Source organism: Paenarthrobacter sp. NPDC057981 (assembly GCF_042886835.1).
Classification (GTDB): Bacteria; Actinomycetota; Actinomycetes; order Actinomycetales; family Micrococcaceae; genus Arthrobacter.
This window is the reverse complement of sequence record NZ_JBHVQI010000008.1, coordinates 1-57,671: the sequence shown is the minus strand read 5'-3', so window position 1 is coordinate 57,671 and position 57,671 is coordinate 1. Positions and strand designations below refer to the sequence as shown.

Annotated in this window: 48 protein-coding genes (1 of these 48 running past the window's edge); 19 read left to right on the top strand and 29 right to left on the bottom strand. The window is 62.6% G+C overall.

Annotated features, from left to right (window positions below; genetic code table 11):
* From glf to ACFVSI_RS09920, 4 genes are all read right to left on the bottom strand, one after another.
* Positions 1-773, bottom strand: partial view of a UDP-galactopyranose mutase gene (gene glf, locus ACFVSI_RS09935; RefSeq protein ID WP_262275417.1) — the 5' portion only. 412 nt of this gene lie to the left of the window's left edge; 773 of the gene's 1,185 nt are visible here — the first part of the coding sequence; it begins with the start codon at positions 771-773; its stop codon lies off the left edge, out of view.
* Between the two features lie 185 nt (positions 774-958).
* Positions 959-1,945, bottom strand: a complete 987-nt coding sequence (locus ACFVSI_RS09930; RefSeq protein WP_377545278.1) for a Gfo/Idh/MocA family oxidoreductase — start codon at positions 1,943-1,945, stop codon at positions 959-961.
* Positions 1,945-3,036, bottom strand: a complete 1,092-nt coding sequence (locus ACFVSI_RS09925) for a DegT/DnrJ/EryC1/StrS aminotransferase family protein (RefSeq protein WP_262275419.1) — start codon at positions 3,034-3,036, stop codon at positions 1,945-1,947. The genes ACFVSI_RS09930 and ACFVSI_RS09925 overlap by 1 nt, the downstream gene beginning before the upstream one ends.
* Positions 3,033-3,650, bottom strand: coding sequence for an acyltransferase (locus ACFVSI_RS09920; RefSeq protein WP_144659798.1), 618 nt, complete (start codon positions 3,648-3,650; stop codon positions 3,033-3,035). Before ACFVSI_RS09920 ends, ACFVSI_RS09925 begins: the two co-directional genes overlap by 4 nt.
* Before the next feature lie 156 nt (positions 3,651-3,806).
* Between ACFVSI_RS09920 and ACFVSI_RS09915 the strand changes: the two genes are divergently transcribed.
* Positions 3,807-8,039, top strand: coding sequence for an FtsK/SpoIIIE domain-containing protein (locus tag ACFVSI_RS09915; protein WP_387822590.1), 4,233 nt, complete (start codon positions 3,807-3,809; stop codon positions 8,037-8,039).
* 31 nt (positions 8,040-8,070) lie between these two features.
* On the opposite strand, the gene ACFVSI_RS09910 is transcribed toward ACFVSI_RS09915, so the two are convergent.
* Positions 8,071-8,559, bottom strand: coding sequence for a hypothetical protein (locus ACFVSI_RS09910; protein ID WP_387822587.1), 489 nt, complete (start codon positions 8,557-8,559; stop codon positions 8,071-8,073).
* Between the two features lie 238 nt (positions 8,560-8,797).
* Here ACFVSI_RS09910 and ACFVSI_RS09905 point away from each other — a divergent pair, with 238 nt between their 5' ends.
* Positions 8,798-9,046, top strand: coding sequence for a WhiB family transcriptional regulator (locus ACFVSI_RS09905; protein ID WP_003804966.1), 249 nt, complete (start codon positions 8,798-8,800; stop codon positions 9,044-9,046).
* Between the two features lie 74 nt (positions 9,047-9,120).
* Here the strand turns inward: ACFVSI_RS09905 and ACFVSI_RS09900 are convergent, their stop codons facing one another.
* The 4 genes from ACFVSI_RS09900 to ACFVSI_RS09885 are packed head-to-tail and all read right to left on the bottom strand — an operon-like array spanning position 9,121 to position 17,486.
* Positions 9,121-10,590, bottom strand: coding sequence for a sensor histidine kinase (locus tag ACFVSI_RS09900; RefSeq protein ID WP_387822585.1), 1,470 nt, complete (start codon positions 10,588-10,590; stop codon positions 9,121-9,123).
* A gap of 30 nt (positions 10,591-10,620) precedes the next feature.
* Positions 10,621-15,477: an NAD-glutamate dehydrogenase gene (locus ACFVSI_RS09895; RefSeq protein ID WP_387822582.1), complete on the bottom strand. Its 4,857-nt coding sequence runs from the start codon at positions 15,475-15,477 to the stop codon at positions 10,621-10,623.
* Between the two features lie 57 nt (positions 15,478-15,534).
* Positions 15,535-16,845: a CpaE family protein gene (locus ACFVSI_RS09890; protein WP_387822580.1), complete on the bottom strand. Its 1,311-nt coding sequence runs from the start codon at positions 16,843-16,845 to the stop codon at positions 15,535-15,537.
* Positions 16,842-17,486 carry an SAF domain-containing protein gene (locus tag ACFVSI_RS09885; protein WP_387822578.1) on the bottom strand — a complete coding sequence of 215 codons (645 nt, stop codon included), beginning with the start codon at positions 17,484-17,486 and terminating at the stop codon, positions 16,842-16,844. Before ACFVSI_RS09885 ends, ACFVSI_RS09890 begins: the two co-directional genes overlap by 4 nt.
* Positions 17,487-17,642: 156 nt before the next feature.
* Here ACFVSI_RS09885 and ACFVSI_RS09880 point away from each other — a divergent pair, with 156 nt between their 5' ends.
* Positions 17,643-17,858: a helix-turn-helix domain-containing protein gene (locus tag ACFVSI_RS09880; RefSeq protein WP_144659791.1), complete on the top strand. Its 216-nt coding sequence runs from the start codon at positions 17,643-17,645 to the stop codon at positions 17,856-17,858.
* A 17-nt stretch (positions 17,859-17,875) separates the two neighbouring features.
* Here ACFVSI_RS09880 and ACFVSI_RS09875 read toward each other — a convergent pair whose 3' ends face one another.
* A complete protein-coding gene (locus ACFVSI_RS09875; protein ID WP_387822575.1) occupies positions 17,876-18,448 on the bottom strand; it encodes a hypothetical protein in 573 nt (190 codons plus the stop codon).
* A gap of 192 nt (positions 18,449-18,640) precedes the next feature.
* Between ACFVSI_RS09875 and ACFVSI_RS09870 the strand changes: the two genes are divergently transcribed.
* Both ACFVSI_RS09870 and ACFVSI_RS09865 read left to right on the top strand, forming a co-directional pair.
* A complete protein-coding gene (locus ACFVSI_RS09870; protein WP_387822572.1) occupies positions 18,641-19,369 on the top strand; it encodes a LysM peptidoglycan-binding domain-containing protein in 729 nt (242 codons plus the stop codon).
* Positions 19,370-19,493: 124 nt separating this feature from the next.
* Complete coding sequence (locus ACFVSI_RS09865) at positions 19,494-19,973, top strand: Rv3235 family protein (RefSeq protein WP_387822570.1); 480 nt, start codon at positions 19,494-19,496, stop codon at positions 19,971-19,973.
* A gap of 124 nt (positions 19,974-20,097) precedes the next feature.
* On the opposite strand, the gene secA is transcribed toward ACFVSI_RS09865, so the two are convergent.
* The 7 genes from secA to mtrA all read right to left on the bottom strand — a co-directional run bounded on the left by secA (position 20,098) and on the right by mtrA (position 30,538).
* On the bottom strand, positions 20,098-22,842 hold the full coding sequence (secA, locus tag ACFVSI_RS09860) for a preprotein translocase subunit SecA (protein WP_387822567.1): 2,745 nt from the start codon (positions 22,840-22,842) through the stop codon (positions 20,098-20,100).
* A gap of 42 nt (positions 22,843-22,884) precedes the next feature.
* Positions 22,885-24,174 (bottom strand): winged helix-turn-helix domain-containing protein, encoded by a 1,290-nt coding sequence (locus ACFVSI_RS09855; RefSeq protein ID WP_387822564.1) that lies wholly within the window; start codon positions 24,172-24,174, stop codon positions 22,885-22,887.
* 26 nt (positions 24,175-24,200) lie between these two features.
* On the bottom strand, positions 24,201-24,929 hold the full coding sequence (gene hpf / locus ACFVSI_RS09850) for a ribosome hibernation-promoting factor, HPF/YfiA family (RefSeq protein ID WP_387822561.1): 729 nt from the start codon (positions 24,927-24,929) through the stop codon (positions 24,201-24,203).
* Between the two features lie 180 nt (positions 24,930-25,109).
* On the bottom strand, positions 25,110-26,081 hold the full coding sequence (locus tag ACFVSI_RS09845) for a ComF family protein (RefSeq protein WP_387822558.1): 972 nt from the start codon (positions 26,079-26,081) through the stop codon (positions 25,110-25,112).
* Between the two features lie 119 nt (positions 26,082-26,200).
* On the bottom strand, positions 26,201-27,919 hold the full coding sequence (locus tag ACFVSI_RS09840; protein WP_387822555.1) for an LpqB family beta-propeller domain-containing protein: 1,719 nt from the start codon (positions 27,917-27,919) through the stop codon (positions 26,201-26,203).
* Positions 27,916-29,712 carry an MtrAB system histidine kinase MtrB gene (gene mtrB, locus ACFVSI_RS09835; protein ID WP_387822767.1) on the bottom strand — a complete coding sequence of 599 codons (1,797 nt, stop codon included), beginning with the start codon at positions 29,710-29,712 and terminating at the stop codon, positions 27,916-27,918. The genes ACFVSI_RS09840 and mtrB overlap by 4 nt, the downstream gene beginning before the upstream one ends.
* 151 nt (positions 29,713-29,863) lie before the next feature.
* Positions 29,864-30,538 (bottom strand): MtrAB system response regulator MtrA, encoded by a 675-nt coding sequence (gene mtrA, locus ACFVSI_RS09830; RefSeq protein WP_144649950.1) that lies wholly within the window; start codon positions 30,536-30,538, stop codon positions 29,864-29,866.
* Between the two features lie 506 nt (positions 30,539-31,044).
* On the opposite strand from mtrA, the gene ACFVSI_RS09825 reads away from it, so the two are divergent.
* From ACFVSI_RS09825 to ACFVSI_RS09800, 6 genes are read left to right on the top strand one after another with little or no spacing between them, the layout of a single operon-like run.
* Positions 31,045-32,031 carry a hypothetical protein gene (locus ACFVSI_RS09825; RefSeq protein WP_387822551.1) on the top strand — a complete coding sequence of 329 codons (987 nt, stop codon included), beginning with the start codon at positions 31,045-31,047 and terminating at the stop codon, positions 32,029-32,031.
* A complete protein-coding gene (locus ACFVSI_RS09820; protein ID WP_387822548.1) occupies positions 32,028-32,720 on the top strand; it encodes a DUF4129 domain-containing protein in 693 nt (230 codons plus the stop codon). Before ACFVSI_RS09825 ends, ACFVSI_RS09820 begins: the two co-directional genes overlap by 4 nt.
* Positions 32,717-33,916 (top strand): DUF4350 domain-containing protein, encoded by a 1,200-nt coding sequence (locus tag ACFVSI_RS09815; protein WP_387822545.1) that lies wholly within the window; start codon positions 32,717-32,719, stop codon positions 33,914-33,916. Before ACFVSI_RS09820 ends, ACFVSI_RS09815 begins: the two co-directional genes overlap by 4 nt.
* A complete protein-coding gene (locus tag ACFVSI_RS09810; RefSeq protein ID WP_387822543.1) occupies positions 33,913-35,007 on the top strand; it encodes an AAA family ATPase in 1,095 nt (364 codons plus the stop codon). The genes ACFVSI_RS09815 and ACFVSI_RS09810 overlap by 4 nt, the downstream gene beginning before the upstream one ends.
* Positions 35,008-35,036: 29 nt before the next feature.
* Positions 35,037-36,329, top strand: coding sequence for a DUF58 domain-containing protein (locus ACFVSI_RS09805; RefSeq protein WP_387822539.1), 1,293 nt, complete (start codon positions 35,037-35,039; stop codon positions 36,327-36,329).
* 24 nt (positions 36,330-36,353) lie between these two features.
* The gene (locus ACFVSI_RS09800; RefSeq protein WP_387822536.1) at positions 36,354-37,073 is read left to right on the top strand and encodes a DUF4166 domain-containing protein; all 720 of its coding nucleotides are present in this window, start codon (positions 36,354-36,356) and stop codon (positions 37,071-37,073) included.
* A gap of 39 nt (positions 37,074-37,112) precedes the next feature.
* On the opposite strand, the gene ACFVSI_RS09795 is transcribed toward ACFVSI_RS09800, so the two are convergent.
* Together ACFVSI_RS09795 and ACFVSI_RS09790 are read right to left on the bottom strand one after the other, a co-directional pair.
* On the bottom strand, positions 37,113-38,147 hold the full coding sequence (locus ACFVSI_RS09795; protein ID WP_387822533.1) for a hypothetical protein: 1,035 nt from the start codon (positions 38,145-38,147) through the stop codon (positions 37,113-37,115).
* Positions 38,148-38,150: 3 nt separating this feature from the next.
* Positions 38,151-38,540 carry a chorismate mutase gene (locus ACFVSI_RS09790; RefSeq protein WP_281451158.1) on the bottom strand — a complete coding sequence of 130 codons (390 nt, stop codon included), beginning with the start codon at positions 38,538-38,540 and terminating at the stop codon, positions 38,151-38,153.
* A gap of 92 nt (positions 38,541-38,632) precedes the next feature.
* Between ACFVSI_RS09790 and ACFVSI_RS09785 the strand changes: the two genes are divergently transcribed.
* Positions 38,633-39,289, top strand: coding sequence for an NADPH-dependent F420 reductase (locus ACFVSI_RS09785; RefSeq protein WP_387822530.1), 657 nt, complete (start codon positions 38,633-38,635; stop codon positions 39,287-39,289).
* 65 nt (positions 39,290-39,354) lie between these two features.
* On the opposite strand, the gene ACFVSI_RS09780 is transcribed toward ACFVSI_RS09785, so the two are convergent.
* From ACFVSI_RS09780 to ACFVSI_RS09765, 4 genes are all read right to left on the bottom strand, one after another.
* Complete coding sequence (locus tag ACFVSI_RS09780) at positions 39,355-41,061, bottom strand: dipeptide ABC transporter ATP-binding protein (protein ID WP_387822527.1); 1,707 nt, start codon at positions 41,059-41,061, stop codon at positions 39,355-39,357.
* A complete protein-coding gene (locus ACFVSI_RS09775) occupies positions 41,058-42,065 on the bottom strand; it encodes an ABC transporter permease (protein ID WP_387822524.1) in 1,008 nt (335 codons plus the stop codon). The genes ACFVSI_RS09780 and ACFVSI_RS09775 overlap by 4 nt, the downstream gene beginning before the upstream one ends.
* A 2-nt stretch (positions 42,066-42,067) precedes the next feature.
* The gene (locus tag ACFVSI_RS09770; protein ID WP_387822522.1) at positions 42,068-43,159 is read right to left on the bottom strand and encodes an ABC transporter permease; all 1,092 of its coding nucleotides are present in this window, start codon (positions 43,157-43,159) and stop codon (positions 42,068-42,070) included.
* Positions 43,160-43,300: 141 nt separating this feature from the next.
* The gene (locus ACFVSI_RS09765) at positions 43,301-44,929 is read right to left on the bottom strand and encodes an ABC transporter substrate-binding protein (protein WP_387822520.1); all 1,629 of its coding nucleotides are present in this window, start codon (positions 44,927-44,929) and stop codon (positions 43,301-43,303) included.
* A gap of 247 nt (positions 44,930-45,176) precedes the next feature.
* Between ACFVSI_RS09765 and ACFVSI_RS09760 the strand changes: the two genes are divergently transcribed.
* A complete protein-coding gene (locus ACFVSI_RS09760; RefSeq protein ID WP_387822517.1) occupies positions 45,177-46,004 on the top strand; it encodes a caspase domain-containing protein in 828 nt (275 codons plus the stop codon).
* An 11-nt stretch (positions 46,005-46,015) separates the two neighbouring features.
* Here ACFVSI_RS09760 and ACFVSI_RS09755 read toward each other — a convergent pair whose 3' ends face one another.
* The gene (locus tag ACFVSI_RS09755; protein WP_387822514.1) at positions 46,016-47,647 is read right to left on the bottom strand and encodes a hypothetical protein; all 1,632 of its coding nucleotides are present in this window, start codon (positions 47,645-47,647) and stop codon (positions 46,016-46,018) included.
* Between the two features lie 87 nt (positions 47,648-47,734).
* Positions 47,735-48,874, bottom strand: coding sequence for a tRNA 2-thiouridine(34) synthase MnmA (gene mnmA, locus ACFVSI_RS09750; RefSeq protein ID WP_387822511.1), 1,140 nt, complete (start codon positions 48,872-48,874; stop codon positions 47,735-47,737).
* A gap of 159 nt (positions 48,875-49,033) precedes the next feature.
* Here mnmA and ACFVSI_RS09745 point away from each other — a divergent pair, with 159 nt between their 5' ends.
* Entirely contained in the window at positions 49,034-50,281 is a 1,248-nt protein-coding gene (locus tag ACFVSI_RS09745; protein WP_387822508.1) for an NAD(P)/FAD-dependent oxidoreductase, read from the top strand.
* A 7-nt stretch (positions 50,282-50,288) separates the two neighbouring features.
* Here ACFVSI_RS09745 and ACFVSI_RS09740 read toward each other — a convergent pair whose 3' ends face one another.
* Entirely contained in the window at positions 50,289-51,512 is a 1,224-nt protein-coding gene (locus ACFVSI_RS09740) for a cysteine desulfurase family protein (RefSeq protein WP_387822505.1), read from the bottom strand.
* Positions 51,513-51,538: 26 nt separating this feature from the next.
* The gene (locus tag ACFVSI_RS09735; protein WP_387822502.1) at positions 51,539-52,222 is read right to left on the bottom strand and encodes a helix-turn-helix transcriptional regulator; all 684 of its coding nucleotides are present in this window, start codon (positions 52,220-52,222) and stop codon (positions 51,539-51,541) included.
* Positions 52,223-52,312: 90 nt separating this feature from the next.
* Between ACFVSI_RS09735 and ACFVSI_RS09730 the strand changes: the two genes are divergently transcribed.
* Positions 52,313-52,720 (top strand): hypothetical protein, encoded by a 408-nt coding sequence (locus tag ACFVSI_RS09730; protein ID WP_387822499.1) that lies wholly within the window; start codon positions 52,313-52,315, stop codon positions 52,718-52,720.
* Between the two features lie 25 nt (positions 52,721-52,745).
* Here the strand turns inward: ACFVSI_RS09730 and ACFVSI_RS09725 are convergent, their stop codons facing one another.
* Positions 52,746-53,420: a hypothetical protein gene (locus ACFVSI_RS09725; protein WP_387822497.1), complete on the bottom strand. Its 675-nt coding sequence runs from the start codon at positions 53,418-53,420 to the stop codon at positions 52,746-52,748.
* 83 nt (positions 53,421-53,503) lie between these two features.
* Positions 53,504-54,436 (bottom strand): diacylglycerol/lipid kinase family protein, encoded by a 933-nt coding sequence (locus ACFVSI_RS09720; protein WP_387822494.1) that lies wholly within the window; start codon positions 54,434-54,436, stop codon positions 53,504-53,506.
* Positions 54,437-54,556: 120 nt separating this feature from the next.
* Between ACFVSI_RS09720 and ACFVSI_RS09715 the strand changes: the two genes are divergently transcribed.
* From ACFVSI_RS09715 to ACFVSI_RS09700, 4 genes are all read left to right on the top strand, one after another.
* The gene (locus tag ACFVSI_RS09715) at positions 54,557-55,498 is read left to right on the top strand and encodes a J domain-containing protein (RefSeq protein WP_387822491.1); all 942 of its coding nucleotides are present in this window, start codon (positions 54,557-54,559) and stop codon (positions 55,496-55,498) included.
* A 51-nt stretch (positions 55,499-55,549) separates the two neighbouring features.
* Positions 55,550-56,017, top strand: coding sequence for a tRNA (cytidine(34)-2'-O)-methyltransferase (locus ACFVSI_RS09710; protein ID WP_387822488.1), 468 nt, complete (start codon positions 55,550-55,552; stop codon positions 56,015-56,017).
* A 188-nt stretch (positions 56,018-56,205) separates the two neighbouring features.
* Positions 56,206-56,811, top strand: a complete 606-nt coding sequence (sigK, locus tag ACFVSI_RS09705) for an ECF RNA polymerase sigma factor SigK (protein ID WP_387822485.1) — start codon at positions 56,206-56,208, stop codon at positions 56,809-56,811.
* Position 56,812: 1 nt separating this feature from the next.
* Positions 56,813-57,643, top strand: a complete 831-nt coding sequence (locus ACFVSI_RS09700) for an anti-sigma factor domain-containing protein (protein ID WP_387822483.1) — start codon at positions 56,813-56,815, stop codon at positions 57,641-57,643.
* Positions 57,644-57,671 lie beyond the last annotated feature (28 nt).

Here is a 57,671-nt window from a genome sequence, read left to right as displayed (position 1 = left end):
GTGCGCCACGAAAGGTCGCCCTCGGCGTAGTCGAAGTAGCGGTCCACTGGGCCGGTGTAGATAACAGGCACCTGGCCAAGGACGGAGGAGCGGCCGAACTCGCCGTCGTCGAAGAAGTCCGTATTGAGGACAACTTCAATATTGGGGTTATCCGCCATACGCTCAATCCAGGCGGTGTAGCCGTCAACCGGTAGCCCTTCATGGGTGTCATTGAAGTAGCGGTTGTCGTAGTTGTAGCGCACGGGAAGTCGGGAAATGATCTCCGCCGGCAGGTCCTTGGGATCCGTCTGCCACTGCTTGCCCGTGTAGTGCTTGATGAACGCCTCGTACAGCGGGCGTCCGATCAGCTGGATGCCCTTGTCATTCAGGTTCTGGGGATCCGTTCCGGCAAGTTCGCCGGCCTGTTCGGCAATAAGCGCCTTCGCTTCCGAGGGGCTCATGGCCGAGCGGAAGAACTGGTTGATGGTGCCCAGGTTGATGGGCATGGGGTACACCTCGCCCTTGTGGCTGGTGTACACCTTGTGCTGGTAGTTGGTGAACTTGGTGAACCGGTTCACATACTCCCAAACGCGTTCGTTGGACGTGTGGAAGAGGTGGGCTCCATAGCGGTGCACCTCGATTCCCGTCTTTGCTTCGTTCTCGCTGTAGGCGTTTCCACCAATGTGGTGACGGCGATCAAGCACCGCAACCTTCAGCCCCAACTCGGTAGCGGCGCGTTCTGCAATGGTCAGGCCAAAGAAACCCGAGCCGACGACGACGAGATCAGCGTTCACAAACTCTCCTGTGTATTGGCGTGCGGGCACAGAAATGCCCACGTCTACTGGTCAAGGCTACCCGACGTTACGATCTAATCCCGATTCGGGGGGCGCGCGGAAGCACGGCAGCGATTGACCTGAAAAACGAACGGGAGGCTTGGCCAGCGCCAGCCTCCCGTTCAAATGCCCGAAGTATCCTTCGGCTAAAGTGCGACGACGGCGCCGGTTTCGGCCGACTTGAGCACGGCCTCAGCGACGCGGAGGGTCTCAAGCCCTTCGGCCATTGTGACAATGTTCATGGACTTGCCGAGGACCGCATCGCGGAAAGCCTCGTGTTCCATCTTCAACGGTTCGCGCTTGGCCAAAGCAAAGCGGGTAGAAGAACCTTCGGAGACGCCACGGAAGGCCGCGATGGAGTCCCAGTCCGTCTGGAAAGTGCCGTTCTCGACAAACGTCAGGTCCGCCGAAATCGTGTCGGCAATGAACGCGCCTCGCTCGCCCAGAACAACAGTGGTGCGTTCCTTCATGGGAGAGAGCCAGTTGACGATGTGGTTGGTAACGACCCCATCCTTGAGGTGCCCAATGGCTGTGACCATGTCTTCGTGTTCGCGTCCGCTGCGGGAAGTGGTGTGCGCCACCACGTTGACGAAGTTGCTTTGAGCCAACCACGCCGTGAGGTCGATGTCGTGGGTCGCGAGGTCCTTGACCACACCAACATCGGCGATCCGCGAGGGGAAGGGACCCTGGCGGCGGGTGGAGATCTGGTAAACCTCGCCGAGATCGCCATTGCCAAGGCGGTCGCGAAGGCTCTGCAGGGACGGGTTGAAGCGTTCAATATGTCCCACGGCACCGATCAAGCCCTTGGCATCGAAAGCCTCGGCTATGCGACGGCCCGACACCGAGTCATTGGCGATGGGCTTTTCCACCAGGCAGTGCACTCCGGCTTCGGCAAGCTGCAAGGCAACTTCCTCGTGCAAGATTGTCGGCACGGCTGCGACAGCCATATCGATGCCCTGCTCGATGAGCTGCTCAACGGTGCTGCAGACCTCCAAGCCACTGGCTACGTTGTGTGGGTCCCCAAAGGAATCAGCAACGGCAACAAGGTCGACACCGTCAAGCTCGCGGATAACGCGTGCGTGGTGACGGCCCATCATGCCGAGTCCGATGAGGCCAGCGCGCAGATTTGCCACTAGCTACCTGCCTTTGCCACAGCGTTGACTGCCGCAACGATCCTGTCGAGGTCATCCTGGCTCAATGACGGGTGCACAGGAAGGGACAGCACGGTCGATGCTGCTTCTTCGGTGACCGGCAGGTCATCAGAGGTCTGGAACGGGGCGAGACGGTGGTTGGGGATCGGGTAGTACACGCCGCAGCCCACGTTGTACTCCTCGCGCAGAGCCTTGGCGAAACCATCACGGTCCTCGGCGATGCGGATGGTGTACTGGTGGTAGACGTGCTCGTAGCCCTCTACAACCTTCGGGGTAACGACACCTTCGATGTTTGCATCGAAGAACGCCGCGTTCTCCTGACGGGTCTTCGTCCAGCCCTCGACCTTGGTCAACTGAACGCGGCCAATCGCTGCGTGGATGTTGGTCATGCGGGCGTTGAAGCCAACCAGCTCATTTTCGTACTGGCGTTCCATGCCCTGGTTCCGCAGCAACCGAAGCCGCCGTTCGACGTCGGCCAAACCGGTGCTGACCATGCCGCCTTCGCCGGAGGTCATGTTCTTCGTGGGGTACAGGCTGAACATGGCGAAGTCGCCGAAGGTACCGACCTTGCGGCCGTTGACTGCGGCACCGTGGGCCTGGGCTGCATCTTCAAAGACTTTTACGCCGTGCTTGGCGGCAACTGCACCGATGCCATCCACGTCAAAAGGGTGGCCGTAGAGGTGAACCGGCATGATGGCAGCCGTCCGGTCAGTGATTTTCGACTCGACCGACGCCGGATCCAGCGTGTAGTGGTTGATGTCCACATCGGCGAAGACAGGGGTTGCACCCGTCAATGCCACGGAGTTGGCTGTAGCAGCAAAGGTGAATGACGGAACAATGACTTCGTCGCCGGGACCAATGCCTGCGGCAAGGAGCCCGAGGTGCAAGCCGGACGTTCCGGAGTTGACTGCCACAGCCGCCCGGCCGTCAAGGAGGACCTGCGAGAATTCCTGTTCAAAGGACGCAACCTCCGAACCCTGTGCAAGTTGGCCGGAGGCCAGAACAGCCTCTACTGCCTTGCGCTCATCATCACCGATGATGGGCTTGGCGGGGGGAATGAATTCGGGGCTCATGCCTCTACCTCTCGAAGGGTCTCGTTCTGTTCAACATATGTGGCGCCGGTTTCCGGGCATACCCAGTTTTCGCCGCTGCGCTGCAGCGGGAAACCGGCCTTGCCGACCCAACCATGGCGCTTGGCCGGCACTCCGACCATCAAAGCAAAGTCCGGAACGTCCTTGGCCACAACGGCGCCTGCTGCCACGGTGGCCCACCGGCCAATAGTGACGGGAGCAACGCATACAGCGCGGGCTCCAATGGATGCGCCTTCACGGATGGTGACGCCCACGGGCTCCCAGTCATGGGCACTCTTCAACGTTCCGTCCGGGGCAACCGCCCGGGGGTAGGTGTCGTTCGTCAGGACTACGGCGGGGCCGATGAAAACCCCTGCCTCCAGTTCCGCGGGCTCGTAAACAAGTGCATAGTTCTGGACTTTGCAGTTGTCCCCCATCTTGACTCCGGAGCCGATGTAGGCCCCGCGTCCGACGATGCAATTGACGCCTAATTCGGCCTGCTCGCGGACTTGGGCCAGATGCCAGATCTTTGATCCATCACCAATTACCGCCTCGTCTGAAACATCGGCGCTCTCAGCAACCACTATCACCGGTGAAGGTCCTTCCTCATTGAGCACACGCGACAACGAGTTTCATCTTAGCCGAGACACAAAGCCGCGGCGTCAAGGGCCGGATCTGCCATGGCGGTGCCGAAGTTGTCCACATACAGCCCAAACGAGGCTGCCGTCCGCTTCGGTCCTCCATAACGATGGTGTGGAAAGGGAGGACAAAGCATGACATTGGAGTGCACACTGGTTCGCAGTCCCACTGCCTCCGCACCCGCAGGAGCGGAGGAACTATCCATCGCCGTGGCGCCCGGGACGCCTGGGTCCCACCTGGCTTCTCTGCTCAAGGCAGCCCGCGATACCGGCCCGCTCAGAGTTGGCATGGAGGATCTTGCGACGCTAACTGTCGGGTTGCCGCCCCTGGTGTCAGGAGCTGTTCTGGTGGACGGTTTGATACCGCCGGCAAAGACCCCCGACCCACCGTTGCCATTGATGTTGTTGGTCCATACCGGCCCTGGTGCAGGTTCCGTCTTCGGGATTCCGCGGGGGCAGCACGGTATCGGCAGGGCTGCTGCAGACATTTCAATAGAAGATCCAACAATGTCGAGGCACCACGCAGTGCTGGAGGTGTCGGGGAAACATCTTGAGATAGCTGCCGTCTCGGCATCGAATCCGGTTTATGTTGACGGACGCCCCACCCGCCGCTCGTTGGTCAACTCCCGTTCCTCAATCGTTTGTGGTCGAACATCGTTCAGCCTCTCCTCTGACACCACCGACTTTCCCGTACTTGCAACGGATGCGGGCCGTTCGGTGAAAGAACCTGTTGCGGTGCCCGGCACAAGAACCTACGGGGGTCGTGCAACCATTGCCCTAGCGGCCGGCCTGCCGTTGCTTGCAGGCGTAGGCCTCGCTGCGGCCACCGGCATGTGGATGTATTTGGCCTTTACTTCCCTATCGGCGCTCGGTGTACTTCTTCCGTTGATGCGGGGCAGGCAGGGCAGGCAGCATTACCGGCGGGCCCTTGATGGTGCGGTCGAGGACGATGCCAGCAGGCGTCGCCGGTGTGCCCCCTCCGCCGCGGAGATCATGCTCGCCGCCTTCGTCAAGGATCCCGCTGCCCACGGATTCGAAACCGGTGGGGCTGGTTCAACTCCGGAGCCCGATTCCAAAGCGACACCACGACTGGAGAACCACGCGGTCTGGTTACGCTTGGGCACCACCGAATCCTCAGCGAATATCCGCGTGGTTCCGGAGGATCCGCACTTCACTCCGCCGCGGCTCGGCCTGTGCCCCGTGACCCTGGATCCGGAGCATCGGAGCGTAGCGATCCTCGGAGATGAGGGGCACGTGGAAGCCATGCTTCGATTCATGCTCATGCAGCTCGCCAGTTTCCCTGGTTCCGCCGACGCTCCGGTCCTTATCCTGGGACCGACCGGCAGGCTCCCCCTGAGCGCCAGGTTCCTCCCCCGGGTGACGCTCGCTTCAAACACGACGGCTGCCCTGGAGACTCTGAACAAGCTCAGGCATAACCCTCATGGGAGGCTCGTGGTGTTGGGAAGCCGGGCGCTCCATGATGATGAGGCCCTGCAGAAAACTGTGCAGGGCGCCCTTCGTGCCGGATGGCAAGTACTGCATTGCCAGGGCGCAGCTGGAGCATCAGCGGGCACCATCACCATCGAGCCCTCCGGAACAGCTGCATCCTTCGAGTCCGGCGGCGAGCGCCTGGACTTCGTGCCCGACCTCGTCCCAGCCGATGTTTTCGACCGCTTCTGCCGTACCGTCGCCGCTGCAGCCAGTACGGCGGAGCGCCGCCGCGAAGGCGACCTTCCGCGTAGATCTTCCTTGGCCGCGCTACTGCCGTACGGTCACCGCCGGGTCCTTAACCGGTGGCGCTCCGCCTCCTGGAAGGACGGCGTGACAGCCGTGCTGGGAGAAGGCCACGATGGACCGCTCACCTTCAGCTTCAAGCGCGACGGTCCCCACCTCCTGGTTGCAGGTACCACCGGTTCAGGAAAGTCGGAACTCCTCAGGACACTCGTTGCGTCCATCGCACTGACGGTCCCGCCTGAGCAGGCGACGTTTCTTTTCCTGGATTTCAAGGGCGGGTCCGGCTTGGGTCCTTTGGCCGGGCTGCCGCACTGTGTGGGCCTGCTGACGGACCTCGGCCATCAGAACATTGATCGGGCACTGGAGTCGTTGCGGGGGGAGGTCAAGTACCGGGAGAGGCTCTTTGCTATGGAGGGGGCAGCGGATCTTGCTGACTACCAAGAATCAGTTGGTACCGAAGGCGTCGGGCTGGCGCACCTGATACTTGTGATTGATGAGTTTCGGATTCTTGTGGACGAGGAACCGGCGGCCATTCGCGAGCTCATGCGCATCGCCACTATAGGTCGTTCGTTGGGAATTCATCTGGTGATGGCCACGCAGAGACCGCAGGGGGCGCTGACCGCCGACATCCGGGCCAACGTCACCTCCAGCATCTCCCTTCGGGTCCAGTCGGAAATGGAATCCGTGGACATCATCAATTCCAAGGATGCTGCGTCCATAGGCGTTGATGTCCCGGGCCGGGGTTTCCTTGCTACGGCAGCCAAGGAGCCTCAGGAGTTCCAGGCAGCGTCTTTGAGTTTCCTGTATCCGGACACCGTACCTTCAAGCTCTGCAGAAGTGGCAGGCGGCACTGTTGACCCCCTTCGACCAGTGGTTCAGTCCACTGCCCAAGCACTCAGTGAATCCCCGGCTAGCGCGGGTGCTTTGCGTGGGGTATCCCGAACGGAGACAGTTGATAACCACACGGAGACGGGCATCGGACAGCTCGTGTCTGTCATAGGTGAAGCCTGGGGCTACCTGGGCATGCCCTCGCCCCGGAGTCCCATCGCCGCCCCGCTGCCGCAGCGCATCCCTTGGGACGACAGGCTTGCGCTCGTGGATAAACCACCGGGGATGCCCGATAGCGTTGCAGAGCCGTGGCGAGTGGGACCCATTGCGCTCCTCGACAAACCCACCCTGCAGCGTGTGGACTGCTTGTACTGGTCGCCGGCCAAGCACGGACATCTTGCAATGGTCGGCGGCCCTTCCAGCGGCATGAACCATAGCTTCCGGGCTGTAGCCGCCATGCTGGCAACCCAAGCACCCCAACCCTGCCTGTACATACTGGACGCGAACCGGCTGCTGGGCAACGTCGAAGCTGGTCAAGGAATCGGGGCTTACGCAGGCTTGGACCAACTTGGCTTCGCGGCACGGATCCTGTCGCGGGTGGCAGCCGAGTTGGAGACGAGGCGCGCAGCCCCGGATCTGCCTGATGGCCGTTCGCCGCTTGTGCTGATTGTCGCTGGCTGGTGTTCATGGATGTCGGCGCTGAGAGGCGGCCCCTACGAGTGGGCGGAGGGCATGCTCCACGAAATCGCCAGGGACGGAGTCCCCTTGGGGATCACGTTGTTGATCTCAGGTGAACGGGAACTGGTCAGCTCGCGCTTGTTCGCGGCCATATCAAACCGCGCATACTTCCCCCTGGGCACCACTGAGGAGTCGCGTTTCCACTGGCCTCGTTTGCCTGAGATGGAAGCCGCCCCGGGTCGCGCTTTCGTTTCGGGAAACATTGTCGAATCCCGGCCGGCGACGGCGCAGTTCAGGGAGGCACCTGCAGCCGGTACCTGGCCGTTCGGCAAGCGCATTGCAGCTGAACCGCCGTTTCGTTTACGCCCGCTCCCCCTGTTGCTGACACATGAAGATTTCCTTAGCCGCAAAGAAGCGGCCGCACCTTCCGGAAAAGCCCCAGTGCCGACGCTCCAGGGCGCTGGAGGTGACACCTGCGTCGGCGGGGCACCCAGCGCGGGAACGGAACGCGGCGGTGCATCGGCTGACGTTGCGCCCCACGGAGAATTGAAGCTCGATCCGCAGGCCCCTGAGCCATTGTGGATCGGGGTTGCGGGGGACGACGCTTCGCCGGCGGCATTCCCCCTGAAGACAAGAGGCGTCAGCATCGTGCTGGGCAGCCCAAGATCCGGCAAGACCACCATTCTTTGGTCGCTGGTGAGTTTGAACCCGCAGATACACTGGCTTTTCCCTCCGGACGGGTCAGCTGCGGGAGCCTTCTGGGCTTCAAAGGCATCGGCGGCAGCCGACGGAACCCTCAACCCGCAAAGTGTCCTGTTGGTGGACGACGTCGAGTCCTTGGACGCCACGGGCCGACGGGCTCTTGACGCCTTGGCCGGCCAGGTCGCCGGCATCATCCTGACGGCCACGCCCGGTCCAGCCCTGCACCACCTTCCTTTGGTCAAAGAAGTGCAGGCGTCAGGAATGGGTTTGCTGCTGGCGCACGGAAGCCCTCTTGATGGGGAGCTGCTGGGCGTACGGCTCTCCGCTGACCCCGGCCGCCGTCCGGGCAGGGGCTTCATCATTGACCGAGGAGAAGCAATTCCCTTTCAAGGGGTACTTTCCGCTGGATTTCCGACACGGGAGTGACAGCAACTGCGGCGTCACGGGAGCAAGGGGGTCACAGGGCGCCGTTACTGCCACCCGTCCGCGAAGCAAAGGAGATGACATCCCGCTGGAAGAGGAAGATGATCGCGGCCAGTGCCGGAAAGATCATGGCCAGCCCAGGGAGTACAAGGCCGCCTGTCATCGTGGGGAAACCAATGGTGAGGACGAACAGTTGGGCCACCAAAGCAGCCGCGCGCGTCCATCGGAAGCCCCGGAATAGGAAATGCCCTACCGCGAACAGCCAGGCCGAGAAAGCCAGGAGCAGGACCAAGGTAAAGACGGCTCCCCAAAAAGTCAGTACGGGAGCACCTGTAAGGAGTTCAAATCCGTACCAAGCGGCAGCAGCGAGCAAGGCTGTGGCTTCGAGGGCAACGACGATGGAAATAATGACTATCCCGCGAGGTCGCGACGTCCCGACGTTGCCCGGACCTGGGCGGTCGGAATCGTCATTTCCATCAGGGCCGGAGTGTGGCTGGGCAGGGTTTACAGGAGGTCTTGACACACTGGCACACTACCGGACATAGTCATCTAGCAGTGAGGGCACTGGCGGCTGATGTGATGCATCGCTCACGGATTCCGAGCATTTCGACCACTAACACCCCTTGTTTACAAGGCGTTAACATGAAACGCTTGACTCAGACGACCAAGGGGGCCCATGCGGGCCCCTTTCCTTTGGAGCCTCTCGTGAATGTTTTCACAAAAGGCCTTTCTAGTTCTCACGAATGGAGTGACTGATCAGCATGGATTGGCGTAATCGCGCAGCCTGCCTCGACAAGGACCCGGAGCTCTTCTTCCCAGTCGGCAACACGGGACCCGCACTTCTCCAGATCGAGGAAGCCAAGAGCGTTTGCCGCCGCTGCCCCGTCGTGGACACGTGCCTGCAGTGGGCATTGGAGTCCGGCCAGGATGCAGGCGTTTGGGGCGGAATGAGTGAAGACGAACGGCGTGCCCTCAAGCGTCGCGCAGCACGCGCACGTCGCGCCTCCTAAGAAGCAGAGGCGAAAGAGGCCGCGGACCATCCGGTCCGCGGCCTCTGCTTTTTAACCCCGGCAGTGCAGGCGCGCTATGCGCGTGCGAGATTCAGTACGATCTGCACGGCTGTCCCGCCGCCTTCCCTCGGGCTCCACTGAATGGTTCCCCCGAGTTCGCTGGTGACGAGGGTTCGGACAATCTGCAAGCCCAAACCTTCGGCGTATTGCCCATCCGGCAGCCCCACGCCGTCGTCGGCGATCGTTACGGTCAGGAATTCGTCCTTGCCGTCCCCCTCGGCGCGGTCCGCCACCAGCCACACAGTGCCTGTGCGGCCCTCAAGTCCGTGCTCAACGGCATTGGTAACGAGTTCATTGATGACCAAGGCCAGCGGGGTCGCAAAATCACTGGGCAATTCCCCGAACAGGCCTGAACGTTCAGTTCTTACCTGTTGGGATGGCGATGCCACTTCCGCGGAAAGCCGGAACTGACGCCCGATCAACTCGTCGAAATCAACACTCTGGGTCAGGCCTTGGGACAGGGTTTCATGCACCAGTGCAATTGTTGCCACGCGCCGCATCGCTTGTTCGAGGCCCTGCTTCGCCTCATCGCTGACCATTCGCCGGGACTGCATACGCAGCAGGGCGGCCACCGTTTGCAGGTTGTTCTTGACCCGGTGGTGGATCTCGCGGATCGTGGCGTCCTTGGTGACAAGTTCCATCTCCCGACGCCTGAGTTCGGAGACGTCGCGGCACAGCACCAAGGCGCCGAATCGATGTTGTTCGTCGCGCAGCGGGATGGCACGCAAGGAAAGGCTGACGCCCCTCGATTCAATCTCGCTTCGCCAAGGCATGCGGCCGGTCACTACCAGGGGCAATGTCTCGTCCACCATCCGTCGGTCTTTCAGCAGACCCGCAGTGACCTCGGCAAGCGACCGGCCCTCCAGGGACTCCACTTCGCCGAGCCTGCGGAACGCGGAAACCCCGTTGGGACTGGCGTACTGGACTATGCCGTCCGCGTCGAGCCGGATCAGCCCATCACCGACGCGGGGCGCGCCCCGGCGCGAGCCCGTCGGGGAAGCGAAGTCGGGCCAGAGCCCGAGCGTGCCCATGCGGAGGAGATCGTAGGCACACTGCCGATAGGTCAGTTCCAGCCTCGAGGGCATGCGGGAGCTGGAGAGGTCCATGTGTGAGGTAACGACGGCGAGAGTTCTTCCGTTGCGCACCATGGGCACTGCTTCAACCCGCAGAGCCATCTCGCTGCTCCAACTGGTCTCGCTGGAGCGTTCGATGGCTCTGCTGTTCCAGGCCTTCTCCACCAGTGGACGAAGGTCCGAGCGAATGCCCTCGCCCACGAAGTCCGCGTGGAACACCGTATGCGATGTCGACGGACGGACGTGGGCGAGGGCTATGTAGCCAAACTCGGGGTGCGGAAACCAAAGAGCCAGGTCCGCGAAAGCCAGATCCGCGACCATTTGCCAGTCGCCAACCAGGAGGTGCAGCCATTCGGCATCTCCAGGCCCGAAATCAGCATGTTCCCTGATGGGGTCTGTAAAGATTGCCACTGCACCTCCATTTGCGACGCGGAGAACTTCCTAGCGTCGGACGATTGACCTCAAGAGCCTTAATGCTACCGACAGTGAGGCCATGTCGTCGGCCTCGAGCGCGTTGACCTCGTCGAACATGGTCTTCGCCCTGCCCAGTTGCTCGGCGTTCAGCTCCTCCCAGTCCTTCAACCGGTCTTCCGCGGATGCGTTGGACTCCGTTGCTTCAAGGACCGAAGTAGTCATGTCGGCAACTGTTGAGTACAGGTCATCCCGAAGGGCTGCGCGGGCCAGCGCCTGCCAGCGGTCATCGCGCGGCAGTGAACTGATGCGCTCCAGCAGCGAATCCACGTGGAAGCGGTTGAACACCGTGTAATACACGTGGGCCACGTTCTCAACGCTCTCCTTGCCTGTCTGGGCAATCCGCGCGATGTCCAGAAGGGCATAGCTTTCGAAGAGCTCGGCCCACCTGCGGGCAAGGTGTTCGGGAAGGTCCCATCCCAGCGCCTTGTCGAGCCAGCCGCTGATGCGGACCTTGTCTTCTCCACGCAGGTAGTCCAAAAGCTTGGCGCGCAACGGCGCCATCATTGGCTTGAACGCATCCACGACGCTGGCGATGGGCTGCGAGGCAATTCCTTGCCCCAGTACCCAACGCACGGCCCGGTCAAGCAGTCGCCTGATGTCCAGGTGGATTTCGCTCCAGTGTTCGGTCGGGAAGGATGCCGGCAGCGCGTTCAGCTCCGCTACCATGGGGTCGAGGTCGTAGATTTCGCGCAAAGCTACGAACGCCTTCGCTACCGCGACCTCGTTGGCCGAGGTTTCCTCAATGGCCCTGAACGCGAATGTGATGCCACCGAGGTTGATGATGTCGTTGGCCACCACGGTTGCGATGATCTCGCGCCGCAGCGGGTGGGTGTCCAAATCGGCGTCGAACTTCTCGCGCAACTGCTTCGGGAAGTAGTTGCGGATCGTGTCCGAGAACCAGGGATCATCAGCCAGGTTGCTGTCGCGCAGCGCAGTACTGAGCTCAATTTTCGCGTAGGCCGAAAGGACGGCCAGTTCGGGCGACGTCAGGCCTTGACCTTGTTCCAGGCGGGCACGAAGGGTGTCGGTGGTCGGCAACGCTTCAAGGTCCCGCTTGAGGTCGGCGGACTTCTCCAGCCAGTCCATGAGCCGCTCGTAGCTGGGGCTCCACTCGGCGACCCGTGTCCGGTCGTTGAGCAGCAGGATGTTCTGGTCGATGTTGTCCTGAAGTACCAAGCGGCCTACTTCGTCGGTCATGTCGGCCAGGAAGGCAGCCCGTTCAGTCTCCTGAAGCTTGCCTGCCGCCACCATCCGATCCACGAAGATCTTGATGTTGACTTCATGGTCCGAGCAATCCACACCCGCAGAGTTGTCAATGGCGTCGGTGTTGAGGATCACGCCCTGCAAAGCGGCCTCAATACGTCCCCGCTGGGTCAAACCAAGGTTTCCGCCCTCACCGACAACCTTGACCCGCAGGTCACGCCCGTCAACACGAATGGCGTCGTTGGCCTTGTCCCCCACAGCAGCATGGGTTTCCGTGCTGGCCTTGACATAGGTGCCGATGCCGCCGTTGTAAAGGAGGTCCGCCGGTGCCAGCAGGATCGCCCGCAGCAGTTCCGGCGGGCTGAGTTGTGTTATGCCGTCGGGCAGTCCCAGGGACTTCCGTACCTGTTCCGAAACAGGGATGGTCTTGGCCTGGCGGGCATAAACTCCGCCGCCCTCGCTGATGAGCGAACGGTCGTAGTCGTCCCATGAAGAGCGGGGCAGCTCAAAGAGACGCTGCCGCTCAGCAAAGGACACTGCAGCATCAGGTGTCGGATCGAGGAAGATGTGGCGGTGGTCGAAGGCCGCCACCAAGCGGATGTGCCGTGAGAGCAGCATGCCGTTTCCGAAGACGTCGCCTGACATATCGCCCACGCCGACGACGGTGAACTCTTCGGTCTGGGTGTCCAGATCAAGCTCGCTGAAGTGACGCTTAACCGATTCCCAGGCTCCGCGGGCCGTAATGCCCATCGCTTTGTGGTCGTAACCCACCGAACCGCCGGAAGCGAAGGCGTCGCCCAGCCAGAAGCCGTACTCTGCCGCCAGCCCGTTTGCTGTATCCGAGAAGGTTGCGGTGCCTTTATCGGCCGCAACCACAAGGTAGGAATCGTCGCCGTCGTGACGAACGACGTCCGACGGCGGGACGAGCCTTTCGCCGTCGCTCGACGTCACGAGGTTATCGGTGATGTCCAGCAGGCCCCGGATGAACGTCTTGTAACTTTCGATGCCTTCCGCCATCCATGCGGCGCGGTCCACTGCGGGATTCGGCAGTTTCTTGGCGAAGAAGCCGCCTTTGGCGCCCGTCGGAACGATGACGGCGTTCTTGACTGTCTGGGCCTTGACCAGCCCGAGAATCTCGGTTCGGAAATCCTCCCTCCGGTCCGACCAGCGAAGACCGCCGCGGGCCACCTTGCCGAAGCGAAGGTGTACGCCCTCGACGCGTGGCGAGTAGACCCAGATTTCGAACATCGGGCGCGGGAACGGCAGTCCCTCTATGGAGGTCGGGTCCAGCTTAAAGCTGAGGTATTCCTTGTTCTGGAAGTAGTTGGTCCGAAGGGTGGATTCAATGAGGTTGATGAAGGTACGCAGGACACGGTCCGCGTCCAAGGTGGCAACCTGCTCCACAGCCTCGGCAAGGGAGGTCCGCGCTGCATCCTGGCGTTCATCGCGGACATCGTCCGCCACGGATGGGTCGAACCGTGCCGAGAAGAGCTCAATGAGTCCACGTGCCACATCCGGGTTGCCCAGGAGGGTATCGGCGATGAAGCCGAAGGAATTCGTGTTTCCCATTTGGCGCATGTACTTGGCGTACGCCCGAAGCACAACTACCTGACGCCAGTGCATGCCTTCGCGGAGCACCAACCGGTCGAAGTTGTCCGACTCCACGGCACCGGTTACCGCAGCACCGAAGGAATCGGCCAAGAGACTTCCGGTGGCAAGGGGGTCGACTCCTGTGGGGTACTTCAACCCGAGGTCGTAGAGGAAGAAGTCGCGGTGATCAGCGGTTTCGATTTCGAAGGGCCGCTCGTCCAGCACTTCCAAGCCGAGGTTGTGGAAGTAGGGAAGAATCTGGCTGAGGCTCTTTGGCTCCATCAGGTAAAGCTTGACGCGGGCATCCTCTTCCAGTGCTTCACCGGCGCCTTCGGGCAGATATACGTGGACGCCGGGCCTGACGTTCCTGATGGGCTCGCCGGTCCGCTCCGCCTGGGCACCGTACTTCTCGAAACGTTCGATGTCCTGCAGGGCGTCTTCGACTTCGTAATCCACGCGGTATCCGGCGGGGAACGCTTCGGCCCAGAGGGCCGACAGAGCATCTGCACTTTCGGCCGGGTGGTGCTCGCGGAGGACCTCGGTGATGCCCTCGCTCCAGGACCTCGACGCCCGCATCAGTCGGTGTTCGAGTTCCTTCGCATTGACTTCAGCGAGCTCAGCGGTGCGTGGAAGCCTGATCCGGAAGAAAACACGGGCAAGCGCGGATTCCGTTATCCGGGCCTCGTAGTCGATGGTCTCGGCCTGGAACGTTTCCCGGAGTTCCTGCTCGATCCTGAGCCGGACGCTGGTGGTATAGCGGTCGCGGGGCAGGTAGACGACTGCGGACATGAAGCGGCCATAAATGTCCGGCCGCAGGAACAGCTTCGTCCTGCGGCGCTCCTGCAGTCGTTGGATTCCCATGGCAGTCGCGGCCAGGTCCGGTATCTCTATCTGGAACAGTTCGTCCCTGGGATAGGTCTCGAGGATGCCCAGGAGGTCTTTGCCGGAGTGTGAATCGATCGGGAACCCGGCATTGCGCAGTACTGCATCGACTTTGTCACGAACAATGGGGATGCTGCGTACAGAGCCGGTGTAGGCGCTCGTCGCAAACAGTCCAATGAAACGGCGTTCGCCATTGACGTTGCCCTGGGCGTCGAAGCTCTTGACGCCAATGTAATCAAGGTACGCCGGCCGGTGGACTGTCGAACGGGAATTCGCCTTGGTGATGACCAGGGCACGCTTCTCCCTCGCCTTCTTCCGTCCGGCGTCTGTCAGGTGTTGGACCTGACGGGTGGTGTCCCCGGCGCGCAAGAGCCCCAGGCCGCTGTCCTCACGAAGCTGGAGAACGTCTTCGCCGTCTTCATTCACGAGGTCGTATTCGCGGTACCCCAGGAAGGTGAAGTTCCCATTGTCCAGCCATCGGAGAAGGTCCTGCGCCTGGCGCAGTTCAGCAATTTGCTCCGGATGGGAGACTCCCCCCAGTGCTTCGGCCAGCTCCAGCGCCTTGCTGCGCATTTTCGGCCAGTCCTCGACGGCGGCCCTTACGTCTCCGAGCACGCGGTGCAGGCCCTCGACCAACTGTTCACGCGTGTCATCGCTGACGCGGTCGATTTCGACCGCAATCCATGACTCCATGTGTGATGCGTTGTCCCCGTCGCCCAGAAGATGGGCGATGCTGGGCAGGGCAGCGGTGTCACCGCTGGAAATTCCGACAGTGGAAGGAACGCGGGAAACGCTGCTCATTTCGCCAGTGACCCGGTCCCGGGTGACGACGAACAATGGGTGCATGACCATGCGGATGGCGCAATTCTGGCGCACGAGCTCGGCGTTGACCGAGTCAACCAGGAAAGGCATGTCGTCCGTAACAATGTAAACAACGTTCCGGTCAGACTCGCTGCCAATTTCGACCAAGGCATTGCCGGGTCGTCGCGACTGGGCAACCGCCTTGTGTTTGGCGGCCCTGGATATCAGCAGTTCCGGGGAGTAGGCCCGGGCGTCCTCCTCTGCGAGGTGCTCGTAGTAGTCACCGAAGAACCCTTCACGGACAACTGCTGCATCGGACCGATCCTCCACGCTGGATCCTGACGACATCGACAAACGCCTCCATCACAAGTTGATTGCTGCGACTCTGCAGCCCACATGCCGAGCCTAGCGCTTAAGACGACGAAGAGCTCTGACACTTCGTCCAAAGGAATGACGTTTTTGATGGACAGGAGCACATACCAGTCCGGCGATGGCGCGTCGAATGTCCGATTCTGGTGCACATTCCAGAAGGACGGAGCCTGACAGCAGTGCTGCATCGCAAGCTTCCGGGTCCGACGGAATGTACGCCTCGATGCCGATGCCCGGCCCATAGCGGTTCCAGGCATCATCCAATTGCAGCTCCGGAGAGTAACCAACGGTGGAGCGTTTGACCTTATTAAGCACTACCCTCGGCGATGCTTGCGGAACAACCACTTCGAGTTCAGCCAATCCCCGCACGAGCCGCGGCACCCCAATAGCGTCCGCGGATCCCACAGCGAATACAACATCGGCCAACTCCAGGCTGCGAAGGGTGGATGCATTTCGCCGGGGAGCCAACGTGTCAAAGCTGAGCTCCTCGTCAGCTTCGAGGCAGAAGCCAGTGTCAATCACCACGACGTCCGCCAGCTGCCGGGCCCTCTCCAGCACGAGGGTCAGAGCCGCGGCCCTCAGTTCGGTCCAACGATCGGCCCGCGTGGTACCGGTCAATACGTGAAAGGAACCCGCCTTCGTGAAGACCTCACTCGCCGCGGCCGTCAGGGCCTCGACATCGAGCAGTCCTTGGTCGGCAAGCCTGCAGGCGTGGGCCAACCCGGCCGATTCGTCCAGAAGCCCCAGCATCGCCGAAACACTCGCGCCGTAGCTGTCGGCATCAACCAATATGACCGACTGGCCATCGGCAGCGAGCTCCGCGGCCATGTTCACGGCCAGCAAGGTCCGGCCAGGGGCGCCCGCCGGTCCCCACACAGCAAATATCCGTCCTGATACACCCGGCTCTCCCAAGGCCTCCTCCGGGTGCTGCACCCAGGGAGAATCCACGCCGGGATCGGCAAAACCCGTGCTGCGAGGACCGTCTGCCCGACCGTACCGGCTTGCGCGTTCCACGGCCTCGGAAATCTCGGCCGCGAGTAGCACTGGTTCGATATCCGCAGAAGCAGCGACTACCCCAATGGAACGGAGCCGTCTGGCCTCGCCCGGGCTGTCCGTCAAGGCAACAACGGAGACCCCCACAGCGCCCAGCCTGTCCACCAGCGTAGTGGTCAGTTCTTCTGAGCCGTCACCGACGATGGCTGCGAGCGCCAGCCCACTCTGGCAGGCAGCCAGCAGCTCGGTGAGTTCGGAACACCGGCGCACAACGGTTACCGGACCGTGCAGGCGTTCCAAGCCATCAACTACGGCTTCATGTGCAGCACCGACCGTTACGACCGGGATGCTCATGAGGCGAGCCCCGCCGGGTTCCAGACCACGGAAACTTTGGCCTTGTTGGCTTGGGCTCCCAGCAGTTTTGGCATTTGAGCGTCCGTGACGAGGACGAGCACGCTTGTGGTTTTTGATGCTCCGAGAGTGGTAGCGCCGTGAGTGATCTCCGAAATTTCCGCACCAGGTAACAGCAGCTGTGGATTGTCGTAGGCCGTGCCCGTTCCCGGCATGGCAATCCAAACATCCACCCGGGCACCGGGAACAGCTTGGGTAGGCAGCTCCTGATCCATGGAGATGGCCACCGGTTTCCTTTTCAAAGCATCGGCATTGCCGAGGCTTTCGCGTGGAAGCAACTGGTTCCTGGCCACCCGCTGCAGTGCGACTTTTCCTGCGGACAGACCATCTTCAACCGATACATAGCCGGCCTCCACCTCATCCAACCGCACTTTGACGATGGAAAGGTCTTCAGCCGTCACCATTTGGCCCACAGCGATGTCTTCCCTCGCGGCATAAACCTGTGTCGTCTTGTCGGCATTTCCAAGCAGCGCCACCACTCCTGCCACGGACAGGAACACCAGCAAGATACCTACCAACAGCCTGGGATCCCTCCACGAGGGCTTGCTGATTCGTGCGGCGGCAGGACTTACGCTCGGGCCCATGTGTTCTACTCCCCCGGGTTTGGCTAGAGGCATGGTCGGCGGACCTGCCTCCTTATTCTTACCGTCAGGCCATGTCCAACCAAAGCGTTCAGCCGCAAAGAGGACGGAACTGTGGATAACTACACCAAATGCCTATATGAGTGGCAATATGGAGCCATGCCCCGATTCCTGACATTGGCCGATGTCGCCGAACAACTCCAGATCAATTCCCCGCAGGCGTATGCCTTGGTCCGCAGTGGCGAGCTCAAGGCGATCCAGGTGGGTGGCCGCGGGCAGTGGCGTATCGAAGAAACGATGCTTGAGCAGTACATTCAGGACCGATACGCAGAAGCGAGCCGAATGATTGAAGAGTCCAAGTCCAAGTCACGCTGATCGGGGCAGCGCCGCGCCTAAAAGTCCGGGCTGCTGGCTGAACTGACGGCCACAAGTGCCCCGAAGGGGATGGCCACAACACTGGCGACATTACCCGCCCGTCGCACTTCGCCCTCTTGCACCACAGCAACATCGAAGTGGTCCCGACCTACACGGTCGATGACTCCCCTTATTTCAAAGCTTTGCGGCACCTGTGCCCGTACATGCACAATCACCGAGGCACGGTCCCGGGCCAGCGCCCTCAAAGCCGCGGCAAAGCCCAACGGTTTCACAAGCCGCGGAGTAGCCTTCATTGCCAACCGCCCCAACCCTTGATAGGTGATGACCGACGGGAAGGGAATCACCCACTGCCGGACACCTTCGTCCAGGACGAACCACTCGTTTCCCATGTGACTGATGCTTCCGAGAAGTGCGGCTCCGCTCGACAGGACAACTTTTACCCGACCAGCACCAACAGCGCGCAACCGATCGGTGAGCTCGATACCGGCCAGCTCTACCCTGGCCCGCTCGGTGATCTCTGCTTCCTTCTCCAGGGAGCGTTCTGCCGAAAATTGTGCTTCCAAATCGTTGAAGAGAGAGTCCCATCTCATGTGGTCAGACTAGGCTGCATAACGGAGCCAAGACCAATCCTGCCCTGCGGGCTTGCCTCGCGATTGGACAGGCGCGTGAAATTATGTTGAGAATGGATTCCGAGGTTGATCAAATTACATCAAACTGCATCAAACGAAGCTTGGGGGCTTTGAATGGCACGATCCTTGCGTAGAGACACTGGACTGGCTGTGATGACTTTGGGGCTGGGGCTTCTCCTGGCCTTGATAGGCAACATCCTGGTCGCCCAGTGGGACAACGCCCAGCGGCACAATCAGAGTTTCTCGTTCGACGTGCTTGCCGGATTTACGGCCAGTGCCACCGGAACCGCGATTGTTGCCTGGTGGGCCCTTTCCCTGGTGGTGGCATTTCTGGCAGCGCTCCTGCATAAGAGTGGGGCCGGTAAGGGAGCTGCAGCCCTCTCCAAATACAGCCCCGCCTTTATGGTCAGGCTCGCCGTAGCCGTCCTCGGCATCAATCTTCTTGGCGGTGGTTTGGCGCACGCAGACGCTGCACCAAACCCGGAGTGGTTTCCCACGTCGACCCACAGCAGCACCCTCTCCGGCGCCATCACTCCGGCCTCCGGCAACGGAGCCGGCTCCCCGCTGGCCATCGTCGACGGCGGGAATTCGACGGAAAACGCGCCCGATCCAAGCTGGAGGCCCAATCCTCCATTGGTTGTTCCCGGCTTGCTCAGCCGGCCCGGCTCCAGGGAAGCCCCAACAGCAAGTGAGACGAGCGTCGAGGTGAAAGCCGGCGACACGCTATGGTCAATTGCCGCGGCGAGGCTTGCACCTTTTTCGACTGACGTGGATGTAGCCGTTGCCTGGCCAAAGTGGTACGCCGCGAACCGCTCAATCATTGGGGCCGATCCCTCCGTGCTCGTTCCGGGGCAGATCCTTCAACCTCCAGAACCCGCATAGCGCCTGCCCGCGAAACAACGCAAGGCCGAATCCGGACTTCCGTGAATTAAGAACCGCCCACTCAGGGGCGGAACCGCGCCTCCCATCCCAAACCCAACGTCATCCCAGCAGAAGCCACCCGAGCATGAGCGTTCCCCGCGCTTTCGCTCAAGTAGTGAATGCCAGAGGTATGACCATGTCCGTTGTTACTGCAGGCCGGCCAGACACCCGTCAAAGAGTTTTACGAGCCACCGCTTCCTCCGGCGCCAAAGGTGGCGCCGGAGATACAGACATCCGATTGGTGGCTCGGAGTATTGCCCAAGCCGCCGTCGAAGTGCTTGCCGGTACTCGTCCGCTCGTTCAACTATCGGGTTCATTGGACCCGGACTGCTATTTGGCCCTTCAGCACCGGGCTGCCCTGACACGCAAACATGCAGCGCGAAGCAAAGGGACTCCACAGCCACACCTTAGCCCGATGGTCCGATCGGTGCGCGCCTGTTCCATCAGTGAATCAATTTGCGAAGCAAGCATCGTTGTCGCGGAGGAAGGCCGCTGCCGGGCCGTCGCCATGAGGCTTGAACGAAACGATGGCGCGTGGCGCGTTACGGCACTGGAGATCGGGTAGGTTGCTTCGCCGACCAATGTCCACCACCCAAATATGTCAAAGGGGGCGATCCCTGGGGAACATTGCGTCCTCGGGATCGCCCCCCTTTGTTGGCGATGACTACCGGCTGAGTGCCGGATCCAGGCTAACGGCGCTTCTTCTTGGCGGGTTTGCGCTGCTCCTGGCTTGCAGCCTTGGCCGGGTTTCCGGAACGACCTGATCCACGACCCTCTATCCGGGTCTGCGTAGCGCCGTCCTCGCCGGGCGCAGTGTATTGCAGCTGAGCCGGCTTCTCCGGTGCCTGCAGCCCAGCGGCCCGAATCTGGGGATCATGATGCTCCGCGTGTCCCCCTGCGGCAGAATCATCCGGCACGACGACGTCTTCGGCCGGCGTCACTTCCACCTCGAGGTTGTACAGGAACCCGATGCTTTCTTCCCGGATGGCCTCCATCATGCTCTGGAACATGACAAAGCCCTCACGCTGGTATTCAACCAGGGGGTCGCGCTGTGCCATTGCCCGGAGACCGATACCCTCCTTGAGGTAGTCCATCTCGTAAAGGTGCTCCTGCCACTTGCGTCCAAGGACTGACAGGACAACGCGCCGCTCGAGTTCCCGCATGCTTTCGGAGCCAATGGCTTCTTCGCGGGCCTGGTAGACGAGACGGGCATCGGAAAGGATTTCTTCTCGCAGGAAGTCAGCGGTGATCCGGGACTTGCCGCCTGCTTCTTCGATGATTTCTTCAGGTGTGACAGTCGCCGGGTACAGGGTCTTCAGGTTGGTCCACAGCTGGTTGAAGTCCCAATCGTCGCCATTGCCCTCTGCCGTTGCAGCATCGATGAGGGCGTTGATGGTGTCTTCGAGGAAGTATTGGACCTTCTCGTGGAGGTCGTCACCTTCAAGGATCCGACGGCGGTCGCCGTAGATGGCTTCACGCTGCCGGTTCAGGACATCGTCGTATTTGAGGACGTTTTTGCGCTGTTCGGCGTTCCGCGCCTCCACCTGTCCCTGCGCCGAGGCGATAGCACGGGAAACAAGCTTTGACTCAAGTGCTACGTCGTCCGGCACCGAGCTGTTCATGAGCCGTTCAGCTGCCCCTGAATTGAACAACCGCATGAGGTCATCTGTCAGGGAGAGGTAGAAGCGGGATTCACCGGGGTCGCCCTGGCGTCCGGAGCGGCCGCGCAACTGGTTGTCGATCCGGCGGGACTCGTGTCGCTCCGTGCCCAGGACGTAGAGACCGCCCAGGTTCAGTACTTCTTCGTGTTCATCCTTGACAGCCTGCTTGGCTGCGGCGAGTGCCTCGGGCCATGCGGCCTCGTACTCTTCGGAATTCTCTTCCGGATCGAGTCCGCGCTTTGCGAGTTCGGCGATGGCTGTGAATTCCGCGTTGCCGCCGAGCATGATGTCAGTTCCACGGCCGGCCATGTTGGTGGCAACAGTCACGGCGCCTTTTCGGCCGGCCTGGGCAACGATGGACGCTTCACGCGCGTGGTTCTTCGCGTTCAGAACTTCGTGGCGGATACCCTCCTTGGCCAAGAGCTTGGAGAGATATTCGCTCTTCTCAACGCTCGTCGTGCCGACCAGTACAGGTTGGCCCGCTTCATGCCGCTCTGCAATGTCTTCCACGACGGCGTCGAACTTCACGACCTCGTTCTTGTACACAAGGTCTGACTGGTCGATGCGCTGCATGTCGCGGTTGGTGGGGATGGGAACCACGCCGAGCTTGTACGTGCTCATGAACTCGGCGGCCTCGGTCTCGGCTGTACCGGTCATGCCGGAGAGCTTGGAGTACATGCGGAAGTAGTTCTGCAGCGTTACCGTGGCCAGCGTCTGGTTCTCAGCCTTGATCTCAACATTTTCCTTGGCCTCGATGGCCTGGTGCATGCCTTCGTTGTAGCGGCGACCGGCAAGAATGCGGCCGGTGTGCTCATCAACGATCAGGACCTCGCCGTCGAGGATGACATAGTCCTTGTCCCGCTTGAACAGTTCCTTGGCCTTGATGGCGTTGTTCAGGAAACCAATGAGCGGTGTATTCGCGGATTCGTAGAGGTTCTGGATGCCTAGGTAGTCCTCCACCTTTTCGATTCCGGCTTCGAGGACACCGACGGTTCGCTTCTTCTCATCCACTTCATAATCGACATCAGGCTGGAGTCGAAGGACCACCTTGGCGAACTCGCTGTACCAGCGGTTGGTGTCACCCTGGGCAGGCCCGGAGATGATGAGCGGGGTCCTGGCCTCGTCGATAAGGATCGAGTCGACTTCATCCACAATTGCGAAGTTGTGTCCGCGCTGGACGAGCTCGCTGGCATCCCAGGCCATGTTGTCGCGGAGGTAGTCGAAGCCGAATTCGTTGTTTGTGCCATAGGTGATATCGGCTGCGTACTGTTCACGACGCACGGCGGGGTCCTGGTTTGCCAGGATGCAGCCGCTGGTCAAGCCAAGGAAGCGGTAAACGCGGCCCATAAGTTCGGACTGGTACTCGGCGAGGTAGTCGTTCACCGTGACCACGTGGACGCCCTTGCCGGTGAGCGCGTTCAGGTATGCGGGCGCCGTCGCGACAAGGGTCTTGCCTTCACCGGTCTTCATTTCGGCGATGTTGCCAAGGTGGAGTGCCGCGCCACCCATCAGCTGCACGTCGAAGTGGCGCATTCCCAGGGTCCGGGAGGACGCTTCGCGCACGGCAGCGAAGGCTTCGGGAAGCAAGGCATCGAGCGATTCGCCGTCGTCCTGGTGCCGGGACCGGAGGCGGTCTGTCTCAGCGCGCAGTTCGGCGTCCGTGAAGGACTTGAACGACTCTTCCAGGGCATTGATGGAATCGGCATAGTTCCGCAGTTGCTTGAGGGTCTTTTTGTCACCCGTGCGGAGAAGTTTTTCGATTAGTGATGCCACGTGAAAGTGCTCCCAGTCTCATGCTGCCGAATTCTGGCTGTTTCAGTCTACGGGAGAGACCAACGAGGCGTGTCCGGGTTCACCTCTGAGCGGACTGGCGTTTTGCGGTTCCGCTGTGGGACTTACGGTTTGTCCGGCAAGAGCCTCCGCAAGATCGCCGGCAAGATCCCCTGCCGGCCATACCACCACCTCCCGCAGGCCAAGCCAGGTTGCCATGAGCTCGAGTTCGGCTGCAAGCTCGACGGCGGTATCCGCCGGAGCGCTGAGCTCACCGTACGCAGAACGCACCAGCAACTGGCCGGTGGTCCGGTCGGCCTTCAAGTCGACTCTGGCCACAATGCGCTCCCCCAGCAGGAATGGCAGCACGTAGTATCCGAAGCGGCGTTTGGCAGCGGGCGTATAGATTTCAATCCTGTAGTGGAAGCCGAAAAGCTCCTCAAGGCGGCGACGCTCAAAGACGAGGGAGTCAAAGGGGCTCAGCAGCGCCCGCCCTTCGGCCTTCCGGGGAAGCTTTGCGCCGGCATGCCTGAAAATCTCCCGATCCCATCCTCGAACTGATACCGGTTCCAGGACGCCGGCAGCTACAAGCCTTCGAACAGACTCGGCTCCAGCCTTGACAGGCGTCCGGAAGTAGTCGGAAAAACACCGGACTGTGCCGATGCCATGGGCCTGGGCTGCCGCGTCGATAAGTCGGTCAAGGGCTTCGACGGCGTCCACGGCAGCCTCCGTACCGGCCGGAACCACCCGGGAGGTGAGGGTGTATTTGCGTTCGAACTGCGATGTCCGCGAAGCAGCTGAAACGCGGCCTTCTTCAAACAGGTGTTCCAGAACCCTCTTGACGATGTTCCAGTTCCAGCCCCAGTTGTCCCGCTCTGCCGTGGGGGCATGCCCCAGCTTCGCGGTGAGTTCCGCCGCCGTCAAAGGAGGCCCAGCAGCCAACGCCGACAGTATCCGGTCTTCCATGTCGCGGCGGACACCGGGATCCAGGCGATGCGCCCCAACCCATGCGCGCTTCTGCCACAAGAGCAAATCAGCGAAGTGCTGCGGGCGGATAAAGCTGGCTTCGTGCGCCCAGTACTCCATCATCCTGCGGGGCTTCCGGCTGGCCATGGAGGAAAGAATGCCGGGATCGTAGTTTCCCAGCCGGGAAAAGAACGGAAGAAAGTGGCTTCGCGCCACCACATTTACAGAATCGATCTGGACAAGCTGCAATCGGTCAAAAGTCCGGCCCACCGCCCGTGGCGTCACGGGGCCGGTGGGCCGGACTTTGGCTAATCCTTGAGCTGCCAATGCGATCCGCCGTGCCTGCGAGAGGCTCAGCGAAGCGGTCATTGGGATCCCTTCGTCAGATACAGGCCTTATTTGGCGTTGGCGGCCTGATCGTCGGAGCGATAGGCGATGATCTTTTCCTCGACGGCTTCTTCGCCAGGCTCACACGTGGAATCGAGGCTGATCACACCATAGGTCCAGCCGCTGCGCCGGTAAACAACCGACGGTGCGTTGGTTTCCTTGTCCAGGAACAAGTAGAAGTTGTGTCCCACCAGTTCCATGTTGTCCACGGCGTCATCCAGTGTCAGGGATGCCGCGGGAAACACCTTACGACGGATCAGGACCGGTGAATCTCCGGCCGGGATGTCGTTCTCGATCTCATAGGGCGAACGTTCTTCGGCTTGCCCGTTGGCTTCCTGGTGGTTGCTGGCCTCGACGTAAAGAGGCGCGTTGGTGCTTGCAGGTTCAAGGGTTGCGGTAGCTTCCCGAACGGCCTTGGGGGTGTGGCGGCCGTGGTGCACCTTCTTCCGGTCCTTTGCGCGACGAAGCCGCTCAAGCAACTTGTTGTACGCAAGATCGAAGGCAGCGAATTTGTCAGCGGCTGTGGCCTCGGCACGGATAACGGGGCCACGGCCCAGGACGGTCACTTCGACGGTGAGCTCGCCCGGCGTTTGCCGGGGATTGGTTTCCTTGGAAACCTTGGCGTCTACCCGCTGGACCTTGTCCCCCAGCGATTCAATCTTTGAGATTTTCTCGCCAGCATATTCGCGAAAGCGGTCTGAAACAGTCAGATTTCGTCCGCTGATCATGAACTCCATGGTGCCCTCCAAATAACTCAGGTGACACGACAACGGCACTGTTGGGGGCTGGTCTGACGGACAGTCGAGCCCCTTTCCGAGCCGCTATCGACAGGTACATCTTTTCTTGGTACCCACAACCGACGTTAGTTCATCGCCACGCGTTATTCATCCTTTGGCCACTTATTTTTTGATTGAGTCTTAATGACTTGATGGCTGGTCGCAGGGTGCTGTCATGGAGGCGTAGGCTGGTGGCCTCGTGGCCGCCAGGACAACCGCTCCGCACACCACACCCCCGGCCGCCTCCACAGCCCGCGCTGCCTCCGCAAGAGTTGCTCCAGTGGTAAGGACATCGTCCACAAGGATGCAGCGGACGCCCCTGATCTGCCCCGCCCGTCCAGGCTTGACCCGCATGGATCCCCTGACCTTACGGGCGCGTTCACCCCGCCCAAGCCCTTTTTGTCCGGATGCCGAACGTGAGCCTCCGCGGCCAGGCACGACGTCGGCAATCCTTTGCACCAATGCCGGCAACGGCGTCATGCTGCCTTTTCGGGACAGGGGGGCCGGCACCTTTTCCAATACATCGAGATGCCGGTGCTGCGGCTCGATCCGGCGTAAACGCACGATGAGCAGGATCAGGTGCACCGGGCTGAATCCCCGCTTTCGGTACGCCCTGCCGCTGGTCGGGACAGGCACAAGGCAAAAGTTGTCCTGATGGCCGAGCGCCGCTCCCAAAGCCCTGCCCAGGCAGCTTGCCAAAACACCGCCTACGCGCCATTGGCCAAAGTGCTTGAAGGAAAGCAGGCATTGCGCCAGCTCGTCGCGGTAGGGTCCTGCGGCAACAACCCCGATTCCGGTCGCGCCGTCCACCATGACCAGAGCAGGCGATTGGTGCTCTGCCCGGAATGGCTGGGCACAGATCCGGCGTACGCGCTTGGCGCAATCACCGCACAGTACTGCGTCTTCGGCCCCGCAACAGATGCATTCGACGGGAACCAGGACGGCCCGGAAGTCTTGCAGCGTCCCTTCCAACACAGTCACCAACCGTCCAAGCCGGCTACGGTCCCTTCCACGGCGCAGCACGCGGACGGGATCCGGGGCAGCGAGGTCCGGATCCCTCCCCCGGCCGTTTCGCTGCCGGCCCATGACACCAGTTCTGGGTGGATCGATCATGAAGCCAGCCTGCCCGGATGTTTCGGACGAAAAAACCCACGCTGCGTCCCATGTGGATATCCCGTCAACACCATCCTGCCTGGCTCAATGGCCGGGCGATAGCCTGCCGGGGAGCAATGTCAGCCAGGGAAAGCCGGTTCCGTGGGGCCTTTCAGTTGCAGCTCCCAACCGTTTCCAACGCGCTGGAAGACTCCGGCCTCGGACTGCCCGTAGATCTGCTCCGGCCCATTGCCGGCGCTGATGCTGGTCAGGCCATCCCACGGCGCGAGCTGCTGGGCCTCACCCGAGGCCAGGGACAACAGCTCAGGGACTACGGTGGATGTTGCCGAACCAGCCATCACCGCCACCGTGGACGCATTAACCCAGACTCCCTGGTTCGCCGCTCCGGTGGTCAGCAGGGTGATGGGAGCGGTGAGATCTTTGGGCACACCATCGGGATTACGGACGATGCCGGTGATCTGAACCGTGGATTTTCCGGCGGATTCGGAAATAACCAACGCCCTGGTCCCTTCCCTGGAGACCCTGAAGTCCTTCACGGTGCGGCCTGAAAGCCAGGGCGGGGTGATGGTGACGTTGGGAATGGTTGTTCCCGGTGCGATGCCTGTCGGTTTGTAGGCCACCACCTCGGCCGCCCCGTTGGCCCCGGGACCAGCTGTCCAAACCCAGTCCTGCGGACTGAAGGACGGACCAGTAAGGGTACTCCTGGTAGTCAGCGGGCGGGCCGCTTGACCCGGCTCGATCGAGTAGAGGGTGGTCTTGTCGCCGTTCAGGAAAGCAGCGGTCTGGGAAGCGGGTGACTCAGCAGGCGAATGCGGCCCAAGCCCGGCAACCGACTGGATGTCGGGCAGGGGCGTGATCCGGTTGTTTTCGTAGCGGACCAACTCCCCGTTGTTCACTGCGATCTGGTGGGCAGGAACTGTCTTGTCCACCACGGGTGGCAGGACTGTTCCGTTGTCCTCCACCCGGACCAGGTCCTGGTCGGCGCGCAGTTGCACGTTGATGACATCCGGCTGGCTCCGGAAGGTCAGCGCCAGCTGGTTCTGAATTCTTTGCCTGTCCTCGGCGGATGCATCAAACAATTCCTTGGCCGACAGATCCACCTGGGCTGCGCCAGAGACCACCGGCACCGATTCTCGGGCGAGCTTCATGCCCGACGGAAAGGCACTTACAACCGCGCCACGAAGGTAGGGCGCAGGGCCGGCAAGCAGGGCGCTGGTCATGGATTTGACCGTATTTTTCTTGATGAACCAGCGGTAGTCGGGCACGGCGAACGTGAAGGTCGGGTCGTAGAAGTAGATGGGGTACGCCCCGTAGATTACTTTGAAGGTTTCTTCCGGAATGGCTGTTCCGTCCGGGACTTTGGAGATCCGCCATTCCCCTTCCACCTGTTCAAGCGTCAGCGGGATGGTCTCCTTGGTGCCCGGCGGATACTGGGTTGCTACGCCGTCGGCATCCACGGAGTAGGCGAGGTCGAGGACGTAGAGGTACTCATCTTCCACGGAGGATTTCACCACTTCCGCCGAGCGGAAAACGAGTGCCCTCTTATCCGGTTTCCATGTGACGGACTGTGCTTGCGTCAAGTACTGGCGCGCCACCGGATAGTCGTCCTCGTAGCCGCTGCCGGCCATGTAGAAGTCCTCAATGATTGACTCAGGACTGGATCCTGCCCGAGGCGCGGCCGGAAAGAAGACCGGCGCGTTGGGGTTTCCTGCGCCTTCGTCCTTGCTCTTGCCCACCGGGCCGGAACGGGGAATCTGAGCACAGGAGGACAGGAGGAGCATAAGCACCGCAAGCAGCGCCACGATCACCCTCCGGTTCCGGGGTCCGGGCCTGGTCATGGCTTGTCCCCCGCTTCATGATCCGTGGCAGTGGCTTCATCGTTCTTGCGCTGGGAACCGGGTAGGGTGCTCGCAGTCTCCGTGCCGAGAACCAATACTTGGCGTTCGCTCGTGGAGCCGGGAAATTCTATGTCTGCGGGTTCGAGTTGAAGCGGGGACTTGGCGATGGTCTCTCCTTGGCGAAGGGGCAGGGTCAACCGGAAGTTGGATCCCGAACCTTTGCGGCCCCACGCCTGAAGCCAGCCGTTGTGCAGTTTGGTGTCCTCGGCCGCGATGGACAAGCCCAGGCCGCTGCCACCGGTGGTCCGGGCCCGGGCAGGGTCCGCACGCCAGAAGCGGTCGAACACCCGGGCGGCTTCAGCCTGGCTCATCCCGATACCGTGGTCCCGGACGCAGACGGCCACGGCGTCGTGGTTGGCCGCGACGGAAATATGGATCGGCTTGCCCTCGCCGTGTTCAAGGGCGTTGAGCAACAGATTGCGGAGGATCCGCTCGATCCTCCTCGAATCCATCTCCACGATGATGCTTTTTTGCCTGGCGTTGAGGCGGACTTCCGAACCGTACTCCTCGGCCACGGGTGCCGCACCTTCCATGACATGGGCCACTACCTGGAAGATGTCCTGCGGTTCGGCGTCGAGCACCGCTGCTCCGGCGTCGAACCGGGAAATCTCCAGCAGGTCCGACAATAAGGACTGGAAACGCTCAACCTGGTAGTAGAGCAGCTCCGCCGATCTCTTGTTCATGGGATCGAACTCATCACGGGCGTCGAACAGAACCTCGGCGGCCATCCTCACAGTGGTCAGCGGAGTACGCAGTTCGTGGGACACATCGGAAACAAACCGTTGCTGCATCTGCGACAACGTGGCCAACTGGGTGATCTGTTCCTGGAGGCTGGCGGCCATGTGGTTGAAGGATGCCCCCAGCCTGGCTACCTCGTCTTCACCCTTGACCACCATCCGTTCCTGCAACTGCCCGGCGGCCAGCTTCTCGGACACGACGGCGGCATGGCTCACCGGACTGACGACGTTCCGGGTCACGTACCAGGCAATCGCACCGATCATCAGGACGAGGGCCGCCCCGCCGGCCCACAAGACGTTCTGGATCTCGTCCAACGTCTGCTGCGCGGTGTTGAGGTCATAAATCAGGTACAGCTCATAGACAGTGCCGTTGAAGGTCACTTTGTTTCCCACCGCGATCCCGGGGCGGTCCTCGTTGCCCACGGGGAATTGGGTGGGAGCCCAGAATTGCTGCTTGCCGCCTTCTTGAACGGCTTTGCGGAGATCCGGAGGAATCACCCGGATGGTCAACTGGTCCGAGGCTCTCGACTCCACCCATCGGTTGCGGGGCTTGGTCTGTTCCGGCGCGGCTTCGAAGACATATCTTCGCTGGATGACCGAGCCACGGCCCTCCACCGCCGTCAAAGTGTCGTACACGAGGGTGATGACGCTGGACTGGTCGGTGACCTGCGCGCCGTCGAACGTGTCCTGAACCTGTTTGACGTTGTACCTCGACTCGGACTCTGCCTGGGCGAGCCGTTCCTGGAACAGGTTGTTGGCGATCTGGTTGGACAGGTAAGCGCCAACAATGGCAAACGATGTCACCGCAAGGAGCAGGGTGGTCAGGACGGTGCGGAATTCAAGGGACCGCCGCCAGCGGCGAAGGATCGAACGCCACAGGAAGCGCAGGCCCGGCCTTATCTGGCGCACGCCGATGGAAATGAGTCGGGAGACCCGAAGAATCAGGATCAGCCCACGCCGGGTCCAGATCCGGGCACGCGTGAGGAACCACCGCAGGTCACGGGCTTTACGCGGCGGAGGTGGTTCGGCGGTGTCGGACTGGGCGGGCGCGCCGGACTGTTCAACGGTGTCGGTGCCGACGCCGTCCGTCTCTGTACCTAGTGGCCCCGTGCCGCTGCCCTGCTTGCCGGCTTCTCCGGCCGGAGACTCAGGAACCTGCTTTATATCCGACACCACGCACCGTCAAAACGACCTCGGGCGCCTCAGGATCGCGTTCAATCTTGGAGCGCAGACGCTGGACGTGCACATTGACCAGACGCGTGTCAGCGGCGTGCCGGTATCCCCACACCTGTTCAAGGAGCAATTCGCGGGTGAAAACCTGCCACGGCTTGCGTGCCAAAGCCACCAAGAGGTCGAACTCGAGGGGCGTCAGCGAGATACGCTCGCCGCCGCGGGTCACCAGGTGCCCGGCGACGTCGATGGTCACATCCGCGATGCGCAGGGTTTCGGGGGCCTTCTGTTCGCCCGGGCGGAGCCGCGCCCGGACACGGGCAACGAGTTCGGCTGGTTTGAAAGGCTTGGGCACGTAGTCATCCGCGCCGGACTCGAGTCCCCTGACAACGTCCGAAGTATCCGACTTCGCGGTGAGCATGACGATGGGGACATCCGATTCCCCCCGGATCTGGCGGCATACCTCGATACCGTCAGAACCTGGCAACATGAGGTCCAGGAGCACCAGGTCCGGCTTGGACGAGCGGAACACCTCAAGAGCTTGGCCGCCATCTGCGCAGAACACCGGCTCGAAGCCATCATTGCGCAGGACGATGCCAATCATCTCTGCAAGTGCTTCGTCGTCGTCAACTACCAGAATGCGTGCCTTCATAGTTATATATTCCCTTATCACCAAGTCTTTGTCCTGCTGGGCGCCGCGCACGGCATGGCGCACCCAAGGGGCAATTCCACCGTACTGCACTTCACGGACGCGCCCGCGAACGCCAGCCGTGCGGCGGGCTATGAGGGACGACGGCGGGACTATAGGCTGGGTGCGAAGGTCCGCATGGGGGACGTCGAATGTCGGCGGACAGGACCTCATGGGGAGGAAACGTGTCACAGCCTGAGCACGGCCATAATCCGCCACCCGGCGGCCAACCGGCATGGGGAAACCAGCCGCAGTGGGGCGGCCAACCGGCATGGGGAAACCAGCCACAGTGGGGCGGACCATCGGCATGGCCACCTCCGCAGGGACCCGGGCAGGGCCCGCAAGCCCAACCAGCGCCCGGATGGCCGGCAAGTGGGGCAGGATGGCCCGCGGGAACCCCCGGATGGCCGGCAGGCGCGCCGTACGGCCAGCCACAGTACATTGCTCCTCCCAAGCCTGGAGTCATCCCCTTGCGGCCGTTGCAGTTCGGCGAAATCCTGGACGGCTCCTTCCAGACCATTCGCCGCAACGCTGCGTCGATGTTTGGCTCTGCCTTGATCGTGCAGGCGCTGGGAGCAGCGATTATCGGCGTCATCACGTTCCTGATGTTCCAGCTGACGGTCTCGTTTGAATCCGTTGAAACCAGGGCGGAATTCGACCAGGCGATGGGTCCTTTCATCGCCCTGGCCGCGGGGGCGATGGGCGCCTCCGTCCTGATCGGCCTCCTGGGATCCGTGCTTCAGGGGGTGTTGGCAGTCCCGGTTGCGCGTTCCGTCCTCAACCGGCGGACGGGTTTCAAACAGATGTGGAGGCTCGCAGGGAAAAGGATCCTGCCCCTGTTGGGCGTTGCAGGGCTGCTGACCTTCGGCGGGCTGCTTGCGGTGGCCGCAGTAGTAGGCATCGCCGTGTTGTTGATTACGGCCATGGGACCCGGCGCCGTGCTGATCATGCTTCCCCTGGGTCTTGGATCAGTGATTGTCTTTGTGTGGATCGGCCTGAAACTCATGCTTGCGCCCGCGGTCATCGTCGTGGAACACACGGGCGTTTACGACGGCCTCCTCCGTTCATGGCGACTGACCCGGAACAACTGGTGGCGCATCTTCGGGATCACCCTCGTCGTGGCCATCATGCTGGGGATCATTGCCCAGATTGTGCAGATTCCGGCGTCCCTGGCCATCGGTTTCATCGGCGAGACCGTGTCTCCCCACCCCGATGAGGAAACCACGGCATCCATGCTGATGGTCAGCACGATCGTTTCCACCGCAATACAAGCGCTGGTGGGGTCGGTGACGTTCGCCTTCCAGTCGTCGGTCTCCGCTCTGATCTACATGGACCTGCGTATGCGCCGCGAGGGCCTCGACGTCCAACTGATGCGGATGATGGAAACGGGCGCCAACCCTGACGGAGTACCGGGTGGGCCGTCGGTCCAGCCGGGCACCGCCGCGCCGCCAGCATGACCGCAATCTCCGCCGAGGTCATCATTCCCCTGCTATCCATGGAACCGCCTGTGACCCCGGACCGTGAGGAAGCCCGGCGATGGGCCATCGAAGAACTCTCGAAGCCCCAGTATCCTGACGCCACACCCGGATGGCTGGAGCAACTGTGGCGGAATTTCCTTGACTGGTTGTCCTCGCTGGAAGGAGACGGCACAGGCGCCGACACCAACTTTGCCCTGCCCCTGATAGTCATCCTGGCCGTGGCACTCATCGTCGTGGCCGTTGTCGTGGTCCGGCCCCGCCTGAACGCCCGCCGGGCATCGCGGCAGGAGGACATCTACGGCGCCGAGAGCACTATGAATGCCGACGGTTACCGGACGCGCGCGTCAACAGCTGCCGACGACGGCGACTGGGCGGCCGCCGTCGTCGACCACTTCCGCGCTGTGGTCCGGTCGGCTGAAGAGCGCGACATCATCGCTGTCCGCGCCGGCAGGACCGCCGACGAAGCGGCGGCACAACTGGGGCAGGTGTTCGGCGCAGCGCAGCAGCGGCTGGTCGACGCGGCGCGCCTCTTCGATGCCGTACGTTACGGGGAACAGAATGCGACGCGCGCAGACTACGGGTCCCTACGCGACCTCGATGCCGAGCTGCTGGGGATGAAGCCTGACTTCGCCGGGTCCGTCGACCCGGGATTCGCGGTGCCGCGATGACGATGACTGCCAACGAGGCTCCCCTTCCCTTGGAGCCGGATCAGGCCGGGGGCTCCACCGAGCCGGGTTTCTCCAACTGGTTCCGGAAGCACCTCACCTGGATAGCTCTCGGAGCCGTGCTGGTGGCTTTGGTGACCTATCTTGCCGTAACCAATATGTCCGGAACCGCGGATCCCCGGACCTTATCCGCCCGGAACCCGGCCCCGGATGGTGCCATGGCTGCGGCGGAAATCCTGGGACGGCACGGAGTGAACCTGACCACCACGGATTCCTTTGACCAGACCATGTCAGCGTTGACGGACAACGACCGGGCCACGGTCCTGCTCTACGATCCCCGCGGATACCTGGACCGGTCCCGGGTGGAGGAACTGGCTGCCGCCGCCGACCGCGCAGTGGTGGTCAAGCCCCGGCTCAAGACCCTCAACGGACTCGGACCCGGTTTCACGCCCGGTGGAGTGATTCCGGGAGACCAGACCGTCGTCGAGGCTGCCTGTTCCGTGGAGGATGCGATGGCGGCAGGGCCCATCTCGGCGCAGGGATCCGTCTTTTCGGGACCCCAGGTGTGCTATTCCGGTCCCGCCGAGGGGACGGGTTTGTATGCGGCCTCGGCCGACGGCCGGGTCATCGTCCTCGGAAGCACGGACATCGTGGACAACGAGCACCTTGCCCTGCAGGGGAACGCCGCTTTGGCTCTGCGGACCCTGGGGAACAACCCGGATCTAATCTGGTACCTGCCCGGGGTCAAAGATGTTGCCGCAACAGACAAGGCTCCAACGCTCAGCGAACTGGCCCCGACCTGGTTGGCGTACGCCGGGCCATGGCTGGGCGCAGTGACGGTGCTGGCGATCCTCTGGCGCGGACGCCGTATGGGACCGTTGGTGTTCGAACCTCTCCCGGTTGTGGTCAAAGCGGCCGAGACGGCTGAGGGACGGGCCAGGTTGTACCAGGACGCACGGGCTGTCAACCGGGCAGCCGGCAACTTGAGGGCAGGTACCCTGAGCCGCTTGGCACGCCATTTCAACCTCGGAGCGGACGCCACCGCGGATGCTGTGGTGGACGCGTGCGCCCGGCGCCTGGAACGCACGGGGCCTGAAGTGCGGTCCGTCCTGGTCGACTTCATGCCGGGGACCGAAGGACAACTGGTGCAATGGGCACAAGAACTTGAACGAATGGAAGAGGAGGCGAAGAACCGATGAGCAGCCAGCCGAACAGCTACACGGACAGCAACAGCCAGTACACGGGTGGAGCGATGCCAATCCCACAAAACCAGCCGGAACAACACCACCACCAACAGCACAGCGCAGCGGCCGGCGCCGACACCGGCTACCGGCGTGCCGAGGACCCGGCACGCCAGTCGCTCCTGAACGTCCGTGCCGAAGTGGCCAAGGCCGTGGTTGGCCAGGATCCTACGGTCACGGGGATGCTGATCGCCCTGCTCTGTGGCGGGCATGTGCTCCTGGAAGGCGTCCCGGGTGTGGCCAAAACGCTCCTGGTGAGGGCCTTGTCCAAGGCCCTGAGCTTGGACACCAAGCGGGTGCAGTTCACTCCCGACCTTATGCCGGGTGACGTCACCGGGTCCTTGGTCTATGACTCGCACTCGTTCGAATTCACGTTCCGCGAAGGCCCCGTCTTCACCAACATCATGCTGGCGGACGAAATCAACCGGACACCTCCAAAGACCCAGGCCTCGCTGCTGGAAGCCATGGAAGAGCGGCAGGTTTCCGTAGACGGTGTTTCCCGTCCCCTGCCGGTTCCCTTCATCGTGGCGGCAACGCAGAACCCGGTGGAGTACGAAGGCACCTATCCCCTGCCCGAGGCACAGCTTGACCGGTTCCTCCTCAAACTGACCATGCCGCTTCCCGGGCGCACAGAGGAGATCGAGGTCATCCGGCGCCACGCCAACGGATTCGATCCCAAGGACCTGCCAGCAGCTGGTGTTCGGCCTGTAGCGGGGGCTTCGGACCTCTCAACCGCACAGGCGGCTGTGGCACAGGTTGCCGTGGCTCCCGAACTCCTGGGATACATCGTCGACATCGTCCGGGCGACACGGTCCGCACCGTCATTCCAGCTTGGCGTCTCCCCCCGTGGCGCCACCGCGCTGCTCAACACGGCCAAGGCCTGGGCCTGGCTCTCTGGCAGGACCTTCGTCACCCCTGACGACGTCAAGGCGTTGTCACTTCCGTGCCTCCGGCACAGGGTGGGCCTGCGGCCTGAAGCCCAGATGGACGGCATCCACGTGGACGATGTCCTCGGGAGCATCCTCGCCTCGGTTCCGGTGCCGCGGTGATCCCAGTCCGCTCGGTCAAGGGGGCCTGAATGGCCATCACGGGCCGCTTCGTAGCGCTTGCCCTCGCCGGATTGGTGCCACTGGTGATGTTTCCGGCCTGGCTCACCGTCCTGTTGGTGTGCGTGGTCCTGTTGCTTGCCCTGGTCTTGGATCTTGTGCTGGCGGCCTCCCCCGCAAAGCTCCTCGTCGAACGCCAGCAACCGGGAAATGTCAGTTTGTCGGGCACCGCGGAGTCCGTATTAACGGTGACCAACGCTACCGGACGGAATCTGAACGCCGTCATCAGGGATGCATGGCAGCCATCGTCCGGGGCCACCAATGCTGTTCAACGATTAGCTGTGCCCTCCGGTGAGCGCCGCCGGATGCCGGTGACGCTGATACCCCGCAGGCGCGGAGACCTGGAAAGCCCGCACGTGACCATCCGGTCCCTGGGCCCCTTGGGATTGGCGGCCAGGCAGCGCACACGGCTTCTCCCTGGACACCTGCGGGTTCTGCCTCCCTTTCACTCAAAACGGCACCTTCCCTCCAAGCTCCGGAAGCTCAGGGAGCTGGATGGCAAGGCTGCAGTGCAGATCCGTGGTGCGGGCACCGAGTTCGACTCCTTGCGCGATTACGTCAGGGGCGATGACGTCCGGTCCATCGATTGGCGCGCGACGGCCCGCCGCACCTCCGTCGTCGTCCGGACCTGGCGCCCCGAACGCGACCGTCGCGTGGTCATCGTGCTTGATACCTCCCGCACTGCGGCCGCCCGGATCGAGGACGAACCGCGGCTGGATACCGGAATCGAGGCTGCGTTGTTGCTCGCGGTGTTGGCCGAACGCGGCGGCGACCGCGTCGACTTCCTCGCCTACGACCGCCGGTTGCGTGCCCGGGTGGAATCGGCGTCGAAAGGCAACCTTCTGGGCCAACTTGTCCAGGCCATGGCTCCATTGGAGGCCGAACTCATTGAGCTGGACTGGCAGCAGATCCCCGGGCAGGTCCGCGCCGTCTCGGCGCACCGCTCGCTGGTGGTGCTGTTGACAGCGCTCGACGGCGGTGCCCCGGAAGAGGGCCTCCTCCCCACAGTGGCGCAATTGTCCCGCCAGCACGTGGTGATTGTGGTTTCGGTCCGAGACCCCCTGCTTGCGGCGATGAAGGCCGAACGGACCACGGCCAGCCAGGTCTTCCGGGCTGCCGCGGCTGAGCGTGCACTTCTTGAGCGCGCCGCCGTCACTGCCCAGCTCCGGCAGCTGGGAGCCGAAGTGGTGGACGCCGAGCCGCTGGAGGTTCCACCCCTGCTGGCTGATACCTATATCCGGCTCAAGGCAGCCGGCCGCCTCTAGTTCCCGCGTTCAGAAAGGATGTCCATGAATATCCCCATTTACCAGCTGGCCCTCGGTAAGCACTTCGGCAAGCTGGCACCGGAGCTCCAGGACTACTTTTCCCTGGCGGCCGGTTCCGGGACCTATGGAATCGGTCAAGGAGTCTTCGATGTGGTGGGCTGCCGCCAGAAATGGCTACGGCCGCTGCTTGCCCTCACAGGGAGCGAAGAGGCCTTCTTTCCGGAATACGGTGAGGGAATTCCCTTCCGAATCGAAAACCACGCCCATGTCGATCCTTTTGGCCGTCCGGCGCTGACGGCCAGGCGGGAGATCTACTTCCCCAGCCGCACCAGGCTGTTCCACGACACCACCAGCGCCATCTTGGCGCCAGAGGACAACCATGGTGGGCGGGCGCGGCTGGTGGACCATGTTGGCCGATACCGCCGTCTGGTCACGGACCTCGATGTCAGCGTCACTGCCGAGGGCCGGCTTCGCGGTGTTTCGCAGGCAAGCCGCTTGTTCCTGGGCCCGCTGCGCATCCCCCTGCCGGCAGCACTGGATGCCAGGGCCTATGCCGAACAATGGTGGGACGCCGCTGAGGGCAAGCACCGCATCCAGGTCAAAGTCATCCAGCCTCAGATCGGACTGGTGCTGGTCTATGCCGGACGATTCGACTACCGGCTTGCACCGTACCTTCCGGGCGCCGCACCGGGAACTGAGCTTCCTCGCTATGCCGAGCCGGACCGCTGGGAACAGCGGATCTAGCGCCCTGCCCTTGGTCCTGCGGCGGTTGGGCCGCCCCTGCTAGCCCTGAGCCAATTGGTCCAGGCCGTCGGCGACATGGGTCAGTTTTGTCAGCACAGACTTCGCCGCCGCAGGGGTAAAGCCCTCAAGTCCGGTGGACGGCGTGACCCGGAGCCCTGAGAGGCCCGACGCCTGAAGGCCGAGCTGGCGCCATGGCTTCCAGATGCTTTCCACTATCGCAGCGGTTCTGGGAAGCACGGCCCCAGGATCCTCGGTGGACAAGGCGCCGGTCCATAGCCGCTTGCCGCTCTCCACGGCACCGGCCAGCTGCTCCCATTGACGGGTGGTCAGCGCCCTGAGCGGCACCGCGATACCATCGGCGCCGGCGGCGAGGATGCGATCGATCGGGGCTTCGATTTCAGGGACGGAGATGACGGTTTCGACGGCGCCCGCGGCCTTCAGTGCGTCGATCACCAGCCGCCAAGCTCCCGTGACTTCCTCGCCCCGAACGGATCGAAGCGTCCGGTAACCGCTCGCCGTCGGAATGGTTCCTGCCATCACCGCAGCGATATCCGGTTCGTCCACCTGGACCACTATCCGTGCTTCGGGAACAGCGGCTGAGACCTTCCGAAGGTGTTCGGCCACGCCCGCTGCCAACGACTCCGCAACGTCCCGCCTGGCCCCATAGTCAAGGAGAGCACGTTCACCGTTGTGCAGGTGAAGGCTTGCGGCGAGGGTCAGCGGTCCCATCAGCTGAAGTTTAAGCTCAGTCGCGGACACGTCTTCGGCCCCAGCGACATCGGCCAGGATGTTGATGTCTGTGGCCAGTGCCGAAGAGGCACGGCGCGAATCCTTGCCCGGCCGGTCCACCAAGCGCCAACCGTAGGGCTGGACATCGATGTCGAGATCCACCAACAGCGAACCCGTTCGGCCTGCGGCGTCCGAACCCACTCCACGGGCCGGGAGCTCCGGGAGGAAAGGAAGGTGGGGATCCCCAAGTTCGCCCCGGATCGTCCGGATGGCCTCGGCGGGATCATTGCCCGGCCATGGCCCCAAGGCAGTCGCGCTTGCGCGCAGCTCACTCACCAAGGACATGGATCAGGCCTGCTGGCTGGAAATCTGGTGATCCTCGGCGATTGCCTCATGGTGGCGGATCACTTCACTGATGATGAAGTTCAGGAATTTCTCGGCGAAGGCCGGATCCAGGTGGGCGTCCTCCGCAAGACGGCGAAGCCGGGCAATCTGCGCAGCCTCGCGGCCGGGATCCCCTGCCGGCAGTTTGTGGGTTGCCTTGAGCACACCCACTTTCTGGGTGGCCTTGAAACGCTCCGCGAGCAGGAACACCAGGGTCGCATCAATGTTGTCGATGCTGGACCGGATGGACAACAGCTCATCCATGACTGTGCGGTCAACGTGGCCGGCCAGGGAGCTGGCGGCCGGGTTGAAGGAATCGGCATCATGGGGAAGGGCGTTGTTCTGCTCGGTCATGCATCCCAGTCTATGGTGTGCGACGCAGTGTTTTCCGCGTCTGAACCGGAGCACAATGGCAGCATCATTGCAGTTTCGGCAAAGGAGCTTTCATGAAAATCGCGGTTCTGGGTACGGGAATGGTGGGCCATGCCTTGGCGGGCAAGCTGGTATCACTGGGCCATGAGGTGACCATGGGGTCCCGGGAATCCGGTAATCCGAAGGCAACCCAGTGGGCGGAAGAGGCAGGCCCTCTTGGGCACGCCGGGTCCTTTGCCGAAGCATGCTCCGCAGCCACCCTGGTCATCAATGCCACGCCGGGTACGGTGAGCCTTGCTGTCCTTGCCGAGGCTGGTGCAGAGAACCTCAACGGCAAAGTCCTCCTGGATGTCTCCAATCCACTGGACGGCTCGAGCGGCTTCCCACCCTCCTTGACGGTCTGCAATACGGACAGCATCGCCGAGACCATCCAGCGGACCTACCCCGGGGTCCAGGTGGTGAAGTCGCTGAACACGGTGACGGCTCCAGTGATGGTGGACCCAGGGCGGCTCCCGGCCCCGCACGACATCTTCATGGCAGGCAACGATGCCGGCGCCAAATCCACCGTTTCGGCCGTATTGCAGGAATTCGGTTGGGAACCAGAACGCATCAGGGACCTCGGCAGGCTGGATGCCGCCAGGGCAATGGAGATGTGGTTGCCGTTGTGGTTGCGGATTTTCGTGCAGCAGCCGCAGGGAAAGATGTTCAACATCGCCATCATCTCCGAGTGACGTCCCCGTGTATGCAGGAAGGCACGCCCGTGTAGGGGCGTGCCTTCCCAATGTGGGCTCGGAATTCAGCTGCCCAGAAGCGAGCGGTGCGCTTCCCGCCGTCGTGCTTGTTCTTCCGGGTCCGGAACCGGCAAGGAGGCGATCAGCCGCTTGGTGTAGTCGTGCTGCGGCGAACCCATCACCTGGTTGCCAATCCCTTGCTCCACCAGATGTCCCTTGTAGAGGACACCTACCCAGTGGGACAGCATGTCCACCACCGCGAGGTCGTGGCTGATGAAAAGGGCCGCGAAGCCGAACTGCTCCTGGATGTCCTTGAACAGGTCCAGGACTTTGGCCTGCACCGATACATCGAGCGCGGATGTCGGTTCGTCGGCGATGAGCAGCCGGGGATTCAGCGCCAGGGACCGCGCGAGGGAGGCCCGCTGACGCTGCCCGCCGGAGAGCTCGTGCGGGTAGCGCTGCGCGTACGACGCCGGCAACTGGACTGACTCAAGCAGCTCACCAACCTTCTTCCGTGCCTCAGCCGCGCCAGGTTTGGTATGGATCATCAGCGGCTCGGCGACGCACTCACCGATGGTCAGGTGTGGGTTGAAGGACGCTGCGGGATCCTGGAAAACGAAACCGATCTCCTTACGCAAGGGCCGGAACGTGCGTTCCTTGAAGTCGAGCATCTCGTAGCCAAGGACCTTGAGGCTTCCGCCAGTTGTCCGGTTCAAACCGGCAATGGCCCGTCCGATGGTGGACTTGCCGGAGCCCGACTCTCCCACCAGACCAAAGACCTCGTTCTCGGAAATCGTGAAACTGACGTTGTCCACGGCTTTGAATCCGTGACTGCCGAAGCGGCCCGGATATTCGATGGTGAGGTTTTTGGCTTCCACCAGCACTTTGCCGTCCTGGTGCAACCTGCCGCGGGCACCTTCTGAGGCAGAGTGGCGGCCCAGGTGGGGCACTGCTGCGAGGAGCTTGCGTGTGTACTCCTGTCGCGGTTCAGCGAAGAGCACCCTGGCGGGGGCTTCTTCCACCACGTCGCCCTGGTACATCACCACAACCCGGTCCGCGAGGTCGGCTACCACGCCCATGTTGTGGGTGATGAGCACGATGGAGGTGCCGTAGTTGTCCCTGAGGTCCCGCAGCAGCTGGAGGATCTCGGCCTGGACTGTGACGTCAAGGGCGGTGGTGGGCTCGTCGGCAACGATCAGGCCCGGATCCAAGGCGAGCGCTGCAGCAATCACCACGCGTTGTTTCTGCCCACCGGAGAACTGGTGCGGGTAGTAGTTGACCCGGGTTTCGGGGTCGGGGATGCCGACTTTGCGCAGGGCCTCGGTGGCGCGCTGTTTTGCTTCCTTGGCCGAGATCCGCCGGCCATCGCTGGCGTGGGCCCTGATGCCTTCGGCAATCTGCCAGCCGACGGTAAAAACGGGGTTCAATGCGGTGGACGGCTCCTGGAAGACCATGGCGACGTCCCGGCCGCGAATGGAGCGCAACGTTGACTTACTGACGCTGATCACGTTGTTTCCCTTGATCACCACGGCACCTGAGCTGATGGCTGTTTCCGGGAGCAAGCCGAGGATGGTCTTTGCCGTGACCGTCTTGCCGGAACCGGACTCCCCCACGATCGCAACTACCTCGCCTGGGTTCACCTCCAGGCTCACGTCCTTGACGGCGTGGACATCTCCGCCGTCCGTGGCGAAGGTGACCTGGAGCCGGTCGATGGTGAGGACCGGCTGCCCTGTGGGGGCCTGGTCCGAAACATGTCCAAGGTTGGTGGTCATGGCTTACCTGCCTCTGCCGGTGCGGCCGGCGTTCCTGGTGATGCCGGAGTGCCAGCGGCTCCGCCTGCACGCTTGCGTCCGCGGATCCGGGGGTCGTTAAGGTCATTGATGCTCTCGCCTACCAGCGTGAGACCCAGGACCGTGAGTACTATCGCGATACCGGGGAAGACGCCGGTCCACCAGATACCCGAGGACGTGTCTGCCAGCGCTTTGTTGAGGTCGAAACCCCATTCCGCGGCAGAGGTGGGCTCGATGCCGAAGCCCAGGAAGCCCAGGCCTGCCAGCGTGAGGATCGCTTCAGAGGCATTGAGGGTGAACATGAGCGGCAGGGTCCGGGTCGCGTTCTTGAAAATGTGGCGGGCAATGATTCGCATGCTGGATGCGCCAAGCACCTTGGCGGATTCAACGAACGGCTCCGCCTTGAGCCTGATCGTCTCTGCGCGGATCACCCGGAAGTATTGCGGCACGAAGACCACGGTGATGGAGAACGCACAGGCGAAAATACCGCCCCAGAAGCTGGATTGTCCGCGGCTGATGACAATGGAGATGACAATCGCCAGGAGCAGGGTGGGGAAGGCATAGATGGCATCGGCAACAACAACCAGGATCCGGTCGAGCCATCCGCCGAAGTACCCGCTGAGCAGGCCCAGGGCCACGCCGAGGAACAAAGACATCGCAACGGAGACCACAATGACGGTCACCGCGGTCTGGGAACCCCAGATAACCCGCGACAGGACGTCGTAGCCGCCGACGGTGGTGCCGAGCAGATGCTTGCCGCCGGGCGGTTCCTGTGTGGGGAAGGATCCTGAGGCGTCGCTGAGCTGGGAATAGCCGTAAGGTGCCAGCAATGGCGCAAAGATGCTCGTGAGAATGAACAGTCCGCTCAGGACGACGCCCACAATCAGCATGCCCCGCTGGAGGCCGACGCTTTTCCTCAGGTGTGAGATCACCGGGAGCCGGAAGAACAGCGGCTGCTTGGGCGCGGTGAGTGTTGGGGTGCTCATGGTCAGTACCTCACTCGGGGGTCGATGAGCGCGGCGATGATGTCCACGATGAAGTTGGTGACGGCCACGATGATGGCCAGCAGGACCACGATGCCCTGTACGGCAACGAAGTCGCGGGCGTTCAGGTACTGCACCATCTGGTAGCCCAGCCCCTTCCATTCGAAGGTTGTCTCCGTCAGCACCGCACCACCGAGCATGAGAGCAATTTGCAGGCCCATGACCGTGATGACGGGGATGAGTGCCGGCTTGTAGGCGTGCTTGGTCACGAGTCGGAACTCGCTCACGCCCCTGGACCTGCCGGCCTCGACGTAGTCCTTGCCGAGGGTGCCGATGACGTTGGTCCGGACCAGGCGCAGGAATACACCTGCTGTGAGGAGGCCCAGGGTCGCTGCGGGGAGGATGGCATGGGCAACAATGTCGCCGAAAGCGGTCATGTTGCCGCTGCGCAGGGCGTCCAGCCAGTAGATGCCCGACGGCGCTGCGAGGCTGCCCATGGCAAGTTCAGTCCGGGTGGACGCCCGGCCGGCGACAGGCAACCAGCCCAGCCAGGTGGAGAACGTGAGCTTCAGCAGGAGGCCCGAGAAGAACGGCGGGGTGGCGTAGCAAAGGATGGCAAAGAAACGCAGCGATGCATCCGCAGCTTTGTCGCGGCGGTAGGCGGCGATGAGGCCCAGAGGGATACCCACCATAAGGGCCACAACGACGGCGTTGAGGCTCAGTTCCAGGGTGGCCGCACCGAAGGTGGTGAAGACTTCGGTCACAGGCCGTCGGTCCGTAATGGTGGTGCCGAAGTTGCCGGTGATCAGCTGGCCAAGATATTCGAAATACTGCACCAGAACCGGCCGGTCATAACCGGCGTCGTGAATTCTTTGGGCGAGGACATCCGGGGGAAGCCGGCCGCCTTGTGCCGCCGTGATGGGGTCGCCGATGACCCTCATCAGGAAGAACACAAGCGTGACCAGGATGAAGACGGTGGGGATGATCAGGAAGAACCTGATCACGATGTACCTGCCGAGGCCTCCCCCGCCTTTGGATTTGCTCTTGGGAGCAAGTATCCCGGGCTCAGCCTCGGGTACTTCTATAACTGTTGTCATTGTTACCTGTATTTCCTGCCCATGGATTGCGCGGGCTTGGCTGATGTGTGCCGGCCACGATGGTGGTCAGCAAGGGAGGCGGGACACTGGATCAGTGGCCCGCCTCCCCCATCGCAGAGTCCGTGGTTACGTGGACATCTGTTACTTGGACACTGTTCCGAGACGGAACTTGAAGGACGGGTCCAGCGTCTTGTCGACGCCGTTCACGCCGCTTCCGACGACGGCCACCTGGGCGCCCTGAAGCAGGGGCAAGGTGGAGATGTCCTTGGCCAGCGCGTTCTGGACGTCCTTGATGTCCGATTCACGCTTGGTCTTGTCGGCTTCGGTCAGCTGCTTGGAGATGAGGTCGTTGACCGTCGGGTTGTTGTAGTGGTTCTTGAGGAAGCCGCCCTCGGGGAAGAACGGTGTGAGGTAGTTGTCGGCATCGCTGAAGTCCGGGAACCAACCAAACTGGAACACCGGGTACTCGTCCGCACGGCTTGCCTTGCTGTAGGTGACCCATTCGGTTGACTGCAGGTTCACCGTGAAGAGGCCGGACTTTTCCAGCTGCTCTTTGATCATGGCGTACTCGTCACCGGAGGATCCACCGTAGTGGTCCGGGTTGTACTGCAGGTTCAGGGCAACCTTGTCAGTGATTCCGGCATCAGAGAGAACCTTCTTGGCCTTGTCCACGCTCGGCTTGCCGGCATCACCGTAGGCGTCCTTGAAGGACTCATTGGCCCCGAGGAAGCCGTTGGGGACGTTGGAGTACAGGGGCAGGTACGTGCCCTTGTACACCTGGTCGGCGATGGCCTGGCGGTCCACGAGGTTGGCCACGGCCTGGCGGACTGCCAACGCCTTGGCCGGGTCCGCGCCCGCGGCCTTGGTTCCAAAGGGCATGGTGTCAAAGTTGAAGGTGATGTAGCGGATCTCGCCACCGGGACCGGTCAGCACCTTGACTTTGGAATCCTTGCGGAGGTCATCGATGTCCGTGGCACTCAGGCTGCGGAAGGCGACGTCGATGGCACCCTGCTGGATTTCCAGCTTCAGGTTGGTGGGGCTGGCGTAGTACTTGATGGTGGCGGCATCATTGGCAGGCTTTCCCAGAACGCCCTTGTAATCGGCGAAAGCCTTGAAGCTGATGAGCTCGTTCTTCTTGTAGCTGTCAATGGTGTACTGGCCGTAGAAGGCGTTCGCCTTGATGATCTCGTCATCGGAAAGGATCTTGTCTGCCGGGAAGACTTCGTCATCGACGATCGGGGCGGCAGGGCTGCTGAGGATCTGGCTGAACGTCTGGTCATTGGCGTTCTTGAGCTTGAACACCACGGTGGTGGCATCGGGGGCGCTGACGCTCTCGATGTTCGTCAGCAGGGATGCCGGACCGGCGGGGTCGTTGATGGCTACCTGGCGGTCAAAGGAGAACTTCACGTCCTTGGAATCAAGGGTGTGGCCGTTGGCCCATTTGAGCCCGGATTTGAGCTTGACCGTGTATTCGGAGGGGGCCGTGAACGACGACGATTCGGCAAGGTCCGGTACCGGTTCCGCGCTGCCGGGCTTGGAGTTGAGGAGGAACGAGTAGATCTGATTCATCACCATGAATGAACCGTTGTCGTAGGAGCCTGCCGGGTCCAACGACGTGACCTTGTCCGTTGTGCCGTAGGCAACGGGGCCTGCGGCAGCCGGAGCGGACGAGGATCCGCCGCCGGAGGGGCCCGTGCATGCCGTTAAGGCGATTGCGGAGATGCCCGCCAGCGCGATAACGCCATGCAGGGCCTTCTTGTTCAGTGCCATCTGGTGAACCTTCTGTTCGATGGATTAGGTGCTCCGCCGTGGGATATTTGTGACGGAGCACACTCTTAGTGCCTCGATTCAACCAGACTTCGAAGCCCCCGAACCCCCAATTCGGTGATTTGAGACACAAAATTTACTTTCCAGTAGCTTCCCTTGGGGAGTGCAGGAGCATTGCCGGAAGGGTGCGTCGGGAATATGGTGTATTCCGGGTGCTCAACCGCTGGAACACACGTCGAAAGTCAGGCTCATGGACAAGGCAGCCCTGTGTGTGGGGATCAACAAATTCAAGTACCTTCCACAGTCCAGTTGGCTCCAAGGCTGCGTTAACGATGCCGAGGACCTGGCGGCCCTGCTCGGGGACAGCTACGGTTTCCCGGCGTCGCAGATCACCGTGTTGAGGGATGCCAAGGCCACCAAGAAGGCAGTTCTGGCCGAAATCAATTCCTTGGTGGACGCTGCTGTTGCCGGCACTGTCCAACAGCTCGTCTTCACCTTCTCAAGCCACGGCACACAGGTTCCCGACACCAACGGGGACGAAGAGGACAGCCTCGATGAGGCGTTCGCCTGCTACGACATCAACAATTCCGGTGACGCTTGGGATGCCGGCACGGTCATTTCCGACGACGAATTGGCAGCGGTGTTCGCCCGGCTTCCCGATGGAGTCCTGATGGACGTGGTGCTTGATACCTGCCACAGCGGGACCGGTTTAAAGTCCCTGGACCTGATTCCAGGGCGCCGTCCGCGTTTCCTCCCGGCGCCAACGCCGCGAGCGGTCATGGCCCACGAGGACTTGGAAACACGAACATTGCGCGACCTGGTGAAAACAGCCAAGTTGTCGACTCCGGTCCTCATGGCCGCTTGCAGATCGGACCAAACCGCGGCCGATGCCCTGATGGATGGCCGCTACAACGGCGCGTTTACCTACAACCTGGTCAAGAGCCTGCGCAGTGATGGAACCCTGGGGCGCGCCGATATTCTCAAGCAAGTGAGCAAGGGGCTCAAGGCCGGCGGCTTCGACCAAGTAGCGCAGCTGGAGGCGTCAAGGACTGCCCGCAAGGCCGCCTGGGGAGCTTGAGTACATCCCGGCTAATCTCCCGTGCCATGGAATTTGTTGCGCACCCCCGATGAGGCAGCCTCTTCGGCTTCGTGGTGTTCATCCGAACCGAACAGCTGGCCCTGGCGGCCCCTGTCCATCACTGGCTTGAGCGCGGCGTAGACCAGGCGACCACCGGCGTCGAACCTCAACAGTCCTCCCCCGCGGACGTCAATGTAGTCCCTCCCGGTTTTCACCCCGAGGCGCACATACGCTTCCCTTCGGCTCATCCGCACAGTCTGGATGAAGGACGCTCCGATCTCGGAAATGATGAACCCGTCCGGCGAGACACGCTCGGAGGTGCGGACCCGGGTTGAGCTCAGTGGCGTGCGCCGCTCCAAGCGGGCCGCTTCCAGGAGCCGGGGGTTCTCCCAAACGAAGCGCTGCACTTCCTGGGGGTCCGATCCCAGCGCCGAGAGGCGGATGGGGTAGCGAAGGCCTTGGTAGTAGTCCACGCCGCTGATGTTGTTCAGTGAGACCCGGCGGATGCCAATGGCGGAAAACTCCTCTTGGAGAGTTTCGCGGTAGCCGTGGACGTCGTCGGGCACCATATCGAGGTCGGCAGCGATGATGCCCCTCAGGAGATCACGCCAGGAAACGTCCACTGGCGGCATGTAGGACAGTCCGCGGATCACCATCCTGAGGATCCTGGTAGCCACGATCGAGCCAGACTCAGCGAGCTGCTGCAAACTGCGGCCTTGCCCGTAACGGGCGTTCCGTTCGGACCATAAGCGTTGAACAGAGCGGAGCACCGCGCCTACCACCACGGCACCGCGCGCATGAGGCTCAGGCAACACTTGCCACCCCGCGGGCACGGCACCGACGAACGGTTCGCGCAACGGCCCGCGGGCGAAGAGGTCCCGGGCGAAATCGAAAAGGGAACGCATCAAGACGGCGTCATCGGTGGACTGCCCGGGCCCCGAGCCCTTGGCTGCGGCTTGGAGTTGGCGGTAGACGACATCCTTGGACGAGAACACAGAGAGGATTGCCACGATGTCGGCCAATGCCTCATGCATTGCCAGTTGTTCCATGGTGGCCATCTGGTCCGCCCACGCCGGTCGGTATCCATCCAGGATCGCGTGGGTCACCTCATGGGCAACGATGTCACGGTACAAGGCCGTGGGAACCTTGTACCCCATGCGGTCCACCGAACCGAAGCGGATGATGTTGGTTCCGCGCTCGTATCCGGTATCGGTGGCTGTCACGAGGTCTCGGGCTTTGAGCACTACCCGCCCCTCGGGATTCCACGGCATGCGCCGGCCGAGCGTGGATTCGAAGATGTCCAAGGTGCTCATGGCCACGCCGTAGACGTGTTGGGCCAGGAAACGGGTGTCGTCCAGGAGTTCGCGCAGTCCGGCGGGCGGAGGTTCGGAAATCAACTGCCAGGGATCGCCCGGCTGCGTCAGGGTTACTGGAGAGACAGTGGTGCCCCGCCATTTCCGGATGTGGATCGCGTAGCGGTGGCCGGTGGGACCGCGTCGCAACCGTTCCACTGGTATGCGGACCTGCGCCGTCAGGGGCAGTTCCCCGCCTGCGCCGATTGGGCCTTCAGCGAGGATCGTCACCGAGACCATCTGCCCGGCTTTGATGTCGCCCGGGCCCTTCTTTGGAAATGCCACAGTCATCGCCATCCCGAGTGCGGACCCCACACGCCGCAGCGGAAGCGCTGCTTAGCCCAGTATGGAGGGGGCAGATGACAGAGGCAATGGCTCCTAGAGGGCTGCTCGCTGAAGTGAGCGCGCGGCGTCGATGGTTGCCTGCCCCAAAACCCGGCTGCCCTGGTAGAGGACGACGGTCTGGCCGGGGGCCACACCGCGCAACGGATCCTTCAGGGTAACCACCAGCTGTGCCCGTTCCACGCCCGACTCGTCCTCGACGGCTTCGACGCGGGCGACTGCCGGGACGGGATCGCCGTGGGCACGGACCTGGGCGTGGCAATCGAATTCTTCACCGGTGGCAACTTCGGAGATGGGCAGACCGGCCCAGGAAACCTTGATGCCGCGGATCTCATCGATCGCCAGGAGTGATTCGGGACCCACGACCACTTTGTTTTCCTTCGGGCGGATCTCAAGGACGAACCGGGGCTTGCCATCGGCGGCAGGAGTTCCCAGCTTGAGGCCACGCCGCTGCCCCACAGTGAAGGCGTTGGCTCCCGGGTGCTCGCCGACCTTGGCGCCGGTCTCATCGACGATGTCGCCGGTGGTCATTTCGATCTTTTCTGCCAGCCAACCCCGGGTATCGCCGTCGGAGATGAAGCAGATGTCGTGGCTGTCAGGCTTGTTCGCCACTGACAGGCCACGCCGCTCGGCCTCTGCGCGGACCTCGGCCTTGGACGGCGTGTCCGCCAGCGGGAACATGGAGTGCTTGAGCTGCTCGTGGGTCAGGACGCCCAGAACGTAGCTCTGGTCCTTGGCCCAGTCGGCAGCGCGGTGCAGTTCAGGGTTACCGTCGGCGTCTTCGATCACCTTGGCGTAGTGCCCTGTGCAGACGGCGTCGAAGCCAAGCGCAATGGCCTTTTCGAGCAAGGCGGCAAACTTGATGCGCTCGTTGCAGCGCATGCAGGGGTTGGGCGTCCGTCCGGCGGCGTATTCGTCGATGAAGTCCTGGACGACGTCTTCCTTGAAGCGCTCGGAGAAGTCCCACACGTAATAGGGAATTCCGAGGACGTCGCAGGCACGCCACGCATCGCGGGAGTCCTCGATGGTGCAGCAACCCCGGCTTCCGGTGCGCAGGGTGCCCGGCATGCGGGACAGCGCGAGGTGGACCCCCACGACGTCGTGCCCGGCCTCGACGGCCCGGGCGGCGGCAACAGCGGAGTCCACTCCGCCGCTCATTGCTGCAAGTACTCGCATGCTGGCTTTCTGTAGGAAGGGATTGGCACCCATCGGCTGCTGATGGCCGCGGGTCGCCCATCCATTCTAGCGTGCAGTACCACGCCCGCGGGAAATCCCCTTGACGGACCCACCGAAGGCTTCTAAAGTCAAAGATATTGCTTTTAGAATCGAGTGGACATGGCACACGAAGCAATCGTCATTGTCGGCGGTGGACTGGCAGGCGCCACCGCGGCGAAGACCCTCCGGACCGAGGGTTACGCAGGAGCGCTCACGCTGCTGGCTGCCGAAGCGCGGACCCCCTACATCCGCCCTCCTCTCTCCAAGGAGTTCCTCCTCGGAAAAGCCGACGAAGAATCCGTGGAGGTGGTCCCCGGGGATTGGTACCGGGAGAACGACGTCGAACTCCTCCTTGGCGTCACGGCCACCGGATTCGATCCCGGCAGCCACACCGTCACGCTGGCCGACGACCGGACGCTTCAGTACGGCAAACTGCTGCTTGCCACGGGAGCCCAGCCCCGCAGGATTCCCCTGCCCGGGGCGGAGCTCGACGGTGTCACGACCTTCCGGACTTTCGAGGACAGCCTGAAACTGAGGTCTCTCCTGGCCGACGGGGGCCGCAAGGTGGTCATGGTCGGATCGGGCTGGATTGGCATGGAACTCGCGGCCGCTGCCCGCACCTATGGAAACGACGTGACGCTCCTCGGCCTCGAGGATATCCCGCTGGGTGCTGCCATCGGACCCGAGCTCGGCAACTACTTCCGGCAGGTGCACGAAGAACAGGGCGTCAGCTTCCGCCTGCCTGCGAGCGCGGCCGCCATCGAAGGCCGGGAGGGGCGGGCGACAGCGGTCCGTACCGATTCCGGCGAAACCCTGCCCGCCGACGTCGTGATCATCGCAGTGGGCGTTGTCCCGGATACGGCGCTCGCAGAGGCTGCCGGTCTGGAACTGCGCAACGGAATCCTGGTGGATGCGGGCCTGCGCACCAGCGCCCCGGATGTCTTGGCGGCAGGGGATGCAGCCAACGCTTTGCACCCCTTCACCGGCGAACACCATCGCAGCGAACACTGGGCCAATGCGCTCAACGGCGGAAAAGTGGCCGCCAAGTCCATGCTGGGGCAGGACGCTGTGTTGGATGTGGTGCCGTACTTCTACACGGACCAATTCACCGTCAGCATGGAGTATTCCGGCTACCCGTCTTTGGCGTCAGGCGCACCGCCAGTGATCCGCGGCTCCATGGAGGAGGGCAGCTTCATCGCCTTTTGGCTACAGCAAAACAGCGTAGTTGCCGGGATGAGCATCAATCAGCGGCGCGTCCAGAAACCCATCAAGGCGCTCATTTCCGGTCGCGTCGCCGTGGATGTCGGCCGCCTCACGGATCCTGACCTGCCTCTGGACGAACTGCTGCCAGAGGCCAACCAGCCCTAGCGGCAGGCTACGCGACACCCCGCCGGGCAACAGTTGCCGCCGTCTGGATGGAGGATTCATGCCCTGCCATACCGGCTTGCCGCGCCCTGGCACAGGCGTCCGGAAGCGCCTTCAGGAGGGCATCGACGTCAGCCTGGGTGGAAGTGTGCCCAAGAGTAAAGCGCTGGGCGCCACGGGCAGTGTCCTCATCAAGTCCCATCGCGAGCAGGACGTGCGATGGCCGCGGCACTCCCGCCGTACACGCCGAGCCGGTTGATGATTCGACGCCGGCCAGGTCCAGCACGAACAGCAGGGAGTCCCCTTCACAGCCGCCGAAGGTGAAGTGCGCGTTGCCGGGAAGCCGCCGCTCACCCCGGGCTCCCCGCAGCACAGCATCAGGAACCTCTTCAAGGACTCCACTGATCAGCTGTTCACGCAAGGCGGTCAGTCTTTCCCGCTCCTCGGGCAGCTTCGCAGTGACAGCTTCCGCGGCTGCCGCGAACGCTGCAACGGCAGGCGTATCCAACGTTCCGGAGCGGACATCCCGTTCCTGTCCGCCGCCGTGCTGGACGGGGGTCAGCTTGACCGCCCGGCCGAGGAAGAGCGCACCAACGCCCACGGGACCGCCGAGCTTGTGCCCGGAAACGGACATGGCAGCGAGGCCGGAGGCACGGAAATCGACAGGTACGGACCCGAAGGCCTGCACGGCATCGGAGTGGACCGGAATGCCGTGCGGCTTGGCCAGTTCCACGATCTCTGTCACGGGCTGGATTGTGCCGACCTCGTTGTTGGCCCACATCACTGTTATCAGGGCGATCGCCTCGGGATCGCGCGCAATCTCGGCTTCAACGACGTCGAGCCGGACAGCACCTTCGCTGTCCACCGGAAGCCAGGTGACGTCCGCGCCTTCGTGGCGCTCGAGCCATTCGACGGTGTCCATGACCGCATGATGCTCGACGGCGGAACAGAGTATCCGGTTCCGCCGTGGGTTTTCGTCGCGGCGGGCCCAGTAAAGACCCTTGACGGCCAGGTTGTCAGCTTCCGTTCCACCTGAAGTGAAGATGACCTCGGAGGGGTGGGCGCCTGCAGCGGCGGCCAGGGTTTCGCGGGCGTCCTCAACGGCACGCCGAGCGCGCCGGCCGGCGCCGTGCAGCGATGACGGGTTTCCGGTCTTGGCCAACTCGCGTGTCATGACGGCAAGCGCTGTGGCCGAGAGTGGCGTTGTAGCGGCGTGGTCAAGGTATACAGGCACCTTGCCATTCTACCGACGCCCGAGGTTCAGGACTCAGTGATCTCCTGCACAGCGCCGATCCGCGCACAGCAATGTCCCGCACCCGGGTCAGGCACCACGCAATCCTCCGGCAGCCCGGACGCCGAAGCCACGCCCGAGAGGAAAGCTCCGTTCATGGTGCAGATGACGTCCTCATGGTCTTGCGACAAACGGTGGAATGGACAGTTGCGCAGGCGGTATCCTCCCGAGTCATCTGCCGACGGCTCGTACCCGAGATCCCGCAATGCGCCAGGGAGGTCCCCGGGTTTTCCGGACTCCCGCCCCTTGCCACGGGCAACCTCAACCAAGGCCGTAGCCACCGGGATGCCCTCCGCTGTGGAGCGCGATATTGCCTCTGCCAGGAGGTGGCCGGCGAGGTCGTAGTTCCGTTCGGGGACGGAGGCGGCCACTTCCTGGACATCGGGGCTGTAGAGCTTCGCCGGCCGGCCTGAGCCGGGGCCGGCCTTGTGAGCGGGCTTCCTGAATTCCACCCTCAGGATGCCCTCCCGGACCAAGCGGTCCAGGTGGAAGGATGCCGTGCTGCGCGGAAGGTCCATGGCAGCCGCGGCCTCATCACGCCCCACAGGTTCCCCGGCCGCCAGGACGTATTCAAATAGCCGGCGGCGGTGTTCATCCCCCAATGCAGCCACTGCCGTAATTCGTCGGGTCCATGCAAGACCGGATGCGCTCATGCCCACAGGATATCTCTAAAATCAAGATTCATTGCTTTAGTAGATAACCAAGTTCTAAAATTATGGAACCTACTTTTAGAAGGGAAAGCCATGTACACAGCAGCAGCCCCAGCGCAGACTTCCACCCTGCAGGGACCTTCACGGCAGGCCTATACCCTGCTCAGGACAATGTTCACCGTAGCGCCGGTAGCGTTTGGCCTGGACAAGTTCACCAACGTCCTTACCGACTGGACCAACTATCTGGCCCCGCTGGCAACCACCGTTATCCCGGTCTCCGCTCAAACATTCATGTATGGGGTGGGAGTCGTAGAGATCATCGCCGGGATCACCGTAGCGCTACGGCCACGATGGGGTTCCCTGGTTGTGGCTGCATGGCTGCTGGGCATCATCGTCAATCTGCTGGTCTTGGGCTCCTACTACGACGTTGCCCTGCGGGACTTCGGCCTCCTGGTGGCCGCGCTGGCCCTGAACCGGCTGGCCACGGCACACGGGAAATAGCCTCGATCAGCGCCGGCGGTCCCACCTAGGAGGGCGGAATCACCGCGAGTTTCGCTTGGACATCAGCCCGGGCAGCGGCAAGGGCAGTGTCACTCGGGCAAGCCAAGGAAATATAGACCGAGGACGCGGGAGCACTGAACAGCCTGGCAAACACCACCACAGGCTTGCTGCCCGAAGCAGCGGAAGACTCCAGGGACAAGAACTCCACGCTGTGCCGGGGCTTGTCCGAGTCCTGGCCCCACGGCAATGAAGCCGGCTTCAGCGCCTCCACATCGATTCCCGTATTCAGGTAATGAAAGAGTGCCTTGGTAGATGCAGCATCATCACCTGTGACAACCAGCGGACCCTGATTTACGCTGACACGGGCAGCGAGGGAGCACCCGTCCGTTTTCCTGTACAGGATCTCGCCCTGTAAACCGGAGTGCACCAAGGACCAGCCCGGCACTTCTTCCAATTTGCCGGCTACTGTCACGGGATCGCCAGAAGCCAACGTGCCACCGGCCGCCAACGGCAGGTCCTTCGCAGCCACGGCGTCAGCATCATGCCCAGGCGTAATCGTTGGGGTGGAAAGAGTTGATTCCGACGGCGAGGGCTTGGGCGCCGTCGGGTCAGGAACGTTCACGCTGCAGGCAGCCAGCAAGACACCGACGGTTCCCAAGGCAGCGGCCCCTGCCAACCGCCGTCGAACACTGCACGCCACCTGCTACTCCCCACTTCGTGTTCTGCCGCCTGCCGGGACTGAGTCTAGCGGCACGCAACTGGACCTCGGGCCAGGCGAAGCACCTATGCGAGCACCCGAAGAGCCAGTGGCAGGACATCGACATCCACAGGAAGGGGTGCAATGCGTTCACCATCGGCGTAGGCCACCACGCCCTCCGCTTCCAACCGCACAGTGCGGACCCGTCGGATCTCTACCTCCGGCCTGCCGGTGTGCTTTCCCGCGAAGACCTTGGGAAAGATGGACAGGAACCTCAACCGCGACAACGGCTTCACCACAAACAGATCGAGCCACCCGTCATCCGGCGACGCGTCCGGGGTGATCCGCATGCCACCACCGATTGATTGCCCGTTCGCGACTGAAATCAGCAGCGCGCCCTGGTTCCACCGCAGGTCGTCGGCAACCACCGTGTATTCAGTACGCCGAAAAGAACCAAGCTCCCGCAGCGTCGCCAGGTTGTAACGGCTTTTCCCCCGCGGCCAACGCCACGAGTTGGCCCGCTCGTTCACAGCGGCATCGAATCCAGCTGACAGCACCCCTGCAAAGTGGCTGGTCCGCCCGGCCGCCCTGACCCTGCCGACGTCGATCCTCCGCCCGCCTGTGTCTAATGCGTCGAGAATCCGCTGACAGGCTTCAGCTGGCCTGTTCAACGGCAAAGCCAACAGCCTCGCAAAATCGTTGCCTGTCCCAGTGGGGATGATGCCAAGCGGTACCTGCAGTCCGGCGAGCGCATTCACACCCAAATGGACCATGCCGTCACCACCGACCACCACCAGCGCGTCCACCTCCGTACCGGCGGACAATGCCTCCCGCACCAGCACCTCAAGCGATACATAGTCATCAGTTTCAAGGACGACGACGACCCGGCCCACGGCGCGAAAATACGCGGCGGCCCTGTCCCCCACTCCCGAGGAACGGCCGAACGAGGCCGCAGGGTTGATGGCCAGCAGCATCTTGCCCTGCGGGTGGAGGGCCCGTGGATGTTCCGGAGGATTCACAGCCCGAATTATGCCAGTCGGGAACCACGTGCCCGGGTGCCTGCGTTCACATAGTGGCTGGATAAACTTACCAATACCGCCCTGATAGGGGCGGCCGTCATTTTAGAGAAGGGCCCGTGCTTGGCCGAGGGCAGCAGTTCGCACTATCAGGTTCTCCGTGTCGCCGTCACCGCGACGGACAAGGAGATCAAAGTGGCCTACCGCAAGGCTGCCCGGAAAGCACACCCCGATCATGGCGGCGAGGCCGAGATGTTCCGGCGCGTGACCCTCGCGTACGAGACACTCATCGACCCCCAGCGCCGGGCCGAATACGACCGCCGGTACGCCGCCGGAGCCACCGGACGCACCCAGGCGCGCCCAGGCGACTACACTGGAGCGGCCGCGCCGCCACCGTCAGCGACAACCAACGTCAAGCGACCGCAAACGCAACGCAACACCGCCGGGGATCCGCCGGTCTACGTTCCTGCTTTTGACGACCCCAACGAAGTGCCGCTGATCCCGAAGGCGGAGGCGGCCATGCAAGTCCATGGACTTCCCCGCAAACGCGGAATCTTCGGGGCCGAGGCCCGGATCCAACGCGAAATGCGCACAGTCCAACTCATCAGCCGCCAGATCCTTCCAGCCATACCGGCTGCCCGGCTGATCAACGGCCTGCGCTCGCCGTCGGACAACAACCACATCGACCACGCGGTCCTGTCCGGTTACAGGCTGGCTTTGGTCGGTTCCATGCTGCTGCCCAAGGGCGCGTACGCCTGGGATGGCCATTCGCTGCGCCATGGCGGCCGTTCGGTCGCTCCCCCGCAATTGGCCCACATTGTCCGCCACATGCAGGAGATCTTCCCGGAGCTGAACGTCACCGGCTGGGTAGTCCTGCACGGACCGGACGGCAACCTGCATGAACCCGTCATCGACCAGTACGGAAAGGGCAATGCCGGCGGCGCCGTTGAGATCGTTAATGGAGCCGGGCTTGTCCGGGGCTTGAAGCAATTCCTTAGTTCAGGGCCAGCGCCCAACACAGTGGTGGTCCCGGTGCTGGCACGGCTCCTTCGGGGTATGCACTAACTTCCGCGGTCCTGGTCGGAGGCCCAACACGCGGCTGACTAAGATGGGACAGTGTTCCGCATCCTTTTCCACACTCCAGAAATCCCGGGCAATACCGGCAACGCCATCCGCCTCGCCGCCATCACGGGCGCCGAGCTTCACCTGGTGGAGCCCCTTGGTTTCGATTTCTCCGACGCCAAGCTTCGCCGGGCCGGCCTTGACTATCACGACCTCGCCGTGGTGACGGTGCACAAAGACATCGAGGCTGCCTGGGAAGCCCTGCAACCGGAAAGGGTCTTTGCCTACACCTCCGACGGCGAGACGTCCTACACGGACGTCGAATACCGCCCAGGCGATGTCCTGATGTTCGGACCGGAATCCGTGGGCCTTCCCCAGTGGCTGAAGCAGGATCCGCACGTCACCGCACGCGTTCGCCTCCCCATGAGGCCATCCCTGCGCTCGCTCAACCTCGCAAATGCCGCTTCGATCGCAGTGTTCGAAGCCTGGCGGCAGAACGGGTTCGCCGGCGCCAAACTGTAACCCATCCACGGCGGCCGCAGCACCGAATGACTTATGCAGGGACAACCCCGCACAGGACATTCTTGGAGGGAGCCTCCGTGAGCGCGTTGCAGACAAGGGCCACGACAACACGCGGCCATTCCGCCGCGCTTGCGACCTCGCCCCACAGTGCTGACGGTTTCAAACGGGACAACATATGCTGGACAGTAATGGACACCCCCAACAACCCCGGCCCCCCGGTCTTCGAAGCCACCGGCACTGCCAGCGACCTCAACACGCAGTTGACCAGCCTGCTGGAACTCATGGCAGCAGGAGACCAGCAGGCGTTTGCCGAATTCTACGCCCTGACCTCCCGGCGCGTCTTTGGCATGGCCAGGCGCGTACTAATTGATCCGGATCTCAGTGAGGATGCCACCCAGGAGGTCTACATCCAGGTCTGGCAAGGCGCAGCAAACTTCGACCGCTCAGCGGGAACTCCCTTGGCTTGGCTCATGACCATTGCACATCGCCGGGCCATTGACCGCGTCCGGGCCGTGCAGGCAGCAACCGACCGGGAAGCCAAGTACGGTGCCGCGAGCCAGGACCTGGACCGGGACCTCGTGGCGGAGGAAGCAGATACCAACCTGGAGGCCGAGGCAGTGAGCCGTTGCCTCGGTACCCTGACGGAGACTCAGCGTGAATCCGTCCGCCTGGCCTACTACGGTGGCCTCACCTACCGTGAAGTGGCTGAACACCTTGGCGCCGCAGTCCCAACCATCAAGTCGCGCATCCGCGATGGCCTGCTGCGCCTGAAGACCTGCCTGGGGGTGGGCTGACATGACCGAAAACACCGGTGGAGGCTTCATCCGCAGAATGTTTGCCAACGACATCGCCACAGATCTGGCAGAGGGCCGGATCCTTGAGCTGGCAGAAATCTACGCCTTGGACGCGCTCAGTGACGAAGAACGCGCCTTGATCGACCATTACGTCAAGGACGCTCCTGAAGGTCCCGAATTCCTTGAGCGGGTGCGCGAGGCCCGCGAGACATTGGCCGTGAGCTTCACCGCCGCGGAGGAACCTCCGGCAGGCCTTTTCGACAACATCATGGAACGCATTGCCACGGAGACGGCCACCCCGGATGCAGCAGAATCGGCCGCCCCGGCGGCGGAGGCTGCCGCCGTCGACGAGCTCGCGGCGGCCAGCGCCAAACGCGCAGAGCGTCGGCAGTCCGGCGCGCGCCGCTGGATCATCGGCGCCGCAGCGGCAGCCGTCATTGCCCTTGGTGGCATTGGCGTGGGTGCCTACGTCGCGGAGCAGAACGATCCCGTCAACCAGGTTCTCCAGGCCCAGGACGTGCAGAAGCAGTCGGCCTCCGTCCCCGGCGGCGGCACTGCCACAATCTCCGCGTCCTCGGCCAAGGATTCGTTCGTGGTCCTGATGGACGGCGTTGCGCCCGCCCCGGAGGGTAAGGTCTACCAGCTGTGGACGCTGCCCAAGGACGGCTCAGCACCGGTTCCGCAAGGCACCATGGACGCCCAGACCCTGTCCAAACCGGCCGTGGTGAAGGGCTTGTCTTCGGCCTCGTCGGTAGCCATAACGGTTGAACCGGCAGGCGGATCGCGCGCCCCTACCAGCGCACCCGTCCTCGTGGTGGCGCTCAGCGCCTAAGCGGCAAGGATAAACGCACGACGGCGGC

Bases quoted from the DNA above. Each gene is read 5' to 3' on its own strand.
- mnmA (WP_387822511.1), bottom strand. From the start codon at position 48,874: ATGCGAGTACTTGCAGCAATGAGCGGCGGAGTGGACTCCGCTGTTGCC.
- ACFVSI_RS09765 (WP_387822520.1), bottom strand. From the start codon at position 44,929: ATGGCACTGAACAAGAAGGCCCTGCATGGCGTTATCGCGCTGGCGGGC.
- ACFVSI_RS09810 (WP_387822543.1), top strand. From the start codon at position 33,913: ATGAGCAGCCAGCCGAACAGCTACACGGACAGCAACAGCCAGTACACG.
- mtrA (WP_144649950.1), bottom strand. From the start codon at position 30,538: ATGAAGGCACGCATTCTGGTAGTTGACGACGACGAAGCACTTGCAGAG.
- ACFVSI_RS09770 (WP_387822522.1), bottom strand. From the start codon at position 43,159: ATGACAACAGTTATAGAAGTACCCGAGGCTGAGCCCGGGATACTTGCT.
- ACFVSI_RS09815 (WP_387822545.1), top strand. From the start codon at position 32,717: ATGACGATGACTGCCAACGAGGCTCCCCTTCCCTTGGAGCCGGATCAG.
- ACFVSI_RS09845 (WP_387822558.1), bottom strand. From the start codon at position 26,081: ATGATCGATCCACCCAGAACTGGTGTCATGGGCCGGCAGCGAAACGGC.
- ACFVSI_RS09785 (WP_387822530.1), top strand. From the start codon at position 38,633: ATGAAAATCGCGGTTCTGGGTACGGGAATGGTGGGCCATGCCTTGGCG.
- ACFVSI_RS09840 (WP_387822555.1), bottom strand. From the start codon at position 27,919: ATGACCAGGCCCGGACCCCGGAACCGGAGGGTGATCGTGGCGCTGCTT.
- ACFVSI_RS09790 (WP_281451158.1), bottom strand. From the start codon at position 38,540: ATGACCGAGCAGAACAACGCCCTTCCCCATGATGCCGATTCCTTCAAC.
- ACFVSI_RS09700 (WP_387822483.1), top strand. From the start codon at position 56,813: ATGACCGAAAACACCGGTGGAGGCTTCATCCGCAGAATGTTTGCCAAC.
- ACFVSI_RS09885 (WP_387822578.1), bottom strand. From the start codon at position 17,486: ATGGGCCCGAGCGTAAGTCCTGCCGCCGCACGAATCAGCAAGCCCTCG.
- ACFVSI_RS09755 (WP_387822514.1), bottom strand. From the start codon at position 47,647: ATGACTGTGGCATTTCCAAAGAAGGGCCCGGGCGACATCAAAGCCGGG.
- ACFVSI_RS09775 (WP_387822524.1), bottom strand. From the start codon at position 42,065: ATGAGCACCCCAACACTCACCGCGCCCAAGCAGCCGCTGTTCTTCCGG.
- ACFVSI_RS09905 (WP_003804966.1), top strand. From the start codon at position 8,798: ATGGATTGGCGTAATCGCGCAGCCTGCCTCGACAAGGACCCGGAGCTC.
- ACFVSI_RS09745 (WP_387822508.1), top strand. From the start codon at position 49,034: ATGGCACACGAAGCAATCGTCATTGTCGGCGGTGGACTGGCAGGCGCC.
- ACFVSI_RS09895 (WP_387822582.1), bottom strand. From the start codon at position 15,477: ATGTCGTCAGGATCCAGCGTGGAGGATCGGTCCGATGCAGCAGTTGTC.
- ACFVSI_RS09795 (WP_387822533.1), bottom strand. From the start codon at position 38,147: ATGTCCTTGGTGAGTGAGCTGCGCGCAAGCGCGACTGCCTTGGGGCCA.
- ACFVSI_RS09870 (WP_387822572.1), top strand. From the start codon at position 18,641: ATGACTTTGGGGCTGGGGCTTCTCCTGGCCTTGATAGGCAACATCCTG.
- ACFVSI_RS09855 (WP_387822564.1), bottom strand. From the start codon at position 24,174: ATGACCGCTTCGCTGAGCCTCTCGCAGGCACGGCGGATCGCATTGGCA.
- ACFVSI_RS09760 (WP_387822517.1), top strand. From the start codon at position 45,177: ATGGACAAGGCAGCCCTGTGTGTGGGGATCAACAAATTCAAGTACCTT.
- ACFVSI_RS09780 (WP_387822527.1), bottom strand. From the start codon at position 41,061: ATGACCACCAACCTTGGACATGTTTCGGACCAGGCCCCCACAGGGCAG.
- ACFVSI_RS09735 (WP_387822502.1), bottom strand. From the start codon at position 52,222: ATGAGCGCATCCGGTCTTGCATGGACCCGACGAATTACGGCAGTGGCT.
- ACFVSI_RS09800 (WP_387822536.1), top strand. From the start codon at position 36,354: ATGAATATCCCCATTTACCAGCTGGCCCTCGGTAAGCACTTCGGCAAG.
- ACFVSI_RS09805 (WP_387822539.1), top strand. From the start codon at position 35,037: ATGGCCATCACGGGCCGCTTCGTAGCGCTTGCCCTCGCCGGATTGGTG.
- ACFVSI_RS09880 (WP_144659791.1), top strand. From the start codon at position 17,643: ATGCCCCGATTCCTGACATTGGCCGATGTCGCCGAACAACTCCAGATC.
- ACFVSI_RS09865 (WP_387822570.1), top strand. From the start codon at position 19,494: ATGAGCGTTCCCCGCGCTTTCGCTCAAGTAGTGAATGCCAGAGGTATG.
- hpf (WP_387822561.1), bottom strand. From the start codon at position 24,929: ATGGAGTTCATGATCAGCGGACGAAATCTGACTGTTTCAGACCGCTTT.
- ACFVSI_RS09875 (WP_387822575.1), bottom strand. From the start codon at position 18,448: ATGAGATGGGACTCTCTCTTCAACGATTTGGAAGCACAATTTTCGGCA.
- sigK (WP_387822485.1), top strand. From the start codon at position 56,206: ATGGACACCCCCAACAACCCCGGCCCCCCGGTCTTCGAAGCCACCGGC.
- ACFVSI_RS09730 (WP_387822499.1), top strand. From the start codon at position 52,313: ATGTACACAGCAGCAGCCCCAGCGCAGACTTCCACCCTGCAGGGACCT.
- ACFVSI_RS09820 (WP_387822548.1), top strand. From the start codon at position 32,028: ATGACCGCAATCTCCGCCGAGGTCATCATTCCCCTGCTATCCATGGAA.
- ACFVSI_RS09890 (WP_387822580.1), bottom strand. From the start codon at position 16,845: ATGAGCATCCCGGTCGTAACGGTCGGTGCTGCACATGAAGCCGTAGTT.
- ACFVSI_RS09925 (WP_262275419.1), bottom strand. From the start codon at position 3,036: ATGAGCCCCGAATTCATTCCCCCCGCCAAGCCCATCATCGGTGATGAT.
- ACFVSI_RS09915 (WP_387822590.1), top strand. From the start codon at position 3,807: ATGACATTGGAGTGCACACTGGTTCGCAGTCCCACTGCCTCCGCACCC.